This is a genomic window from Mesorhizobium sp. WSM4823 (genome assembly GCF_055811195.1).
This window is the reverse complement of record NZ_JBVVQL010000016.1, coordinates 8,588-66,258: the sequence shown is the minus strand read 5'-3', so window position 1 is coordinate 66,258 and position 57,671 is coordinate 8,588. Positions and strand designations below refer to the sequence as shown.

The following is a 57,671-nucleotide window of genomic DNA, read 5'->3' as shown; positions in this document are numbered from 1 at the left end:
GGATTCCGGCTGCGGGCTAGCCGTTTGCATTCGGTCCGGCCCCGGCAGCACTCGATGAGGTCCGCCGGCCTGAACCACACTCACCCAGGCCCTGCGAAACCTCTCGCCTATGGTCGGACCTTGCATATCCCTGAACGTTGGATTGTTCATGAGTCCAAGGTCATCGATCACCATCCTCGCGATCTTCTGGGACCGCAGAACTGCGAGCTGGCTCTCGACCTGAGCGGTGTCGAGCGACAGATTCACTTCGGCGGGTTGCTGCTGAAGGTTTCTGGGAATCTTTGGCTCGATGAGGATCTGGGTCCGCGCCGTATAAATAGGATCCGAGGTAACGAAGTAAAACGTGGCGCAAACGATTCCGGCGACCATGAATGCCAGAATCGAGAAAAGATACTGCCGGACGAAAGAAACAACGTCTGCGAGGCTGATAAAATCCTGCGCGGCATCTGCCCCGAGCCATGGCTTGTGGGCAATTGCCGCCAACGGCCGGTCTAGCATGGCTTCAATCCATATCTGCAACGAAAAAAGCGGCGAACTGCAACGGTCGAGCAGGATCGCCACCGATGGGCCACATTGGGAGCATGCAGCCGTGGCGAAACCGTTTAGCTTGATCGGCTCAACATTTGGGCGCCAGGAAACATCTCATTGAGCTTGTAGACGACCTCCGTCCTGTTCGTCGCCTTCAGCTTCTTCATGATGTTGCGGATGTGGACCTTGACCGTGCTCTCTCGAAGATTGAGCTCATGAGCGATTATCTTGTTCGCCTTCCCACGCCTGAGGGCCTGGACGACCTCTTCTTGCCGCTCCGTGAACACGCTCGCCATGGGTCTTGTCATTTCGACACCCGTGTCGATCGCCTTGTGCTGGGCAAGCACACTGCTTGCAGGGACAAATGTGCCACCGGCAAGGACAAGATTTACGGCTTCAACACAGATCTCGAAACGGATCGACGAAGGGATGTAGGCCTTTGCGCCATAATTCAATGCCTTCAGAATCTGCTCTAAATCGTCGGTATCGGCCAAAATCACCACTGGAACCGGGTGAGCCTCATTCACGAGATCGGCGATCTCGCTGCCGGTCCTTGCGTCTGTCACCTTTCGGCTGCCCACGTTCAGCAGAATAGCCGACGTCGACAACGCGATCTCTTGATGCCGCCACTCTTCGATGGAGCCGAACGACAGGATTTCCTTCCCGATGCCATAAGCGGTCAGGCATTGCGCAAGACATTGTCGGTCAAGCACTCGCTCATCCACCAGAGCCAGGCAGGATTCGGCTAAGCCGTGTCTATGAAGATGTATTCCATTCCCGGTCTTCCGCGATACGAATTCCAGCGCACCGGGTGATTTGGTGTCCAATTGAATTGTCGCAACCATGAAGTTACTCCCCAACATTACCCACGTTTAGAGACCAGCACGAGAGGGACTTCGGAAAACTACCTTTCCCGCGAGCGATGTTCCGCTCGCGCCACCTTCATTATAAGTGTGAGATTGTCAGGCCCCCGCCACGGTCACAGCACTATTGCGTAGACGAGGTTATCGGCCAAAAGATATGCCTTCACTAATTTAGGTTAACAAAATCTAAAAAAAAAATTTGGCTACTTCATTTGGTCTCGGAGGAGCCGAGTCGAGCGGAAACGGGACCCTCGCGTTGTTTTCCAACTGCAAATATCGCTCTCCATAAGGATAACCGGCTTTCACGGAGGCGGTATGGCTTTGAGGCGCGTCGCACCGCCTTGCGTCGTGCGCCAATGTGGCGTCAACCATAGATATAGCTGTCATCGAACTCGGCAAATTTCGTTACGCCCAGTCGATCGAGCAGGCGAACATGACCTTGGCGGAACTCCAGGAACCTGCGTTCCCGCAATTCCCGCAGCATCCGATTGACATGGATCGGCGTCAGGCCGAGCGCGTCCGCGAGGTCGTACTGGGTGAGAGGGCATGCATAGCCAGTGCGGGTGACAGCACCGACACGCTCCAAGCGCGTTCTCAGCTCGAGCAATAAGTGCGCTGTACGCGCCAAGGCGCTGCGTCGGCCTATGTTGGTGAGGTGTTGGGCAACAAGCGCTCTCTGGCGCGCGATAGTTTCGAGAAAAAGAGAAGCTATGTGGGACGACTTCGCTGCACCAAGTGTCTTGGTGGAGGCTTCCAATACCGCAAGGTCGGTTTGAGCCACAAATGTCTCAAAAGCAGTACCGGTGTACATCTGTGGCATGACGACATCGCCTTTCAGGGCGAAATCCAAAATCTGTCGCTGGCCACCGGCAAGATCATGGGAAATGCACCCCCAGCCCGACTCGATAAAGAAGACCCGATCGTCGCCCTCCCCCTGATTGACGATGGCGGTCTCCGCCTCGTATCGCTTCGGCACGAAACCTAGCGCCTTAATATACGCCTTATCGTGGCTTTTGACTCCGACCGACGTCGGATCGTTTTCATATCCATTCGAAAAAGGGCGTGAAGCGTACGTCATTCGAACCCCGCCAATCCTCCCCTAGATACCTCCCTAGGCGAAAATGTACTTCAGCTTTGACGCGCTGAGTACCCTGCTCAGGCTACAACCATCGGATGATATTGCACTGCACTCTCGCAAGAAAGCAAGGATCCTGCCCGATCAAGCCCGAAATAGGATCCGAATTGACCGTAAAGTTCGACCGATTTTCTGCACCGCCCCTTCCGCGTCGCGACGTCTCCGGCGGTCGCCAGCGCTCGGTGACATCTGCCACTCGCCGTCAACTTTCGAACACGCGCTCATGGCATTCGGCGTGACTGATCCGCCGGAATCAGACCGAGGCGAGCATCGCTGCTTTGACTTGAGGTCGCGCCGACATTGCCGACTGGATCCGCCGCTCGTTCAGTCGGCCACACCAGGCCACTTCTTTGGGTACCCATTGATTTCATTCGGATATAACACTTCGGATGGCTCCTGGTAAGGAGCACCGATTCACGCGTCAAGTGCAGTGCTACAAGCGCAACCGCTGTAGGTGAACTGCCTCACAGGACCAGTAACTCGCCACGAGGCCGGCACGAGATTTTCTTTTTCCCAGGCAACGTTCAAAGGACGGGAGCGCGGGCTTATCCGGAACGACCACTACGGCCCAACTAGTACCCTTCGCCGCAGTTCTGGACGGGCCGATTGATGCCCCACCCTCGGCCCAAACAATTCCGGTTTCAGCCGCTGCACAGTGGCAAGATACCCCATTCGCGGTAGCTATGGTTCCCCGATTACTTCGCAAATGCGAAGAGACCGCCCGCCACATACCCGCAAAAGGACATCTGGAAAGCCGATGGCACCAACCGAAGCCGTTCCAACGGCCGCATCGGCTTTTGCGCATCATGGACCACCACCTAGGGCGAGCGGCGCTTCAACTGTCTTGCCACGGTCCATAGTGTGAATGTTCCACACCCGGTGATGGCTTCGGGTTGCGGGATTGGTCCGCACTTGGCGGACTGAGGCACGCCACGCTGAAATTGTCGCCTGGTTCAGGCAGGCCTGGTTGTAGATGTAGGATGCGCGTCTCATCGGTTGCGTTCCCACGGCGCCCTTTCCGATGCAGCGCGGTCCCAAACCATGCGGCTGCCACGCTTACAGCGCCGTGATCCCAGCCGCCTAAAGGCGTGGGGTTTCCTGGTCCCCCATCGGCGACTCTAAACCGCCATCGTGATCGCGTCTGGCGGCGGGTTTAGCGCCCCCTCCTCTGATGGCGCTTTGAATCCTCTTTTCCAACCACATAACAGCCATACTCAAACCCAAAACGAACAGCATGGAGAGCACAAAGACGATGGGCGCCGGAAAATCCAAGGTAAATAGCCACCAGACCGCAACCATACCGACGGAATAGTGATTCAAATAGATTGGGTAGCTCATTCCTCCGATATATTTTATTATCTTCTGATGATTAGAAAGTTTATATTTAATAAAATTACCGTGCTTTATTCCTTTTGCCATTGCATACATGCATGCCAACCAAATTACCACGGCAGAGATCTTATACGCATAGTCGCGCTCAACCGAAATGAAAATCTCCGCAGTGCTCATACTGCCGAAAAGCAACAACAATACCGCCTTCCACGCATGGCGCTCCATTTTACGATGATCATCACCACCGTTCTTGACAAGAAAGAAGACCATACCCGCAGCGAAGAAAACGCCGTGCTGCAGCAGAAGCAGTTTGAAGGGGAACCGTGAAAGCGCTGAAATCGCCTCCTCCGACCGCGTGGACGGTGGCAGCAAATGTAGCCCCGAGACAATGAGAATATATACCGAGCTAGAAAACCCTATTATTTTAGCAATATCGTAGAGTGATAGACGAAATCTCGACAAAATTGATGCGGCTACCAATATATAAAATACGGCCTCGACGACGAGAGACCATACTACCCCGTCGATATAGGGACCTTTAGGGGACAATATTAAAGATCTACAAAAATCCATCAGAAGATCGGACAAATCCTCGCCATAAAAAGCTCGTGCGGCCAAGCTGACGAGCGCAGACAGCCACAAGGCTGGCAATATGCGCGTAGCGCGAACGCGTGCGAAACGCAGTGCTTGCGACGCCCCCCCTTCGCCTGAGGCGCTCATGGCGATGACAAACCCGGAAATTACGAAAAAAATCTCGACCCCTACAGCTCCCAAACCGGCAAACGCCGACAGGAAACCGAAGGCGACATCGCTTCCCTCGGCGACTGACGCGCTGTTCCAGGCGTATGTCGCGAAATGGTTCAGCAGCACCAAAATCGCTGCAAAAATGCGTAAGAAATCTATGATGAGGTAGTGGACACTGCGTTCCAATGTTTCCGGACCTTGCCAACGGCCAAGGCGGAATATTACCGTGAATCCATCTTCGCACATGCTAGTACATTCGGATATAGGCCAAATGGATTACCCGTCTGATATGGTATTTTTCCTGCTGAAGATACTCCGACCTGTTACACCTTACCTTCTCTGTACGAGGTTTTAGAACAGATTGATCACTCGACCCCTTAGTAAGTGGAGTAGCATTGCGTTCCAATCATTGCTAATGATGGAGAATGCTTCGTGCCGCCTTCAAAATAACCGCATGGGTCTTGCTCATCGCCATCATGGCCGCGACGATTGTGCCGATTGGAATGCGCCCCCATTCAGGCCTTGGCCCAGAGCCAGAACGGGTCGCCGCATTCCTTGTCGTCGGTCTGTTGTTCGGTCTCGCCTACGACCGCAACTGGATGCTGGCGCTTAGCGTGGTGATCGTGGCTGGACTCGGCATCGAAGCACTGCAGATGCTTAGCCCAAGTCGCCACCCTACCCTTGAGGACGCTGTGATCAAAGCGATCGCCGGCAGCGTCGGGGTTTCGGCCGGCTGCGTCATCACAAAGAAGGGCTGGTTAGGACGGTAGACCGCTCGTTTTGAACCGGCGCCTTGCAGCCAAAAGTGTACCTGCCGTACGCCTAATTGATGTCGTCCCTCTAATTGATCCCATGCTAATGTTGCGGCCGGCTTGGGAGGTTCCAATCGACCTCATTGCGAATGTATTCGCCGGCGCATGGGCTGCCGGTGTGCTTGCCGCCATCTGGTATGTCTGGATCCGGCCCTCGCCGCCTGTTACCGAAAGCGAGCAAGACCGCGATTTGCGGGAATGGCTGGATGGGCAATTGTAGAGGTCGTTCTGGCGACTGGTCGATATGGGCAAGGCACATCCACAATGTGGCTCGCAGGAGAATATGCCGAGATCGGGACAGCCGTACCCGAGATCGGCCAACCCGAACAGGGTATCGCCGTCTCCGTCCAGTTCGGGCGCGAGCCATGTGCAGGCTCCCGACAGATCGAGGGTGGAGCTCCTCGTAGATCCTGATTTATCAGCCGGTCATGGCGACCCGTAGCGTAGTTTCGGATACTGCCGGATAGGCAAAAATCATTCCCACTCAATCATCAACAGGGATGCTAAATACATGATTCTTCGTGTAAATTTCGTCAACTTCTTCTCAATATACCGTCAAAAATACCGTCTGATTCCTACGCTGTTGAAAAGGCTACCACAAATGTAGCCGCTCTTGCGGCATGCACACTTTTGACTGCATCATCTATTGCGAATGTTTCGAGTAGCCCAGCCGGCTCAGTCGCAAGATGTTATGAATCGGACGCGACGGCCATAATCCGCACGACGGCTCCGAACTCAGCGGGTACGCTCCGTCGGTGCGGCTTCGTTGCAGAGCCCGGGTTTGGCGAACAACGGTTCCGCGTCGTGACGCGCCCCTTACAAAGGCGGATGGTGGGACACTCAGCAGAAACCAACACCATCGTGGCCGGAGAGACATTTCTTGTAGAAGATCACGGTATATCCGTGCAACGTCCCTTCCCCGCGGCTAATATAGCCAGCCGTCTCATAGAGTTTTTGAGCCCCTACTTGGATTGTGGTCGTCTCGAGCACTATGTATTTGAATCCGAGAGCAACGGCTCGCGATTCCAATTTGCTAAGAATTCTCCTTCCAAGCCCTCGTCGTTGAAAGGCGGGATCGACCCGCAACCGTTTGAGCCCTGCGATTTCTTCGTCGACAGGCTGCAATCCGCCCATAGCTGCGAGCTGGATACCAATATGCCCAACCACGAAGTCTCCGCCAGACTCGATATATACTTCTCCGACATTACGCAAATCATCCTCCCACACCCCTTCCGGACCATACACACCAACAGCCTCGGATGCACTCCTATGCAGGTGCCATACATTATCGACATCCCCACGTTCAAACCTACGAAAGACCACGTCGTCTTGAGACATCGACCATCACCTATTGAACGCCGGCGGGGCTGGAGCCGCGCCAGTTTTCACGCAGACAATTGCGCCAGTTAGCTTTGATCCGCCGCCGTTAGCAGCCGTTGTGAAAGCACAGCGGCCATGCTTTCCGACGCCTCAACTCCAGCGATGGGGCGACCTGGTTCAATCGTATGTTTAAAAGCCGTCTTCCGATGCATCCGGGTGAACCGATCCAGCGCATCGACACAGGATGCGTACAGCTCTCGGATTTCAGTGCCTTTCCGCTCCACGACGGGCGAGACGGTTGCAATTTTAGGAAAGGCTGCTTTGCCTTCAAGCCAGCCTGGCCGGACCCCCGCGCGCCTCTTGTCTGATGACAACCAGCCAAAGACCGCACCAATGCATCCTCTGGGATAGTATTCGGACAGCCGATAAACATCCCGATAGAATTGCGGTTTTTGGCGGAAGATTTCTTCACCGACGAGTAGTACAGAGACCGCGACAACGCTGGCCGAGAACCGGCCACTTGGAGCCAGCCTATTCTTGTAAGGGTTTTTTCCGTAGAACTCGCGAAATTCGCCAAATAGACCAGGCGACATATAATCATGAAAGCGCGTCAGAATGTAATTCGCCGACTCCAGGCGCTCTAGGCACAGCGTAAGACACTGGCGCGCATCCGCCCCGACCTCGTCACGCAACGCAAGCAGGGTGTCGATTGCAAACTGCAAGTCTCTCTCAATGAGTTGGTGACCCAGGCAAAAATCTCGCTCCTCGACGCCAGCTGAGTCGAGACAATATACGCGCGGATCGCTCTCTACTGGATTGGTAAGGATCATATCTTCATAGGAAAGAACATCTACGCTAGGCTGCCGCTGGCAACTTAAGTCTGCAATACGCCTCAGACGCTCCCCTACCGCTAACTCGGCATCGTCATGGTTAAGTCCCGCAAATGCAGACATCTGGTAAGCAATATTGACGAGATATTGGATGTCTGTCTTGGCGACTCCAAACTCCGACTGGGTCAGATTCAGCAGGTGCGCCTCGTAGTCCTCTCCCGCTAGCATCCTGCTAATGCTACGCCCAAGCGCCTTGACCGCTTCAGCTCGCTGTTCACTATTTTTGATCTCCGCGATACGGTGCGGGAGTTGGTCGGCGACAAAATCGCTAACAATGCCAAGCGGGCGTATTCGCAGGCGGCGATTGATGTTGTCAGCTCGGTGAGAGAAAATCCCCCGCACGGCCCGCTGATCTGGCAAGGCCGCGGAATAACTCGGCACGTTCATTTCTTAAGGGCTCCTTTGGGTCTTTCCTGGGAACTCAAGGCTGCGTGGCGGAGTTCGACGAGCGGCCCCGCTCGGTGATTTCCAGACGCGGACAAAGGTGAATGGACTTAACGGTGCAGGTCTGTGGCATCGATTGATCGAATCGAGGTCATTTGAACTCCGGCGTAAGGACTGCGAGACCCCGTGGTCGTGCGGGTCCTTTGCGGCGACCATGCAACCGGCATGCCAACAGAGGTTTTTGCGGGGCTGCTCTTGGAAGACGGGAAAACATGGCACGACTGCCCCGCCGACAGAATACTCGCGGCCTCAGCGTTGGTTTTCGAACAACCCCGTCTATAACCGCACACGGCTGAACTGTAAGACAGTTTTCGAGCACGTGAAAATAGATGCCTCGTGCGTCCTACAGATCACCCCTAAGTAGTTACTAGAAGCGGTGGGGCAGGCCGAGACCTCTCACGACAAAGGCACTCTGTTAGCCTAGGCGCCTGCCGAACGCGTGGGCGACGTTGGCATCAACCGGCGGGCTGATGCGTCGAGGGCAACAAGCGCGCCTGCCGCAACGCTGCCAGATCAGCCGAGCCGGTGCAGAAGCAAGCGACGGCCAACTGGCGGATGACGATCTCGAAATGCGCGACAACCGCCTCGGTGGACACCGTCGCCGCCCGCAGCACGCCGGCCGCCTGCCCGGCGATGTCCGCGCCCAAGCGGATGGCCTTGGCCACGTCGACGCCGTCGCGGATCCCGCCCGACGCGATCAGCTTCACCGCTGGCAGCGCCCGACGTACCACCTGCACGCTGGCCGGGGTCGGAATCCCCCAATTGGCGAACGCCATCGCCACTGCACGATCGGCGGCATCGCGGGCGCGCTCGCCCTCCACCGCGGCCCAACTGGTGCCGCCGACGCCGGCGACATCGATCACCGCCACGCCCGCCTCGACGAGCGCAGAAGCCACCGACGCGGACAGGCCGGACCCCACTTCCTTGGCCACGACGGGCACGCCCACGCTGCGCGCGACGCGAGCGATCTGCGCCAAGACTCCGCGCCAGTCGCGGTCGCCCTCCGGCTGTACCGCTTCCTGCAGCGGATTGAGATGGACTATAAGTCCATCGGCCTCCAGCGCATCCACCGCCCGGCGCGCCAGGTCCAGCCCGTCGGCCTCGCGCAGTTGCGCGGCGCCGATATTGGCCAGCAAGGGGATGTCTGGGGCCAGGCGGCGCAACTTGCGCGTCAGCCCCTGAGAGTTGCGGGATTGCAGGCTCACGCGCTGCGAACCGACGCACATGGCGATCCCCAAGGCTTGCGCTGCCTCGCTCAGATGCCGGTTGATCGTCTCGGCGCGCGGCATGCCGCCGGTCATGGAGCTGATCAGCAGCGGCGCGCGCATGGTCTTGCCCAGGAGCGAGGCACGCAGGTCGATCTGCGTCAGGTCCAACTCGGGCAATGCGCAGTGTGCGAAACGGATGTCCTCCCACCCGGCGGCGACCGTGGCCGGCGCCAGTCGCGGATCCAGTAGGATGTCAAGATGATCGTCCTTGCGTTGGCTCAGGGCGGTGTCGTTCATGCTCGCTCCATCAGTCGCATCAGGCGACGGCGTTGCGGCGGATCGGACCGATGGCAGCGCGCGCACGGCCCCGCCTCCCGCGCGTTCAGGACGGCCCATGCTGGCCTGCGTCGCTGCTATAGCGGTTAGGCGAGGTCTGGTAGTACTGCGCGCGGATAGCCGCCATGGCCTCGATCAACGGTTCCCATGGCACGGGTAAGCGTGCTTCCGCCATCACCCGGTGCAGCATGCGCGTATGGCCGGCCAGCTCGTCGTTGAGGAACTCCAACGCGGGCATAGCCGGATAGCGCTGCAGTAGCAGGATCGCCGCGTTGTCGGCGTCGCCAGCCGACCTGTCCTTGTCGCGTCCATGCAAATCGTTCTGCAGGCGCCCTATCGCGGAGATGAGCCGCAGGACCTGGCGAAACGCCGGGCGAGAGCGCATGGTCGCCATGTCCAGCCCCCACAACAGCGACAGGCAACACAACACGTTGCTGTAGGCGATCGAATCGATGCCGTTTTGCAGATACTCGGCGTAGGACCAGCGTTCCGCCCCCGCCGCCTGCGCGTCTCCCCCGCGCAGCGCCGCGCAGTAGCACCGAGTATCGTCGAGAAGCTGAGTATAGTCGCGACGGTCATAGGCGAGCGCGGCCAGCGAAGCGCGCAGCACAGCACAGCCCTCGAATCCGGGGAGCGCGCACGGCACGCCCTGCCCCAGCGCCTGCTCTACCGCGGCGAGTTGCTCCGGCGCGATCAGGCCAAGGTCGTTGCAATCGTCGAGCCAAAACAGCAGCGCCAGTTCGCGATAGAACGCCACGATCAGCGTTTCGTCCTGCGGATCGCGGCCGGTGCGGGCGCTGGTGTCGCGCAGGCTCGGGTGGATTCGCTGCAGGATGTACTGGCCGCCCCTGACCGCTTCCAGGGCATGCTCGTCGGCGAATCCGATCAGGGAACGCCCCCACTCCAGCACCTGGGGCAGCGCGCGTTCGGGCTGGATCATGGCGCCACTCCTCGTCCCTCGGCTAGAACGCGCCGCCCCCAACGAAGCGCCAGCCATAACCCGGCGAGTTCGGCCACGCGCACGACCCGGGTGGGGCAATACAGTTCCTTGCCGATCCACAGCGGCGTCTGCGGCAACACATGCGCCGCATAGCGGGCGAGCATCCACTCCAGCGCTCGCGCCACCGCCTGCGCGATGCGCCGACGCCCTGTCGGCCCTTCGCTCCCGTCCATCACGTGCAACGCGAACAGCGCATAGGCAGTTTCCTCAAACGTGGACGCGTGACCGGCGCCCCAGCCGCCGTCGTGGCGCTGCGCCTGCAGCAGCGCCGCCAGCGCGCGCTCGTCGCGCCACCGGGCCCTGCCTTGCGCCAGCGCAGCGACCGCATGCGCGGTGGGATACAGCCACGAAACGTGCCATTTTTCGTTGTCCCATAGACCGTGCGGATTGCGATTGGCCTCGACGTAGGCGGTGGTGCCGGCGGCGGGCTTTCCCAACATGCGCAACGCATGCAGGGCGTGGATGTTGGTCGACACCGATGCGTTGCGCTCGCCGGGGAAGGTGACGAATAGCTCGCCGATTTCGAAATGGTGCAATGCGTCGACCGACACGTCCCGGCCTCCAAGGCGCAGGACGCACAACGCAACGGCGGTGTCGTCCGCATCGGCCGCGAAGTGCAAGGCCGGACCCAGACCGCGTACGCCCAGGCGGGCGTCGAGCTGCAGGACGATCACGCGCACCGCCTCGGCGAGCGCGGGATGCGCGAACAGCCCGGCCAGATGCAGGGAGTACAGCGACCAGCATGGCTCGAATACATTGATCGGCCAGACGTTGGGAACGACACCTTCGATGCCGCTGCACGTCGCCCGCGATGCAGCCTGCAGATACGCGTCGGCGCGCCCGACCCTCGGCGTGCTCCCCTGTGTCGCGGCGTGCGCACGCCACGCGGCGGTGGCCGCCGGACTGATGCCGATGCTGCCGTCGTCATCCGGGCATGCGGCGGTCGACGAGGTGCCCCAGGCTTCCCAGGAGTGCAGCAACGGATGGCCGCTCGGCAACGTCGCCACCGCACCTAGCTTGACCAGGCGCGCTTGCCGCAACGGCAACAGCGCTGGGTGGCGCGGAAACGCCACGCCGCCCAGCAAGGATACGGCCTCGCTGCACAACTGCGGAAGAATCAGCTCCGCGCCGATCGGCGCGTCTTCCGGCACCGCATGCGCATAAGGATCGGGCTGGCGCTCGAGGAACCGAGTTGCAGTCTGGACTGCATCGGCAGCCCCGGGAAGAGGATCGGCACGCTGCAATGCCAGCAACGCCGCCCAGGTGGGCGCATGGCGGAACAGCGGGAAGTCCGTGCTTCCCCATCCGCCATCGGCTTGTTGCTGCGCGATGAGCCACGCGTAGGCATCCTGCCGACCGGTGACGTTGCCGTGGAACTGCAGAACTCGCGCTGTGTCGTAGACGGACGGACCGACGCTGCCGCCGTCGCTCATCTCGCTCAGCAGATGGCGCAGTTCGGAAAGAATCTGTTCGGACAGCGCGTTCACGCGGGATGTTCCTTCTGCAGGCAGTTGACGAGAATCAGGATCGGGCAGACGCCGCGCACCTCGTCGCAGCCGTCGCGGCCCGGCGCATGTGCAGCCCCGGACGGCAGCCCTGCTCCGGCGCGGGGACGCGCGCCAATGCCGGCGCCGGTCCGCCGAATAGGCTTGCGCGCAGCGCGCCGTGCGCCGCGGCCGCGCTGGGCAACCGCTGACCATTGCCGCGGACTCGGACACGGCGCAGCATGCACCGCTGCCGCCGGCCGATCGCTGCGGCACAGGGGCGACTCCATGCGGACGGGCGAGCTCATGCGTCGGGCGTGTGCCTGAAGAGATACGCTTTGGCCCGCTGCAGCATCTGCCCCAACCGTTCCGCACGCGGTCCCAACGGGGCGATGGCCTCCCCGGCGTCGCGCAATAGATCCAGCGCGAACTGGCGCGCTGCCTGCAGCCCCATGATCGAGGCACAGGTCGGCTTCTGCGCTGCCGCGTCCTTGCCGGGGGTCTTGCCCAGCGTCGCGGTATCCGCTGTCGCGTCGAGAACGTCGTCGACCACCTGCAACGCCAGGCCGAAACAGGCGCTGTAGCGATCGAGCGCACAGTACAGCGCAGCGTGCGCGGCATCCTCCGCGATGGCGCATAGCGCGCCCATGCGTACGGACGCGCGCACTAGCGCTCCGCTCTTCATCCGGTGCATCGCCACGATCCTGTCCAGCTCGACGTCCTTTCCGACCAGCGACAGATCCATGGCTTGACCGCCTGCGGCACCTTCGGCGGACACCGCCTGCGCCAGTTCACGCACAAGCGCGATACGATTGTCGCCCGGCGCATCCAACCTCGCCAGGGCCAGAAAGGAGTGCGCCTGCAGCGCATCGCCAACCAGGATCGCAGTGGCTTCGCCGAACTTAACGTGCACGGTCGGAAGGCCGCGGCGAAGCACGTCGTCATCCATCGAGGGCAGGTCGTCGTGGACCAGGCTACAGGCGTGCATCATCTCGATGGCTGCGCCGACGTCGTGGAGCATGTGCGCCGGCGTGTCGGCCAGTGCGCCGGCAGCCAGACAAAGCAAGGCGCGGGTGCGCTTCCCACCGTGCAAGGTGGCATAGCGCATGGCCGCCATCAACTCGGTCTCACCGTCATTTTCGGCGCAGAGGAGACGCGCCAGCGCCTGTTCGACCCGCTTTGCGCCGTCCTGCATCCAGATCTCCGGCAGCAGCCTGCCGGATGCGCCGCGCGCCTGAGCGCCCATTTCCCCGGGCGCGGAAACGCCAGTTCGGTCGTTGTGTAGCGTGGAACCGGTCTGCATGTTGTTCATAGTCCTTGTACCTGACACGGCCACTGCGAGCTCCGAACCGCTGCGGTATTACCGGTGTCGCACTGAGTGCAGCGCGCCTTTCCGGCGCCGCTGCCCGCCAGACGGGGCATGCGATGCCAGCTCATGAGAATCCGATGCGGACTGCCATGGACGGATGTGCGGTCGGGTAATAGCGTCGGCCTTTTTCGACACCGCTCAGCAACCGCGGCCTCACCCCGGCCCCGTGCATGGTCAGCGCCAAGGCGATGCAGAACTGCACCATTTCCAGCCATACCAAGTGGTAGCCGATGCAGACGTGTGGGCCGGTACCGAACTGCAGCATGTCCACCGGCCGGATCGGCTCTGTGCGTTGAAGCCACCGCGCCAGTTGGAACTGATCAGGCGACTCGTGCAGCAGCGCCGAGGTCGAGAAATGCAGCAGCGGGATGCACAGATGGGTGCCCGCCGGAATGCGTCGTTGGCCGAGTTGCAATTCCTGCAGCGCGCGACGCGGCAGGAGCGTGGTCGCCGGATGCATGCGCAGCGTCTCGCGGAACAGCGCCTCGGCGACCGGACACTGCGCCAGGTCCGCGTGCCGGGTCGGTACCGCGCCCACGCGTAGCGCCTCCTCGACCACGGCGTCCCACAGCACAGGCTGCCGAGCCAACTCGATCACCATCCAGGCCATCGTCGAGGCGGTGGTGTCGTGACCGGCAAGCAGCAGCAAGCGGATGTTGGCAACCAGTACGTCATCGGAGAGCACATCGTCACTGCGATCGAAGGCGCTCACCATGTCGTTGATCAACCCGGTGCGCGCGGCATGCGCGCGCGCGTCGCGGACGAACTGGCGCAACTGCGCATCGATCCAGTCGCGGGCGGCGCGGCCGCGCCGCAAGGGCAGTCCGGGAAGGTCGATCGGGGGCGCGACGATCAACTGCAGCAGTTGCCGGTACTTTCGATGCCAGCCCGGCAGATCCTGCGCGGGGATTCCCATGAGGCTGAAGATGAGCTTGAGCATCAGGTCGCCGGTTTCGCGCAGGATGGTTACGTCGCCGCGGTCGCGCCACGCCTGCACCCGCGCTCGGATGACGGGCGCGAACAGGTTGCCGATGCCGGCCTGGGTCAGCCCCTTGGGCAGGAACGCCGCCTTGATCGCATCGCGCGCCTGGCGGTGCGGGCCGCCGTCCTGGGCTACTAACGTTCCGCCAAGCAATTCGGGCGCGATCTCTTCGATCAGCGCCGAGGACACGTCCTTGTGCCGGAGCAGTGCGAACGCATCCGGATCCACGCAGGTCATCAGGTGTCCGGCGGGGCCGAAATCCAGCCAGAAGTGGCTGCCCAGCGTCCGTTCCCCGCGCCGCAGCAGGCGCGGCAGGTCGCAGACGATGGCGGGAAGATGCCCGACCAAGGGGAAAGCGCCGGGCATGATTGGAATGTCGTGCCGCAGCCGGTGCCGACGGTCCAGTGGGTTGAGCAGCATGTCCATCAGCAGCGCGGCGCCGCGGCCGCTTCGGGGATGCCGCCGGCAGGCCGCGCTGGGGGGCTGTTGCCACCGTCGGCGAACGTCGGCACATGCGCCAGCATGCCGCCGTCGACGCACATGACCTGGCCGGTAATGAACGCAGCATCTTCGGAGAGCAGGAACGCCACCAGCGCGGCCACGTCCTCGGGGCGGCCGACGCGCGGCAGGAGCTGGTGCCGGCGCAGATGCCGTTGCATGCACTCGTCCAGCTTGGCGAGGAGACGCTCGGACATGATGAGACCCGGCGCAACAGCGTTGCAGCGAATCTGCGCATGACCGTACTGGGTGGCGAGCGAGGCCGACAACATGTTCATCGCTGCCTTCGACGCGGCGTAGGACGTCTGCGCGGTGTCACCGCTGAGCCCCTGGCACGACGACATGTTGATGATCGCGCCACCGCCGCGGGCGATCATCCGTGGGATGGCCTGTCGGCAGCAGAGCAGCGTGCCGCGCAGATTGGTCGCCATAGTCTCATCCCAGACCGCCAGGTCCAGGTCGAGGATCGCGCAGTCGCGTGGGGTCAGATGCATAGCGCTGGCATTGTTCACCAGCAGGTCGACCCCACCGAAGTGCCGCTCGGCCGTCTCGAATAGCGCTGCCACCGCCTCCGCATCGGCGATGTCCGCGGCCAGGGCCAGCGCGTGGCTCGCTTCGGCCGCGATCTGCGCGGCGCAGGCGATGACCGCCGGGCCATCAATGTCGGCCGCCACCACTCTGCCGCCCTCTCGTGCGATGGCGAGGGCGCATGCCTTGCCGATGCCGGCGCCGGCGCCGGTCACCACGGCCACCTTGCCTTCAAACCGTCCCACCGTGTCCTCCTGAGTTGCCTTGGTCTTTCGCGGCGTGCCGCTCAGCCTCCGCCGGAGAAGGCGCAGGGTCGGCGCCGGCGCGCTCGTCATCGCTAGCGTCGCTTTCGATGACCCGAATGGCGGCGACCGGGCACTGGCTGGCCGCGAGCCGCACGGCGGCGTGCAGCGCCTGCGGGACCGTCGCCACGCATAATTCGGCCACTCCGTCCGGTTCGCGCTGACGAAAGGTGCCCGGCAGCGTCAGCGCGCACTGCCCGGTGGTTCCGCACAGATCCTGGTCGACCACGACGCGCATCTCAGCCCCCCTGCGCATGGAGCCGCACCGGCAGCGCGCGGAACGTCCTGAGGAACGCGGAGGGCTCCCGGGTCGGCTGCTCGGCCAATGCCAGCGTGGGAAAGCGCGCCTGGATCCGCGGCAGGCTCTCGGCCAACTGCACTCGGGCCAATTGCGCACCGAGGCAGAAGTGGATGCCGTGGCCGAAGCTCAGCATTATCTTCCCGTCGCTCGACATGCCAGGGCTGGTGCCGTAGAACCGCGCGGGATCGAAGCGGTCGGGGTCGGCGAAGGCGTCCGGGTCGCGATTGCCGGCCGCGATCAGCACGCGCACGTCCGCGTTCTTCGGGATTACCACGCCGCCCAGTTCGATGTCGCGCTGGGCGATACGCGGAATGGAGCTGAACATGGCGGGCGCGTCGCAGCGCAGGACCTCTTCGACGAATGCCTTCACTCCCACGGCGTCCCCCTGAAGCCAGTGCCGCTGTTCGGGAAACGCCAGCATCGCCAGGACCCCATGGTCGATGCTCGCAGCAGTGGTGGCGAAACCGCCCAGCAGCATGCCCCACAGCATGCTGATCAGCTCCGCATCCGACAGCGTGTCCGAATCGTCGTCGTGTGCGCCGACCAGCATCGACACGATGTCGTGGCGGGGATCGGTGCGTTTGCACTGTATGAGGTCGCCGAAGTAGGCCTGCACCCTGGCGCTGGCCGCGTCGGCCGTGGCGAGCTGGGGATCGCTGGCTTGCGGGCTCAGGCCTTCCAGAATGGCGCCGATGCCGGAGGCGAGCCCGAACATGTCGTCCTGGGGCATGCCGAACAGTTCGGCGAAGACCAGCATGGGCAAGGCCAGCGCGAATTCCCGATGCAGGTCCACCGCCTCCCCCCGCTCCAGCGCGGGCGCCATGCAGTCCAGGCGCTCTGCGACGATGCGCGCGATGCTCGGCCGCAGGTTGTCGATCTCGCGCATAGTGAAATCGCGCGAGATCAGCCGGCGCAGACGCGTATGCGTCGGTGGTTCCTTCATCGCTAGCGTGGACGCCAGCAGACTGAGCGACAGGCTGGTCGCCGCACGCGGGAAATAGCGCGCCAGTTCGCCCGGCGCTGGTCCCCGAAACGCATCGCCCGTGGCCTTGAGCACCCAATATATATCGACGTGACGGCTCAACAGAAAGAGGCCCGACGCCGCGCGATGCACCGGATCGTGCTCGCGCAACCACCGCATGAACGGATAGGGGTCGTGGATACAGGCTGGCGACGCCAGTTCGGCGAAGGCATCCCGGCATGCTGCCGTGGTTTCTTGCACGTCCATCTTGATTACCTGTTGGCTTGCTGATCTGACCGGCGCGTTCTAGGCGCGCCGGCAAATTGCAGAGAAGATCGCGATTTCGGGCGGCGTGCGCGCATCACCAGATCACCGGGAACTCCTCGAACCCGCCAGTGATGATCTCCTTGCGCAACTTCAGCGCTTCGGGCGCCACGGCCAGGCGCAGCCCGGGAAAGCGCCGAAAGATCGAACCGACCACCACCTTGAGTTCCAGCCTGGCCAGCGCCATGCCAATGCAGTAGTGCGGCCCGTGGGAGAACGCCAGGTGCGGGTTTTCGTCGCGTCCGATATCGAAGATTTCCGGGTCATCGAAATGGCGCGGATCGAACGACGTCGCCGGCAGGCCGACGAGCACCTTGCTCTCCGCGGGAATATGCTCGCCGGCGATAGTCACATCGGTCCTCGGATAGCGCATGACGCCGTCCCAGCCCGCGCCCGGCGGGTACATGCGCAGGATTTCCTCCACCGCTTTGTCCACCAGGGATGGATCGCCGACCAGGCGTTCGCGCTGTTGCGGATGGCGGAGCATGGCCAGCAGGCCGAATTCGATCTGCGCAACGGTGCTCTCGTGCCCCGCCACCAGCATGCCCGCAGCCAGGCCGATCGCCTCTTCCTCGGACGCCTTGCCCTGGTCGACCGCCGCGAGCAGATCCGTCAGCAGGTTGTCGCCCGGATCCTGGCGCTTGTCCGACATCTTGCCGCGAATGTAGGCGCGCAGTTCTTCCCAAGCCAAGCGAGACGCGCTGCGCGGACCGCTTTCATGCTGATGCGTCATCACCTCGTCGGACAGTCCGGCGAAAAAAGCGTGATCCTCATAGGGCACGCCAACCAGCGCGCTGATGACCATGGCCGGAAGCGGAAAGGAGAGGTGGCGCTTCAGGTCGGCGGGCTGGGGCTGGGCGGCCAGCGTCTCGAACAACTGCGCGGCGATCGCCTCGACCTGCTGCGCGAGCAGTTTCACCCTGCGGTTGCTGAAGGCCGGCGCCACGATCGTGCGTAACCGGTCGTGCTCGCCCCCCTCGTGCGAGACCAGCCACCCCGGCGAACCGAGAATTACTGAATCCGGGGTGAATGCCGCTGGCGGCATTCCCGCGGGGCGGAACGCCGCATCGGACAGCGCCGCCTTGGCCTCGTCGTAGCCTGTCACCCACCAGCCTTCGTGCCCGGACGGGAAGCGCACGCGGTGGATCGGACCGTTGGCGCGTAGCGCCAACATCTCGGGCGAGGGCTCGATGTGATCGACGCGCCACATCGGCAACGTCGGCAGTGGTTTTTGGGACATCGTGGCACTTCAGTCTCTAACCTATGGAAGGGCGAAAGGCGCTGCGGGCAGCCAATTACGCGAGACGGCATGTGGACGTCCGCGGCGTAGCCGACTTATCCTGCGCCTTCGAATTCAGGATACGGCGAGTGTGGTAGGCCGGCCTTTGAGTCGTAGCCGGCCATCGACATTTCGTTCGCAAGGGTCGAAGAGGGCGGCAGCCTGTTTGGCAGCGGCGTTTTCGCCGGGGTTCCCTTTCCATAGAATGCTATCTGATGCGGATTTGACATTTTCGGCGGCTCCGGCTTGCAACGAAGGAGTTTCAAAACTCGTGCCAATTTGGCGACCCAGCAGAGGAAAAAATATTTTATTATTTTCAGTGAGTTAGCCTGAGGCCAGACAGCTCGGCGAAATAGGTCGGTGTCGCGGACCCGACAAAAGGCGACAGAACAGGTCGGAAAGCGCTCACGCCAGACTGGCGACTTCATGAGTTGTCTGTCCCGGAACGATGGCAGGCCGGCTGACCTTTTTGAACCAAGGGCCACCCCTCATGTAGTCATCTGGGGCGAACGAGGCCTGCTCGATGATAACGCCTGCCTCGCGGGACCCATTTCGGATGTCATGCAGATGATCTGCTGAAGGATCGTGTGACTGGCAACGTATCGACGGAGATTCGCTAGCGCGGCCTCTGCTGCAGCGAAGCCGTCGATGAAAACGTGGAATTGGCGAAGGCCATCGTCGAGACGGTCGGCCGAAACTGATCACAGAAGGAGCGACCTGAGCCGTAAGCGTTTGGGTGAACACGTCGCGCCGGCCGTGAGCTGGGCACGGTTGGGCTTACCGCCCAGCTCTCTCACTTACCTACCGCACAGACCGACCGCTTTTGCGCTTGGCCGGCGCGTGCTCATCGGCCCCTACGCTGTCCTGATTATGAATGACTGCCAACTCGTTGCGCTCGTCGACCGGCAGAGGCGGAGCGTTGCGGCTGGTCTCGTTGCCCGGCCAAGCCTTCGAAGAAAAGTGCGATCCCATAACACGATCGTTGCCCGCGGCGAAGGAGCAGGGCAGACGATCAAGTCTGCCGCCTAAAGGGGGCAAGCCCCTACCGCCAATTGGTCAAGATGACCGGGCAAGCCCCCCGGCTATGTCGAGCAGGCGGCAAGGCAGGCGCCAGCGGCGGGTCCAGCCTGCGAACTGGCAGGCCATGGCCGCCCCCAGCCGCTGATTGGAGAGATGTTGCAGAAGGAGCGGACTCTGGCTGAAAAGGTAGTGAGGCCGGCGACAGGCTGGTCAGCTTGTTCGAGTCGCATGCCGAGATCATCGCCAGGGCGAACGCCGCAAGCGGCATGTCAGCAATTAATGGGCGTCGCCGGCGAGCTCATTGACGTGGTTTTTTATATTTCTGATTCGTTTCAACTGCGGCTCAGGTCGACACTCTTCACCTGCCGCTCTTCCACGCCGCAGGAATGCAGGGAAATTCACGTTCCTGCCAGCGAGCATGCGCCAGATACTCAAGCGCGATTGCCTGAGAAAGGTAGACGATCTGAGTTGGCTGGATCGCACGCGGGAGGTCGCCCAGTGCGATTCCTAGGGTTTCGGCATACGCTATGACTGTACGGTAGCCCGTGAGGCCTCGCAGGAACACATGCGAGCGCGGGTCAGGCCACAATTGACCAATCTCGTTAAGCATCGAGCGGCAACCATTTACGGGAGCTAACATTTCACGGACGCGCGACCTCGCTTTGGCAATGTAGTCCGCGCGTGTCTTCAAGTGGAGGCGTTCGTAAGTCCAGCGGTGCGCTTTCCATTTCTGATCGGCGACCATTGCCCGCAGGAGTGAAACCGAGCCGCCTTCCAAGATAAGCAACGGCACGTGCTGATCAAATTGCGCAACATGATCGTGCAACAGGGAGTTCGCCTCTGCGGCATAGATCTCTCCAGCAATAACTGGCCTTTGGGCAAGGTAGATTCTACGGGTGAACCGCAGTTCGGCGTTTGAGGGTCGGCCGCTTCCGACAGCGAGTTCGGGATAGCATTGAATTCGGTCTAGAACGAGCACCGGCGCGCCCGTACGCTGAGCGAGTTCGAGGGACGCGGCGGTTTTGCCGGCCGTCGTCGGTCCAATAATGAGGTGCAGTCGCGGACTCATGACAGCGCAGCAGCAAGACGATGATTCCGGACGTGCGCAAACGCGTATTGTAGCCAAGGAGTAAACTCGGAAGGTTTCTCACTCTGATATCGGGAGAGTGTCGGAGGAGGAAGGCAGGTCCAGTCACTTACCTCAGCCGGGTTGCGCGCCGGGATCCCGTTGCATACAGCCACGCACAAATGATCAATTTCGCGCTCGAGCAGTCCAGGTTCGACGCGCGCCTCATATTGAAACGCGCCGGCTGGCCGCTGTCGGCAATCAAGTCCCATCTCTTCTTCGAGCCGGCGGTGAGCGGCAGTCAAAGTCGCCTCACTTGATCGGGGATGACCGCAGAACATATTATACCAACAACCCGCGAGTGATACTTCACTGCCGCCCGACGCTGCATAGAATTCCAACCGACCTATTGACCAAAAAAATCGACAATGCTTGGTGCAGAAGCCTCTTTTATTTAACAGTTACCTTGTCCTCGTCATCGACGAGCACGACTTTTTCCAGCGGGACTTGGAGGAGCCGCTCCCAGCCGGTATCGCAGCCGTGCCCTAGGGCCTCCTCATCTGTTTGCAGAAGACTGAACCGAATGAACGAGCGATGACTGGCGCTGCAGCTCGGTACAAGGAAAGAACACGGTTAGGCTATATGGTGTCGAGCTTCGCCGCTCGGGGAAGGATTTCAAATCTGGTGCTTTCATCGTTTGAGCATGGCCGAGATGACATGCCGGACAAGGGGAGCATGTTGGGCGAACCGAAGCCCAGCATGGCGTGCAAGCCGTGCCACCGGTTGCTCGCTCGAGTAGAGACCGACGAGTATATTCGTAGCATGGTAGAGAGGCGCCGCAGACAGGCGCAGCCACCTTTCGTATCTGTGCAGCATGGCGGGATCGGCAATGTCACGGCCGTGGCGCCTTGCAGTTAAGACTGCATCGGCAAGTTGCTTTTGGCTGCTGAGACCGATGTTGAAGCCATGCGCAGTCACCGGATGCATTCCGATAGCAGCGTCCCCGATGAGTGCCGCGCTCGGAGCCTTGAATTTGTGCGCCCACGTGGTGACCAGCGGATAGGTGTGGCGGTTGCTTGCCAATTCCATCTTCCCGAGACGGCCTCGACACCGGTTCGTCAATTCCAAGAGGAACAAATCGTCGTTGAAGGCAAGCAGTCTGTCTGCCTCGCTTGAGGGCAGAGTGAGCAGCAACGAGGACATCCCCTCCCCGACAGGCAACATCGCTATCGTTTGATGATGATCGAACCATTCGGTTGCCACTTGGTGATGGGCGCCCTCATGTCGCACCCGGCAGATCAGCATCGAGTGGCCAAGCCGATTAATGTCGGCGCCGATGCCGAGCAGATCACGCGTTGGCGACAGGCGCGAATCCGCGGCAACAACAAGCCTGGCGCTCAACTGCATGCCGTCAGAAAGCGTTATCACTGCTCCTTTGTGGCTGGTCGTTGCACGGACAACCGGGTGGCCGCACAGCAGAAGTGGATCATCACGCAGCCGAACGACTTTGAACAACGCATCGCGAATGCGGCAGTTCGGGACCAGGATTCCGAGGGGTTCTCCAGACGCTGTGGGAGCGTCAAAACGCAGTGCGAAAGCGCTCGAACCGTTGAGCACGCGCGCGCCATAAAGCGGCGATTTCTCCGAAGCTGGGATCGTATCCCAAGCGCCGAGCTGGCGAAGGATTCTGATGGAGGCGGAAGTCAGAGCGATTTCGCGGCCATCGAAAGGCGCATTCGCGAGACGGTCGATGGAGTTCTGTTCAACAACTGCCACCTTGAGTTGGCTTTGGGCGAGCGAAGCGGCGAATGAAAGGCCGACCGGCCCGGCTCCCACGACAACAATATCGAAGCTAGGGTTAGGGCTGCACATCACCGTACCGCCATGGGTGGATTGTGCAGGGCAGATGCAGGTTACGCTCGGACCGGTGCTGTGCGCCGCCAACGGGCGGCTGCATCGCCCCAAGGCGCAGGGCAGTAAAACCCGAAGCATACCATCGGTTCAACCGCGGACGCGCATCATTGCACCAGTCATAGTCTCCTCGCAGCCAAGCGTAAGGCCAGCCAGCAAGCGAGTTTCTCACAGTGCCGGCTGTTGATGGGCGAAGCGCCACAATCACGCTGCGCACATGGTCGGCGCGCGTCAGCCCAGACCCGCGGAATGATCTGGCCGCCGCCCGCGCTCCCACATCGCCTAATCTGGCTCTGCTCATTCTTCGCGGCCGTTTTGATCGAAAGCGCGCGCGGCTCCTCGAAGCAGCAGAGCCGACCACTACGGTGAAAAGCCAAAACCGTCGAGACGGTGACACTGGCGACCAAACTCCACTGAGCATTCGTTCTCCCTTGCAGGGCCGATAAACCACGGTAATGAGGAGATAGTCCTGATCTGGATCAGCCAGACGCGTTGGAAGGTAGCGCGGGCTCCGCTAACTGGTGATCGCGATCTCGCACTCGCAACCCCTACGCCGCCAACTCCGCACGTGGACTGGCACGCAATCACTGCCTGAGAGAGGCTTTTCGGGCCTGGGATTTGCAAGCTGCTGAGCATCCGCACCTTGTTCCAGAACATGGACAGCGGCTTCATTCAGCGTTCCAGATCGTCGTCCTGGTCGATGAGGATCCGCTCGGCGGCGCCGTCGAGATCTTGATATTGACCACTCCTCAAGGCCCACACAATGCCAGACAGCCCCAGCGCGCCGAGAAACAAAGCCACCGGAATGAGGTAGACAAGCGTCGTCACGATGGCTGCGCCGATGCATGAATGCCGGAACCAGCAGCTGTCGACGAAACTCTCGTCATCCGGTTCGGTGCAAAGCCTTGCAGCCGCAGCGCATTGCCAATGACAAGCAGTGACGAGGCGGACATGGCGATCGCCGCTATCAAAGGCGTAACGTGTCCGAGGATGGCGATCGGTACCGCGACCGCATTGTAGACGATCGCGATGACGATGTTCTGCCGGATCAAGCGTCCTGCCTGGCGCGAGACGTCCAGCGCCAGTGGGACTGCCAGAAGGCTCTCACGCAGGAAGACGAAGTCGGCGGCATTGCGGCCAATATCGGCGGCGGTGGCCGGAGCGATCGAGACATGCGCCGCGCTCAGCGCCGGCGTGTCGTTGAGGCCGTCGCCAACCATCAGAACCTTGTGTCCGTCTTTCGCCAGGGTCTCGATGCGTTCGACCTTGCCTGACGGCAGCAGGCACGGGACGAAGTCCTCGACACCCAGCATTTTTGCAACTTCACCGCAGGCGCCGGCAGTATCGCCCGACAGCATTTGCATCGACACCCCGGCATCGTTCAATCGCTTGATCGCCGCCGCCGCGTCGGCGCGCAGCGCATCCTCGAAATCGAAGGTCGCGACAATGAACCCGTCTCTTGTCAGCACCGTTCCGCCATAGCCGGTCCGGGCCTTCCATCCAGCCCATCCGCGTCGACCCAGCCGCCAGATACTTCCGGCGACAGTGGCTTCGATTCCAAACCCTGGATGCTCGGTGACGGCATCGAATTTGTGTTGCCCGCCAGGAGCGGCAAAGCCGGTTATGGCCTTTGAAAACGGGTGACGCGAATGCGCAGCCATGTCTCCCGCGACTGCCAGCATGGCCGGATCGATCGACGATGCATTGACCAGCCGGGGCTGGCCGAGCGTGAGCGTTCCGGTCTTGTCGAACACCGCTGTATCAATCGTCGCCAAGCGCTCCATGGCCGAACCGTCCTTGACCATGATGCCGTTCTCGAACAGGCGCCGCGCCGCGACCACCTGGACGATCGGTACGGCGAGGCCGAGCGCGCAGGGGCACGTGATGATGAGAACAGCAATGGCGATCGTCATCGCCCGGTGCCAGTCGCCGGTCGCTGCCATCCAGCCCAGAAATGTCACGGAGGCGGTGAGATGAACCACGGGCGCGTAGAGCGCCGAAACGCGATCAGCGATCCGGCGATAATGCGCCCGGCCGCCCTCTGCAGCCTCCATCAGCCGAACCATTTCCGCCAGAAACGAATCTTTCGCGGCGGCTGTCGCCTCAATCGTCAGCGGGCCGGTTAGGTTGAGGACACCAGCCTGCACGGCTTCGCCTGCTGCAACGCTTCGGGGCGTGCTCTCGCCCGAGACAAGCGAACAGTCCAGGTCCGACGTCCCTCGAGAGACCTTGCCGTCGACGGGTATCCTTTCACCGGCTGCGATCAACAGCAGCATGCCGGGTTCGATCTCGCCAACCGGCAGATAGGAGCGTGCGCCGTCGCCGCGCAGCACCATGGCGCCACGTGCGGCCAACTGGGACAGGCCTTTCACGGCGGTCCGGGCACGTTCGCGCATCACGTGATCCAACGTGCGGCCGATCAACAGGAAGAACAGCAGCGACACCGACGCATCGAAATAGGCGTGGTCGCCATGGTTGATCGTCTCGTAGAGGCTCATGACGTAGGCGAGGGACACCCCGACCGCGATCGGCACATCCATGTTCATGCGGCCGTGACGCAGCGCATTCCAGGCCGAGCGGAAGAAGATGCCGCTCGCGAAGGCCAGTGCCGGGATCGCGATCAGCGCCGAGACCCAATGAAACAGATCCCGCGTTGCGCCTTCGGCGCCGGACCAGACCGAGACTGAAAACAGCATGATATTGCCCGCCGCAAAGCCGGCGGCAGCAAGGGCGCGGATCAGCTCGGAGAGCGTCTTGTCGTTGTTGTCGACCTCAGGGTCGAACAGATGCGCCTCGTAGCCCAGACGCCCCAGCGCAGCGACGAATGGGGGTACCTGGTTTCCACGCCAGCGGACCGCGACCCGCTTCGTCGACAGGTTGACACGAGCGCTCTCCACTTGATCGAGCTTTCCCAGCGCCGTCTCGATCGCCTGGATGCAGGCCGCGCAATGAACCGTCGGTACTGAAAGATCGGTCTGGCGGAGATCATCGCCAAGCGATCGGCTCGCCAGCCTGATCTCTTGGCTGGACGGCAGGACCGATCCGGTGTTGACCAGATCAAGCGCCATTTCGGCGCCCGGTGCACAACAACTCATTGCAGCGCTCCATTGGAAATCATGATCCTGCGGACGTCGCGATACGGTTCATCCAGACCGGCGTCGGCGTCGACTTCGACAATCCAGACGCCGTCCTTCGGCATGTGCCGGGCTGCGAATTCCTGGCCCGAGGAGGGTGCGAGGGTGACCGACTTGTCCTCTTTCTCGTATGCGGGATGGCGAAACAGCACCTTGACGCCGTGCAAGGGAACCGGCTTGCCGGCGGCGTCGGTAAGGCCGTAGTGAACTTCGCCCCATGCAATGGTCAGCTTGCCGGTCCAGCCAAGGGCTGCCTGCGCGCGCCCCTCCTCGGCCTTCTTGTTGAATTGCTGGCTCGCCGCATAGGTGTTTTCGACGACCAGTCCGGTCCAGCTCGTGTTGGCGAGCGTGGCCATGGTCAGATTGACCGCGATGACCACGCCGAAAAAGGCCAGGATGATGACCAGCATGTGCCTGCCGGTGAATTCGCGGGGTTTTTCAGCGTTGGCGGTCATCGGACGATCTCCGGGGCGTTGAAGGTGGCGGTGTATTCGTCCGCCTCGAAGCTCGACTTGTCCTCGACACGGAACGTGAAGGTTTGCGCTGCGCCACGGATTTGTTCGGCCGGCTGGCGCACGAAGACCTTCAGCATTTTCAGGCGATCGGGCTCGACTGGGATGGCGAAGGAGCGGCCTGCCTTGATGTCGTCCCCGACCACGCTCATTTGGCCCCCTTGCAAGCCCTGCATAGTGACAACAATGGTCCGCGGTTCGGGGATCATGTTGAGCAGCTTGACGGTGTAGCCGTTACGGATCGAGCCGTCGGACAGCGTGACGAATTGCGGATTGCGGTCATGCAGCACGTTGACTTCGAGCCGATCGCGCGTCAGCAGCGAATAGAGCAGGCCCAGGCCGATCAGCGACCACAGACCCATGTAGACGTAGGTGCGTGGCCGGAAGATCTTGCTGACATGGAAATGCGCCACCTTGTCGGAGAACAGGCCATCAGCGGTCCTGACCAGCGACGGGTTGACTGAACTGGCGCCGCCCTTCGCCAGCATCATGTTGGCGTTGTAATCGGAGAGCGTTGCGTAGGAAATCAGTCCGCGTTCCCTGCCGAGCTTGCCCATGACGCCGTCGCAGGCGTCGATGCAAAGCGCGCAGGTGATGCATTCGAGCTGCTGGCCGTCGCGAATGTCGATCCCCATCGGGCAGACCGCGACACAGGCATTGCAGTCGACGCAGTCGCCGACCGACTGTCCCGCGGCTTGCACCTTCTTGGCATGACGCGAACGCGGTTCGCCGCGCCAGTCATTGTAGGTGACGGTGAGCGAACTTTCGTCGAGCATGGCCGCCTGGATGCGTGGCCATGGGCACATGTAGGTGCAGACCTGTTCGCGCATCAGCCCGCCGAACGTATAGGTCGTGGCCGTCAGCACGGCGACGGTGATGTAGGCGACGGGTGCCGCGGTGCCGGTGAAGAGTTCGCCGAGCAGTGTCGGTGCATCGGCAAAGTAGAAGATCCAGGCGCCGCCGGTCGCCGCCCCAATGACCAGCCAGATGGCGTGCTTCGAAACCCGCAGCGCAAGCTTGCGGGCGGTCCACGGGCCGGCATCGAGTTTCATGCGTGCGTTGCGATCACCCTCGATGGCGCGCTCAACGACCAGAAACAGATCGACCCATACGGTCTGCGGACATGTATAGCCGCACCAGGCACGCCCGACAGTCGAGGTAATCAGGAAAAGACCGACGCCGGCCATGACCAGAAGGCCGGCCACATAGTAGAATTCGTGCGGCCAGATCTCGATGAAGAAAAAGTGGAAGCGCCGGTTGGCGAGATCGAGGAGCACGGCTTGGTCTGGGGCAAATGGACCTCGATCCCATCGCAACCACGGTGTCAGGTAGTAGATGCCAAGGGTGATCGCCATCACCAGCCATTTGAAGCGGCGAAAGCTGCCTGAGGCGCGCTTGGGGAAGATTTTCTTGCCTCTGGCATAATGCGGCTGGCGCGGATTGGGGGAATTCATGGCCGAGGCTTCGAGCCGTTCTATTCGCGTACTACTGCACACATGCGTCTCCACTCCCAGCCGATGTCCGAAGCGTGCCGCATTGATGATGCGGCGCAGCCCAAATGGTGTCGAGGCCCGGCTCGCGCCGGGCCTCGTCGCTTGGCAGGGGGAGGCCGAGAATAGGGCTTTCCTTCCTATTCTCCGCCGCCAAGCGAATGGACATAGACCGCAAGTTCCTTGACTTTGATCTCGCCGAGACGGCCGACCCAGGCCGGCATGACTCCCTGTTTCGGTGCACGGACCTGCGCGGCGATGGCTGCCTCGCCGGATCCATAGAGCCAGATCGCATCGGTCAGGTCGGGCGCGCCGAGCTCCTTGTTGCCCTTTGCATTGTCGCCATGACAGCCCACGCAATTTTCAGCAAAGACCTTGGCGCCGGGCTCGATCAGACTTGCGTCCTGGACCTCGCCGGAAAGGCTGGCGACGTAGGCGCTGACCTGAGCAATGTGGTCAGCGGCTATGATGTCGCCAAAGGCAGGCATTTCCGACAGGCGCGTGTCCGGATCGGACGCGAAGCGGATGCCGTGCGTAATTGTCTGCTGGATCTGCTCGGCCTTGCCGCCCCATAGCCAGTCGTCGTCGTTGAGATTGGGAATGCCCTTGGAACCTTGGGCGCCGGAGCCATGACATTGGACGCAATTGATCTTGAAGGCGGCGCTACCGGCGGCAATGGCGAATTCGCGCAGGGCATCATCCGAGACGATTTCCCAGACATTTTTCGACTCCACCGCCGCGAGGTATTTGCCCTTCGCTGCTTCCGCATCCGCCAGCTCGTGCTTGACGTCATTGCGGCTCGAATAGCCGAGAACACCCGTCGTCGCCGAGTGCAGCAGCGGCCATGCCGGATAGGCGATCGTGTAGCCGATCGCCCAGACGATGGTGACGTAGAAGATGGTGATCCACCAACGCGGAAGCGGGTTGTTCAACTCCCGGATGCCATCCCATTCGTGGCCGGTGGTTGGGACCCCAGAGATTTCATCGATATGCTCCTCGCTCATGATCACTCGTCCTGAAGCGGAATTCGGGCAGCTTCGTCGGCCAGAGCGCGGCTTCCGGGGCGGAGCGCGAAGACACTTGCCCCCGCAAAGAAAAGCGCCATGGCAAGCAGACCCCAGCTATCCGCAAACTCCCGCATCAAATTGTAATCCATGGAAAACACTCCTCAGCGGTAGCCGGCGGCTTCGTCGTAGTTCTTGAAATCGACCAACGTGCCGAGCATCTGCAGATAGGCGACGAGGGCGTCCATTTCGGTGACTTGTTGCGGATTGCCATCGAAGTCGCCCGCCTTTGCTTTCGGATAGCGCGCCAACAATCCCGACGTGTCGGCATTCGGATCGGACTGTGTCATCAGGTCAGCATTGGCATGGGCGATCATGTCGTCCGAATAGGGCACCCCGACTCGCCAGTTGGCTACCAAATGGGTCGAGAAGTCTTTCACGTCGATCGGCGCGTCTTTGAGGAACGCGTAGCTGGGCATGATCGATTCCGGCACCACGGAACGTGGATCGGAAAGATGCGCGACATGCCATGCATTGGAGTAGCGGTCACCGACCCGGGCCAGATCTGGCCCCGTCCGCTTCGACCCCCATTGGAACGGGTGATCGTACATCGACTCGGCTGCCAGGCTGTAGTGGCCATAGCGCTCGACCTCGTCGCGGAACGGCCTGATCATCTGGCTGTGGCAGACATAGCAGCCCTCGCGCACATAGATGTTGCGGCCGACGAGTTCGAGCGGCGAGTAGGGACGCATGCCTTCCACCTTCTCGATCGTGTTGTCGAGATAGAAGAGGGGTGCGATCTCGACGATGCCGCCGACGGTCACGACAAGAAGGGAGCCTACGAGAAGAAGGGTGGCGTTCTTCTCGATAATGGCATGTTTGTCCATCAAGCCCATCGGTTTGGCTCCCTGGCAGGCTGCAGGACAGGCGCGGCACCCGACATCGGCCTCTCCTCACGCTGGTGGCCGAGGATGGTCATGGCGATATTCCAGGCCATGATCAGGGCGCCGGAGAGGTACATGGCGCCGCCAATGGCGCGCATGACATAGTAGGGGTGCATGGCGGCGACAGTTTCGGCGAAGGAGTAGACCAGGAAGCCCTGCTCGTCGTATTCGCGCCACATCAGGCCCTGCATGATGCCGGACACCCACATGACCGCGGCGTAGACGACGATGCCGAGCGTCGCCAGCCAGAAGTGCCAGGTGACCAGCCGCAGCGAATAGAGCCTGTCGCGGTTCCAGAGCTTCGGAACCATGTAGTAGATCGCGCCGAAAGAAATCATGCCAACCCAGCCGAGCGCGCCGGAGTGCACGTGACCGATGGTCCAGTCGGTATAATGCGACAGCGAGTTAATCGCCTTGATAGCCATCACCGGGCCTTCGAAGGTCGACATGCCGTAGAAGGCGACGGCCATCACCATCATGCGGATGATCGGATCGGTGCGCAGCTTGTCCCAGGCGCCGGATAGCGTCATCAAGCCGTTGATCATGCCGCCCCATGACGGCATCCACAGCATGATCGAGAACACCATGCCGAGCGTCTGCGCCCAGTCGGGCAGAGCGGTGAAATGCAGGTGGTGCGGCCCGGCCCAGATGTAAAGGAAGATCAGTGCCCAGAAGTGGATGATCGACAGCCGGTAGGAATAGACCGGGCGGTTCGCCTGCTTGGGCACAAAATAGTACATCATGCCGAGGAAGCCGGCGGTGAGGAAGAAACCGACGGCGTTGTGGCCGTACCACCATTGCGTCAGGGCATCCTGGACCCCGGAAAAGGCGGAGTAACTCTTGGAGCCTAGGAGAGAGGCCGGCATCGACAGGTTGTTAATCACGTGCAGCATCGCGATGGTGACGATGAAGGACAGATAGAACCAGTTGGCGACGTAGATGTGCGGTTCCTTGCGCTTCAGGATCGTGCCGAGGAACAGGATGAGGTAAGCGACCCAGACGATGGTCAGCCAGATGTCGACATACCATTCGGGTTCGGCGTATTCGCGGCTTTCCGTGATGCCGAGCAGATAGCCCGTCGCGGCCATGACGATGAAAAGCTGATAGCCCCAGAACACGAACCAGGCGAGATCACCGCCGAACAGGCGGGCGCGGCAGGTGCGTTGCACGACGTACAACGACGTGCATAGCAGCGCGTTGCCGCCGAAGGCGAAGACGACGCCGGACGTATGCAGCGGCCGCAAGCGTCCGAAATTGAACCAAGGCTGAATGTTGAGATCGGGATAGGCCAGCTGCAGCGCGATGACCACGCCGACCAGCATGCCAATGACGCCCCAGAACATGGTGGCGATGGCGCCGTAGCGGATCGGATCGTCCATATAAGCGGATCGGTCGATCGGAGTTGCCGGCTTGAACTCCGTGTGGCGCAACAAGACCCCGGTGAAGGCAGTAAGGGCAAAAAACAGCACCCACATGTGCTGGCGGAAAGGTCCGTCAATGCCGAAGCCGGCAGCCACCAGGGCTGCAAAAGCAAACAAGCCCACCACGACGATAGCTGTCCCGAATTTCATCGCAAATCCTGATCCCGAATCGGGCGGACGCCCAATCCGCTGTGCATCAATTGCGCAGCTGCCCTCTGCTCGCCCTGATCCATGTCAGGCGCCAGGTTTGTTCGGTAGAATCGAGTTCGCGCAAATCAGAAGGTGGCATACGGAAGCGCGCGACGGGCCTGCCCCGCTCACGACAAGTGGATTGAAGTCGAGCGAAGGTTGAGGCGGGCGATATGTCGAGGCGTGCCCTCCGCGACTTGGAAGTACTGCTGCTAGCGTCGCTTGGAACGGCTCGGGAACGACGTAAATGGCGACATCGTCGCTACCATTGCGGGTACGAGGACCTCAACGATCAACGCTTCATCGGCGAGCGGAACACTCATGGCGGGTGGCTAGCTTATCCGATAAGGGTCGCGGATGCTCTCGTGTCCATGCTACCGGGGGCTCGAAGGCTGCAGCGACCGTTCGAACGCAGCATGTCATGCCGCGGCTTCGGAGTTGGCGGCGCAGACCCCGCCGCTTGGGGTTATTCAAACTGCCGCGGCCTTCGGCCGCCGCAACGCTGCTCCAGCCGGCCGACGCTCTCCACCATCACATGGCGTTTGTTCTCGATCCGGATCACGCCTTCAGCTCGCAATCGAGTCAGCTGCCGGCTCACGGTCTCATTCGTCAGTCCAAGGAAATCAGAGATGTCGGCACGAGTCAGCGGCAGATCGAAGGACGCTGAGCTGGCAGTCGGATTAACATTGGAACCGATATTCAGGGCGATCATGAGGAGAAAACTCGCCACCTTTTCCGATGCCGTCTTGCGCCCGAGCGTCACCATCCATTCGCGTGCTGCGTCAAGTTCGTCCAGCGTCTGCTTGAGCAGGCGGCGCTCGAGTTCCGGCGAATCCTTCATCATCCTTTCGAGGGCAGGCTTGGGGAACGAACAAAGGGTGACAACAGTTGCCGCTTCCGCACTGATCTCGCTTTCCACCTTGAAGGGTCGCCCCAGAAAATCCGGTGCAAACTGGAGAGCTACGATCTGCTGGCGCCCGTCCGAAAGGCTCTTCGTCAGCTTCACCACGCCTGAAAGCACATTCGAATAGCTGCCGACAGCCTCGCAGTCGCTGATCAGTTCGACTCCTGGCTCGATCTTGTGCCGCGACGAAGTCTTGGCGAGCCAAGCCAAACGGTCTGGATCGAGCGCGCCGCAAATACCACGACGCCTTCCCTCGCAAGAGCGGCAAAGAAGGGGAATGCCGGAACTGTGAATGTCTTGCCGTAATGTCATGCGCTCGCTCTACCCTCTCCCAAGCACCGACAGGATAGCAATCCAGGGTAGAAAAATCCTTGCGGCAGTTTGTCCGAGCTGCACTTGATCGAAATCAGGGCGTTGGCCGGCCAACCAGTCAACAGTTCCAGCTATGCAAACATGGTGACCACGACATGCAGTCGAAAGTAGCTGCCTGGATTGTCGAAAACGTCCCTCGCTACACCAGCTATCCGACGGCACCGCATTTCCATGAGGGCGTCGATGCTGCGGCTTATCGTGGCTGGCTGGAGGCGCTCGGCGGGGACGATGAGATATCGCTCTACGTGCACATCCCATATTGCGACAAACTTTGCTGGTTCTGTGCGTGCCACACAAAGCAGACACGCCACTACGAACCGGTTACTACCTATCTGCGGTCATTGCATGCTGAGATCGCCACCGTCGCCAGTCTTGTCGCAGGCAAGGGCCGCGTGCGTGCTATCCATTTCGGCGGCGGTTCGCCGACGATGCTCAAACCCGAAGATATGGTGGCGTTGGCAACCGTCCTGCGCAACAGCTTCACATTTCTTCCCGGCGCCAAGATCAGCGTCGAAATCGAACCCAACGATATGGACGAAGCCCGCCTCGACGCGCTTGCCGAAATCGGCATGACGAGGGCGAGCCTCGGCGTCCAGGATTTCGATCCGAAGGTGCAAAAGGCCATTAATCGCGAGCAGACCTTCTTGCAGACCAAAACAGTTGTCGACGGCGTTCGGTCCCGCGGCGTCGAATCGGTCAACCTGGACCTGCTCTACGGCTTGCCGCACCAGACCAGGGAGAGAGTCCTGTCTACAGTCATGCAGGCGCTGACGCTGCAGCCGGACCGGATCGCCCTTTTTGGCTACGCCCATGTGCCATGGTTCAAGAAACATCAGACCATGATCGACGAGGCCTGGTTGCCAGGCCCGGAGGAGCGGCTTGCCCAATCGCAACTGGCAGCACGCGCCATCCTCGACCAAGCATACGAAGCAATCGGGCTCGACCATTTCGCCAAACCGAACGATGCGCTGGCCCTGGCGGCGCGCGCCGGGACCCTGCGTCGCAACTTTCAGGGCTATACCGAGGATCGCTGCGAAACTTTAATCGGCCTCGGCCCCTCGTCCATCAGCCAATTCAAGCAAGGCTACGTCCAGAACATGCCTTCAACCGGCGAATATGGCCGCATGGTGGATCAGGGTGGGTTGGCTTCGGTCCGCGGAATTGTTTTTTCCAACGACGACCGCGCTCGCGGCTGGATCATCGAGCGGCTGATGTGCGATTTCGGCTTCTCGGCAGTCGAATTGGTGGAACGCTTCGGCAAAGCCGGCCAGAAGCTCCTTCTCCGGTCGAGTACCGTGGCCCTCGACAACCCCGTCCGATTGCTTGAACTCGATGGCGACCGTTTCGTCGTGCCGGTGGAAAGTCGTCCCTTTGTCAGGAGCGTCGCTGCGAAGTTCGACAAATATCTCGAAAGCGGAAAGGCTAGGCACTCGGTGGCAATTTGAGCCAGAGTGCGTCGCAGACCGGGCAGGGTCCATCATCGGTGACCTTTCGCCACGCCACGATGTTGTCAGCGCACCCCTCTCGTTGAAGAATCAATGACAAGCACGCAGGCATACGAATCGGATCGGAAAAACCTAAGCTGACGCGCTGCATCCACGCTGCCTCCACACGACGCTGCCGCCTTAATGGTTGTCTTCCCGGTCGAGATCGGCCGCCGCATGATGGCGATGGACCATCGCTTGGCTACAGCTCGGCCTCCTATGGATGGACGCCGAGCGGGCGGTGCGCCACCATTGCACTTGACCAACTCTCTGCTGCGGTCATTTGGAATCTGAAGCTGGCTGAGACCGCGACTTGCCCGGGACGCTGGCCGTCGCCATACCTTCTTTTCTGGCCTTGGCAAACGCTCGGTCGCCTTCCAGAAATCCCGCCAGCATGAAAGGGATGAGTTCCGCCACCGTTTCAGACTCGCCGTAGGTCTGACGATAGAGCGCAGCATACGCATTGAGTTCTTGGCTCAACTCCGCGCTCACGGTGATGGTGATCTTCAAAGGCGTTCGATCTGGAAGCTTACCAAGTTTCAAGTTGGCCATAATCACTCCCGTTCAACTTTGTACGGCCGCAGCAAAAGGTCCTTGTGCACGATGACGCGCAGCGGCCAGCCTGGTCGGATAGTGATGGTGGGCTGAACATTGAGATTCTTCTCAGTTATGCGCTGGCCGGCTCGACTGACATTCTGCTGGGCGGATTCGCGGATCGCCTTGACCAGATCGCTTTCATTGTCTCCGAGGCTCAATTCGGTGCCCACGCCAAGCAAGGTCGCAAGCGCAACCCCCTTGATCAGCTGCCAGGTGTGGAAATCCACCTTGTCCTCAAGCCCTGCATATCCGGCGCTGTCTGTTGCCGGCAGATTGTCGATTTCGATCGAGGAACCGTCCGGCAGGATTATTCGCTGCCAGACCAGCAATGCGCGCCTTTGCCCAAACGCCACCACGCTGTCATAGGTGCCGATCAGCCGTGAACCTTGTGGAATGAGCAAGATGCTGCCCGTGACTGTGTCTTGGACATTCTCTGTGACCTGCGCGACGACAAGGCCGGGTAGGTCGGAATTGATGCCGGTGATCAGGCTTGCCGCGATCACGCTGCCAGCCATCAGCTGGTAGGGCGAAGCAGACGTCTGCAGCGCATGCGGATTGTAGATCCCGCTTGTGCTCCGCTGTCTGACAAAATCCAGCTTGCGCTGTTGGTTGTTCTGATCGCCTTCGGCTGGAGCGACGGTAGCCGATGCGCCTGTCGCTCCCGGTTGCGGAACCGCTTCAGGCCGCTGCTGTACACTCTCCCCGCCGCCGGCGAGATCTGTCGGTCTCGGTCGATTGTCGATTCGGAACAACACTTGCGACTCGCGCGCTTCGATCGCCTGCTGGGCAAGGCGTTGATCCTCGGCGGAGACCTCCTGTCCCGGCGCGATGCCGAGTTGGCGCTGCCGCTCGAGGATGGGGCGGCCGAGATCACCGGGTAGCGGCGGTCCAAGCACCGGGGCCTTAGACTTGACGCCGGAATAATCCCCGGGCAGCCCGTCGAGTCCCTCGGCGGTGGGCTTGTGGTCAAGATGGTAGAGGTCTTCCGCATGCCCTTTGAATCGCAATGCCGGTCCCTGAAGCGCAATCATCATGACGCCCAAAATGGCGCCGCATCCGGCGGCAGCGATCGCGACAATCACACCTCGCCTGAAGCGCACAGCCGCGCGGGGTGAGGCGCGCAGCTGGAGCTGGTCGGGATCAAGTTTCGGCGGCGCATTGGAGTGGGACGTATCGGTCATGAGCCTTGTCCCCTCACCTGCCAAAACCGGCAAAGAGTGGCATCCGACGCGGCAATTGCCGACCGTCAATCCTTGTGATGCGCACGACCTGCTGCGGCTTGGCGCCGAGGCGCAGTTCGGCCGCGGCGAACAGGCGATCGACGATGTAGTAGTTGCCGCGCATGCGGTAGTTGACCAGCTGATTGCCGCCGTCAGCACCGACGATGAAGAGCGGCGGCGCCTCGCCCTGATCGATGCGGCGCGGGAATTCGATATAGACCTTGCTGCCGTCGTCAAAGGCCCGTGTCGGTCTCCAGGGCGGTGTGTCGCCGGCTATTGAATAGCGGAATCGGATATTTTCGAGCGCAACATTCGACGCGACCGGCGTAGCAGCCTCGGCCTGAACGTTTCGCCGCCGCAGCGCAAGGATCTGGTCTTCGCTGTAAGTCCAAGAGATGGCCGCCATTGCGGTCTTCTCCGTGCTTTGGAGCTGCAAGTGATAAGTGCGTCGATCCGTGGTGATCACCAGATTTGTGGTAAGCTCGGGCGCAAACGGCTTCACCAAAACATGGGTGCGCTGACTGTCACCGGTGCCACTGACGGTATCGCCTATGACCCACCGGACCGTGTCCCCGGCGGACACGGCTGTCAGCTTCTCGCCCGGCTGCAGAGCGATATCGGTGACGCGCTCCGGCGCGGCAAAGAGCTGATAAAGCGCACCGTCGGTGAAGGGATAGATCTGGACCGCGTTGACATAGCCATACCTGGTTGGCTGCCGGGTTGCGGCCTTGGTGGCATCGGCAACGCGTTCTTCAGGTGAGCGCTTGTCTTCGGCGACCTTGACCGGGTCAGGCTGCAACTGGCCGGGCAGCGGTAGCGGCTTTGGCACCTCGACGATCTTGACCGGTTGCTCCGGCGGCTTCTCGATCGACGCTGCTTTGAAGTCGGCAGCGTCATAGGAAATCTCGGGCGCTGGCACCGGCTTGGATGCGCAGGCCGACAGCACCGTGGCTGAGGCCGACAGGATCAGCGCGGCACGGAGCGATGGGGCTCTATTTGTCATTGGCGGGCTCCTTGGGGGAAACGGATGACGGCGCGGCGCTGTCGAGCTCGCGCGACCAATCGATGGCGTTGATGAAGACGCCGAGCGGATTCTTGCGCAGTTGGTCCGTATTGCTTGGCGGCCGGATCATGACCGTGAGGATCGCCGTCCAGCGGGTCGTGCTGGCAAGGCTGCCGCGCTCAAATACCTGCTCGGTCCATTTGACCTGGAACGAGCTGTCGGAAGCCCGCACCACGCTGGTCACTTGGACGGACACGCTGCGCGTGCCGATCTGACCGAAAGGGTCGTTCGCCTTGGCATATTCATTGAGAAAGTGCGCGGCGCGGTCGGTGGCAAAGTCGTAGGCCGCCAACCAGTTCTGCCGCACCAACACCGGATCGGTGGAAACGGAACGGATATTCTGGATGAAGCGGCCAAGATGCCATGCGATCTGGGCATCCGTTGGCTGGTAGTCCTGGATTGCCGGGGCTACGGCGCGCGCCTCGCCGAAGCGGTCGACCTCGACGACGTATGGCACAACCCGGCTCTGCATGGACTGCCAAATGAGCCCGCCCGAGAGCCCGGTTGCCAACGCCAGGCAGCCAAGAGCCATCAGCCGCCAATTGCGGGCCTGCACCCGCGATGAGCCGATGCGCTCATCCCACATGTGGCCCGCCCTCTGGTACGGTGTAGTGGGCTCGGGTGTCTTGCCGTAGCGTTGAACAGATCGCCTGAAGAGCATCTAGTCGTCCTTGTCGTTGAGAGAGGGATTGGCGCTACCGCCCGGTCTGTCACCATCACGCACGGCCTGTATGGCGGCGTGGCGGTGGGCTCGCGCAGACTGCTGGGAACGCAGGCGCCTGGCCCAGCCAGGGGCCGCATCGGCGGTCGAACCCACAGCACTTTCAGTCATCGACGCGAAAGACGACCCACCGGTCGCGGTCCATGCGGCTTGGCGCCCGGCATCGGCGCTGCGCCCGAAGGTTCCCGCCGCAGATCGTGCCGCTCGCATCGCGGCGCCACTGGCGGCACCTGCCACGCCCTGCATCCCAGCAGCCACACCGGACAGGCCGGAGTCAGGCGAGGTTGCACGCCCCAACTGCCATGCTGAGGAAGCTGCCGAGCCGATGGTCGTGCCGGCTCGAATTGCGGCAAGCCCGCCATCAGCTGCCACGCGCCCGCCAGCGACCGCGGCACCTCCGGCAACGAGTGATGCACCGGCCGCGGCCGCGGCCGTACCCAGTGCGGCGCCCGCGCCAAGCTGCGGGGCGCCGGAGACGAGACCGGATGCTATTCCGGGTCCGAAAATGCCTAGCCCAAGAAGCGCCAGCGCGCCCAATACCTGCGACATGGCGGCGGCCAAATCCGGCTCCTTGCCTTGCAGCGCGGAAGCGAACTCACCGAACAGTGTGGACCCGATGCCGACGATGACCGCAAGCACCATCACCTTGATGCCCGACGAGATCACGTTGCCGAGCACACGCTCGGCCAGGAACGCCGACCGGTTCCAGAGTGCGAAGGGCACCAGAACGAATCCGGCGAGAGTGGTGAGCTTGAACTCCAGAATGGTGATGAAGAGCTGGATGGAAAGAATGAAGAAGGCGATGATGACCAGGAACCAGGCCACGAGCAGCACGAAAATGGTGAGCGCGTTGCCGAAGATTTCAGGAAAGCCAAGAAGCTGGCTCGCCTGATCGAGCAGCGGCCAGGCGCCCTCAAAGCCTGTGGCGGCAATACGTCCGGGCCGCAGGAGATTGTCGGGGGAAAGATTGTCGGCAGAAGCGTGGATGCCCAGCCCGGCAAAAGAGCGGTATATAATGTCGGCGAGGTTCTTGAAATTGTTCAGGATGAAAGCGAAGACGCCGACATAGAGCACCTTGCGAATAAGGCGGGCGAGAATGTTGGGCTCGCCGGCGAATGCCCAAGCGAGCCCGGCTAACGTTATGTCGATGCCGATCAGCGTCGTGGTGAGGAAGGCGACATCGCCCGACAGCAGACCGAACCCGCTGTCGATATAGCGGATGAAAGTCTCCATGAAGCGATCGATGACCCCGAGGTCGTTCATTCCGCCTTCCCCCTCGTGAAAGAACTGGTGATCAGTTGGCGGGATAGGCCGTGCCGGTGCCGAGGAATCGCTTTGTCGTCTGGCGGGCGGCTTCTTCAGACTGCGCCTTGCGAGCCGCGTCCTCCGCCTCAGCGCGAAACTGCGTCGCGAGCAGCGTCTGGATCTGCATCTGCTGCTTGGTTGACAGCGCGATCAGTTGGTTGGTGGCCTGGCTTGCCTCAAGCGCACCGGCAGCACCCTGGCTGCGGTTGACGAGATCAGCAAGCAGGTCGCGATCGCCGCGGACGTTCTCGAGGATCTGCGACTGGACACCCATCGTCTGCCGGAACGCCTGCATGGCGCTCTGCCAGCGCTCGCGCGCTGCGGTTGCCACATCGCTGACCTTGATCGTAGCGTCGTAGCTTTCGGGATATTGATTGCGCCACTGGTCCTGCAGCTTGCCCAGATCAAAACTCAGGCCACTCGCCTGGTCCATGAGGCCGTCGATCCGCTGCAGCGAACCGGTGAGCTGGCCCACCGAAGAAAAATCCAGCCTCTGAAGGTTGCGCGCCATGTTCTGCAGCATGGTCGCCTGGTTCTGGAGCGACTGGATCTGGTTGTTGATCTGCTCCAGCGAGCGCGCCGCCGTCAGCACATTCTGGGTATAGTTCGACGGATCGAAGACAATGAGCGCATAGGCTGGCTGGACATAGTCGGCCAACGGTATGGCGATCAGGGAAAGGGTGATCAGGCCGGAAAGGAAACGGCGCCGCATCATGACGATTGCTCCATGTCTGGTTGAGGGAATTGGCGAAGAAGCTCGGCGGCCCACTCGTGACCGCGGGCATTTAGGAAGTGGGAGGCAAAGCCGTCCTGGCCGTGCTCCGACAGGATCCTGTCGATCAGGGTCTGGCTGGCGGGATCGGAGGCACCGCATAGCGCAAGCGCGATGGCGCCCAAGCCCAGGTCGAACAGACGATTGCCGCGGCGCGATTGCAGATAGTAGTGCCGCTTCGGCGTGGCGCGCGCGACCAGTTCGATCTGCCGCTCGTTCAGGCCGAAACGCTCGTAGGCTTCCCGTGCCTGCGGTTCTACGGCACGATCATTGGGAAGAAAAATGCGCTGCGGGCAGCTCTCGATGATAGCCGGTGCGATTGCAGAGCCAGCGATGTCGGCCAGTGACTGCGTGGCGAAAATGACGGAGACGTTCTTCTTGCGCAGTACCTTCAGCCATTCGCGTAGGCGGGCGGCAAAGAGCGGATTGTCGAGATAGAGCCAAGCCTCGTCGAGCATGAGCAAGGTCGGTCGCCCATCGAACCGCACTTCGAGGCGATGGAAAAGATAGGTGAGCACCGGCAGAACAGCGCCTTGGCTGTGCATCAGCTCTTCGGTCTCGAAGCACTGCACATCCGACAAGGCCAGCCGATCGTCATCCGCGTCGAGCAACCGGCCGAAGGGGCCGTCGAGCGTGTAAGGCATCAATGCGGACTTCAGCGCGTTGGATTGAAGCAAGAGCGACAGGCCGGTGAGTGTGCGTTCCTGTGCCGGCGCGGTTGCAAGACTGGTGAGCGCCGACCAGATTGCCTCCTTCGCCTCTGGGGTGACGGTGACGTTCTCATGAGCGATGAGTCCGGCGATCCATTCGGCCGCCCAGCTGCGGATGGCCGGATCGTCAACCTTGCGCAGCGGCTGGAAGGCAAGCGCACCGTGCGCACGCAGCGCGTGGTGCTCTCCACCCATGGCAAGAATTGCGGCGCGGGCTGAATTGCCTTTGTCGAAGACATAGACCTGCGCGCCGGCATAGCGTCGGAACTGCAGCGCGAAGAGGGCAACGAGAACCGACTTGCCGGCACCAGTCGGTCCCACGATCAGCATGTGGCCGACATCGTCGACGTGGGTGGAGAGCCGGAACGGTGTCGACCCGCTGGTTGAGGCGAAGAGAAGCGGCGGGGCCTCTGCCTGGATTGCCTTGGCGAGATGCTCGTTCGCCGCCGGGCCGGCCCACGCCGAGGAAAGCGGCATCAAGTGGGCGAGGTTCAATGTGTGAACGAGCGGCTGGCGCACATTCGCGTAAACATGGCCGGGCAACGAGCCGAGCCAGGCCTCGACCGCATTCACGCCTTCACGGATCGTGGCGAAGCCGAGGCCATTGACGACGCGCTCGACCGCGCGAAGTTTGGCCGCGGCGGCTTGATGGTCCTCGTCCCATACCGTGACCGTCGTCGTCAGATAGCCAAACCCGACATGATCGCCGCCTAACGCCTGGAGTGCGGCGTCGGCATCGAGCGCCTTGTTTTCGGCGTCGCTGTCGACGAGCGGGACAGGTTCACTGGTCACCACCTCGCGCAGGATGGCCGCGATCGATTTGCGCTTGGCAAACCACTGCCGCCGCAACCGTGTCAGCGTCTTGGCGGCCTCCGTCTTGTCGAGCGGAATGAAGCGTGTCATCCAGCGATAGGCGAAATCCTGGTGGTTGAGCGCGTCGAGAATTCCGGGCCGTGTGACATTCGGAAAACCGAGAATGGTGAGCGTGCGCAGATGTTGGTCGCCAAGCATCGGCTCCAATCCGCCAGTAAGCGGCGCATCGACCAGGATGCCGTCGAGATAGATCGGCGTTTCCGGCACGGCGACGGGATGGCGGCTGGTCGAGATCGTGCCGTGGAGGTAAGTCAGCGTCTCGGCATCATCCAGTGCGCGTATTTCGGGCATCAAGCCCGACAGGAGATCCTGCACGCGGCCGGCCTCGTCCCGGAACCGCGCCAGTTCCTGGCGCCACTCTCTCTCGCCTTGTGAATGATGCGAGTCGACGAGAGCGCTTTGCGCCCGCGCCTGGCTATCCGGCGGCGGCATGAACGCCAGCGTCAGGTGGTAGCGGCTCTCGTAGTGCGCGACCTTGCCTTGAAAGGCCGCGCGCCGTTCTTCGTCGACCAACCATGACGCAGCGTCGGGGAAGCGCGAGTCTGGATAGCCCAGCGCCTCGATGCGCTCGGCCTCGAAGAACAATGCCCAGCCAGAGCCGAGGCGTCTGAGCGCATTGTTGGCTCGCGCGCAGATGCCGATGAGTTCGGCTTCTGTTGCACTCTCGAGATCAGGGCCGCGGAATGCAAATGTGCGCTGGAAGCTGCCGTCCTTGTTGAGCACGATGCCTGGTGCTATCAGTGCGGCCCAAGGCAGATGATCGGCAAGCCGGTCGGCCTTGCCCCGATATTCCGAAAGATTCAGCATGCAAGCCACCCCCTCAGGCGAAGGTGTCGGACGAGCACGCCGGCGAAGTCCGGGTCGCGGCCGGCCGCGAAGACAGCCACAGTGTGCCCGCAGATCCACAGCACCAGTCCGGCAATCCACTGCTGCAAGCCAAGCCCGATGGCCGCGGCAACGGTGCCATTGAGGATCGCCACCGCTCGCGGCGCGCCGCCGAGCAGGATCGGTTCGGTCAGTGCCCGGTGAACCGGAACCTCGAAGCCTTCTATGTGCTCTCCGGCCAGCATCAGACGAGTGCCCCGCCGCCAAAGGAGAAGAAGGAGAGGAAGAAGCTCGATGCGGCAAAGGCGATCGACAGACCGAAGACAATCTGGATGAGCCGACGGAACCCACCTGCCGTGTCGCCAAAGGCGAGTGTCAGGCCGGTGGTGATGATGATGATGACCGCGATGATCTTGGCGACCGGACCCTGCACCGATTCCAAGATTTGCTGCAGCGGCTGCTCCCAAGGCATGCCGGAGCCGGCGGCGTATGCCGGAAACGTGAGAAGAAAAGCGAGCGTGGTGGCCCAGAGAAAGCGAAGCTTCTTGCGCATGAAGTGACCTTTCAGAGTTGCTGGAGTTGCGGAAGCGTGAGCTGGGTGACGGCGTAGTCGCCACTGCCGTCGAGGCCAGTGACCTCGGCGATCGCCTCGATGCGGCGCGAGGATCCGCGGCCAGCGATGAAGACGATCAGATCTATCGCCTCGGCGATGAGCCGGCGGGGAACGGCGACCACGGCTTCCTGTGCGAGCTGCTCGATGCGGTAGAGGGCAGACCGCGCCGAGTTGGCATGAACCGTGGCAATGCCGCCTGGATGACCGGTGTTCCACGCCTTCAGCATGTCGAGCGCTTCGGCGCCTCTGATCTCGCCGACGATGATGCGATCGGGTCTGAGGCGCAGTGTCGAACGCACGAGATCGGCGAGCGTGACCGAACCCCGCCTCGTCCTCAGGGCAACGCAGTCTTTTGCTGCGCATTGAAGTTCGCGCGTATCCTCGATCAGGATCACCCGCTCGTCGCAGTCGGCGACGACGGCCAGCAGCGCATTGGCAAGGGTTGTCTTGCCCGAGGACGTGCCGCCTGCGATCAGGATGTTGCGCCGTTCGCGGACGGCTCCCTTCAACGCATCGGCCTGCAGCGGCAGCATGACGCGGTCGGCGACATAATCGGCCAGGGTGTAGAGTTTTGCGGCAGGCTTACGAATAGCAAAGCACGGCGCCAACACCACGGGTGGCAGCAGGCCTTCGAATCGCTCGCCCGACGGCAGTTCGGCGCTGACGATCGGCTTATCCGCATGCGCTTCGGCGCGCACATGGGAAGCGACGAGGCGGACGATCCGCTCCGCCTCGGCAGGATGGATGTGCACGCCTGTGTCGACCAGGCCTTCTCCGAGCCGATCGAGCCGCAGTGCTCCGTCGGGATTGACCATCACCTCGATGATCAATGGATCGGAGAGCGCTTGGGTGATCGCCGGACCCATGGCGGTGCGCAGCATCGCGCTGCGGCGGTGGTCGGCTTCCGGATGAGAGTTCACCCTTCCCCTCCCACGTCATTGTCTTTGCCAAGCGATCGATTTCCGGACGCGATCTGCCGACCCACCTGCTCGACAAATTTGTCGAAGCGCTCCTGGCCAATGGCCTGCGTTGCCCTGTCCGGGACCGGCGTGTGGGCGTGAAGCGTGATCGAAAAGCGAATGAAGAGCGCCAGGCTCTCCAGCATCATCTCGAGGTCGCGCCTGACATAAGCGAGGTCGCGAGAAAGACGGTCGAGTCGTACCCCGTAGCGTTTGTCGAGCTCATTCTCGCCACGGCGCTCGATGAAGGCTTCTACCGCCTTCGCGACAATCGCCGATTTGGTGGTCGAAGGATCACGACTGAGTTTGTCCAGCTTCTCGCTCAGCTCAAACTCAAGCAGAAACTGGTGACGAATGCGGCGGGGCTTCATGTGGCTTGTTCCAGCTGCCAGCGCCGGCGCGCCGGCGACGGGAACAAGCATCCGCCAGATGCCCACGAAAGCTTATCGCCGTTATCTACGCCGAAGTACGCCGTCAGGAAGCGGCGTTCAGAAACCGGGCACGATGTCTTTGTCGTCGCCCCTTCCCTCGTTGATGCCATAGGCGCGGGCAGCAGTCGAAATCCGATCCATGACACGCTTGTCGGCGACCGGCTCGCTATCATCGTCAACAGACTTGAAGAGATCGCGCTGGTCAGCTTCTTGAGAAAGCACGACTTGATCTTCTGGCAGAGCTGGATGTCGCTGCTGCTGGACGCCGCCCTCGTCCCCGATCGCGGCGTCGGCAATCTCGTCGCCTGCAGCCAGACGGCTGTCAACGCCGCGGACCTGTCCAGTCCAATCGTCCAGGCGCGTAGCGGGACAGTCGGCGTAAGTGCCGTCCCGCAGCACCGGGGACGGTAGCACGCGTTCCGTGAAATTCCGATCCTGGTAGTAGCGCAGCTTTTGCGCGCGCAATGGCGGCAGCCCTGAAATCAGCACCAGCTCGTCGTTCTGGGGCAGCTGCATCACCTCGCCAGGAGTCAGCAGCGGTCGGGCCGTTTCCTGGCGGCTGACCATGACGTGCGACAGCCAGGGGGCCAGACGATGGCCGGCATAGTTGCGCATGGATCTCAGTTCCGTCGCCGTGCCGAGCGCGTCCGAGATGCGCTTGGCCGTGCGGTCGTCATTTGAGGAAAAGGCAATGCGCACATGGCAGTTGTCGAGAATGGCACTGTTCTCGCCATAGGCTTTGGATATCTGGTTCAAGGATTGCGCGATCAAGTAAGCGCGAATGCCGTAGCCGGCCATGAAGGCGAGCGCGGTCTCGAAGAAATCTAGCCGACCGAGCGCCGGGAATTCGTCGAGCATCATGAGCAGCCGATGTTTGCGACCCTTCTTAGGGTCGCCCTCAAGGCGCTCCGTCAGGCGTCTGCCGATCTGGTTCAGGATCAGTCGTACCAAGGGCTTGGTGCGCGAGATGTCCGACGGCGGCACGACCAGATAGAGCGACATCGGTCGCTCGGCATCCATGAGATCGACAAGGCGCCAGTCGCAGCCCGATGTTGCCGACGCAACCGTCGGGTCGCGATAGAGCCCAAGAAACGACATGGCGGTCGATAAAACACCCGAACGCTCGTTTTCCGATTTGTTCAGCACCTCGCGTGCCGCCGAGGCCACGACCGGATGGACCTCAGGCTTGTCAGGCGTGCCCAGGTGGTTGGTGGTCATCATCCGCTGCAGCGTCGCGGAAAAGGAACGTTTCGGGTCCGACAGGAAAGTGGCGACGCGGGCAAGCGTCTTTTCCTCTTCGGCATAGAGAACGTGCAAAACGGCGCCGACGAGGAGGGAATGACTTGTCTTCTCCCAGTGGTTCCGGCGATCCAGCGCACCTTCCGGATCTACCAGGATGTCGGCGATGTTCTGGACGTCGCGGACCTCTTGCGGACCCTTTCGCACCTCAAGCAACGGGTTATAGCGCGCCGACCTCGGATCTGTCGGATTGAAGAGAAGACAATAGGAGAATTTCGACCGCCAGCCGGAGGTCAATTGCCAATTCTCGCCCTTGATATCGTGAATGACGGCCGACCCGGTCCAGGACAGAAGCGTTGGAACAACCAGTCCGACGCCCTTGCCTGATCGTGTTGGGGCAAAGGCCATGACGTGCTCGGGTCCGTCATGTCGCAGATAGCGATCCTTCAGCTTGCCGAGGAAAACGCCGGCCGGTCGAAACAGCCCTGCCCTCTCGATCTCCTGAGTCGTTGCCCACCTCGACGAGCCATAGGTCGTCACCGTTCCGAGCTGTCGCGCGCGCCAGAGCGAGCCGCCGATGGCTGCGGCACAGCCCACGAACCCACTGGCGCCGGCGAGCGCACCGGCCTTATCGAAGACCTCGGGCGCATAGGCGTCGAAATGGTACCACCATCCGAACAGTTTCCACGGCTTGTAGATCGGCCAGCCAGCCACGACAAACCACGGCGTGCCGAGTGGCGGCTGATGACCCAGCATGTGGGCGCACCACTGCGTGGCCGCCCACACGCCGAGCATGACGATTGCGAATACGACGGCGATCTGCCCAATCAGCAACTTCGTGGGCGTCATTGGCTTGCTCCGCTGTTCTGAACGTCGGGGGCAAGCATCGCGCAGCGCGATGTGAACTGAAATGCACACTACGCACGACCAGGTGCGATGGGGAATGGGCCGGATCGCTCACAGAGCAGCCTTTTACGTGCCTGGAGCCCGCGCCGCAGACTGGGTCACCGGCCATGGCCGCCCTCGGCGATCGCGACCTATTCTGTGTTTTTGCTTCGTCTTATCAAAACGCAGGCATGCGTTCAGCGCGAGATACGATCCACAGGCAGCTGAACGGATCGGCATCTCCTCGACATCCAACTGGCCGATGACGCGCTTTGCTCCGGCGTGTTTCGTATGGACGGGCCGTCACAAATCATTCGACGGTAACCGATTTTGCGAGATTGCGCGGTTGGTCGACATCTTTGCCCATGAAGACAGCCGTGTCGTAGGCAAGAAGCTGTATCGGCAAGGCAAAGATCATTGGCGCGATAATCTCGTCGACGGTCGGCAGGACAATCGTGTGCATCGTTTTGAGTTTCGAAGCAGCGGCCCCCTTCTCATCAGTGATGAGGATAATCCGTCCTCCCCTGGCGGCCGCTTCCTCCATGTTGGAGACGGTCTTGTCGAAAAAGCGATCATGTGGCGCGATGACGATCACTGGCATGTTTTCGTCGACCAATGCGAGCGGACCATGCTTCAATTCACCAGCCGCATATCCCTCGGCATGGATGTAGGAAATCTCCTTGAGCTTCAGCGCACCTTCCATGGCCAGTGGGAAACTGGTGCCGCGGCCGAGATACAGGACGTCATGGCACTTTGACAGTTCGCGCGCCAGGAGCTCGACATCTGGCTTGATGCTGTTCAGGATCAGGCGCATCAGACGAGGCATTTCGGCAAGGCTCGCGACGAGCGCCTTCGCCTCAGCTTCGGTTACCGTTCCACGGGTCCTGGCAGCACCAATGGCGAGTGTGGCAAGAACCACAAGCTGGCAGGTGAAAGCCTTGGTGGAGGCGACGCCGATCTCCGGCCCGGCAAGGATTGGGAAGACCGCGTCGGCCTCCCGCGCGATGGTCGACTCCCGGCTGTTGACGACAGCGCCGGTCTTCAGCCCGCGCCCCTTGCAGTATCTCAGAGATGCGAGCGTGTCGGCGGTTTCACCGGACTGCGAAATGAAAAGAGCCGCCGAGTGCGGCGACAATGGGATCTCCCGGTAGCGGAATTCGGACGCGACGTCGATTTCGACCGGCAGGCGCGCATAGCGCTCGAACCAGTATTTTGCGATCAGTCCAGCCAGATAGGCTGTGCCGCAAGCCGAGATCGCCAGGCTCGGGATGCTGGCAAAATCTATGCAAGAAGCCGTATCGATGGGATTTCCTTCGGAGTTGATGTGATGAGCGAGCGCACGGGCGACAACCTCGGGCTGCTCATGAATTTCCTTCTCCATGAAATGGCGATAGTTGCCCTTATCGGCCAGGTATGCCCCGGCAAGGGAAGTCTGGCGCGGACGCTCGACGGGATGGCCATCGAAATTGAAGATATCGGCGCCTGTCTTGCTGATAACGGCCCAGTCGCCATCGACGAGATAGGTGATTGCATTTGTGAAGGGCGCAAGCGCGATGGCGTCGGAGCCCAGGAACATCTCGCCGTCGCCGTGACCGATTGCCAATGGGGGTCCGTTGCGCGCCGCCATGATGGTCGATGGATCATCCTCAAAGAGAACGGCAAGGGCGTAGGCACCGCTGACGCGCTTCAGCATGGCGTGCATTGCCTCGCCCCGCCCCATGCCCTCCCGGCGGTATCTTGCCAAGAGATGAACGACGACTTCGGTGTCGGTATCGGTCTGGAACTCGGCGCCCGCCGCCGCCAGTTCGTCCTTCAACTCGGCGAAATTCTCGATGATGCCGTTGTGAACCACGGCCACACCCTCCGCAATGTGCGGGTGCGCGTTGCGCTCAGTGGGTGCCCCATGGGTTGCCCAACGTGTGTGTGCGATGCCGATGAAGCCACTCAGCGGCTCTTCCTTCAATCTTCTCTCGAGATTGACAAGCTTGCCCTTGGCGCGCCGGCAGTTCAACGAGCCCTCGCAAAGGGTGGCGACGCCGGCTGAGTCATAGCCGCGATATTCGAGCCGCTTCAATGCGTCAACCAACCGCTCCGACACTGGCTGATGTCCAACGATGCCAACAATCCCGCACATGATCGTCTCCGAATTCTTCCCGGTAGCCTCAGTCGGCGCGAAGGAAACCCGCCGCCGCTCAGCCCCTAGTGGAAATCGGCGAAAGAGGTAAAATCGATCGTTGGGATAGCTGCCATCCAACCAGCGGATGGTCGGGAAACGTGTTTGACGACCCGGCGAGAGGACCTTTGACCTCGGCTAAACAGGTCTCCTGACCTCAGCTTCACCCGTCTCAGAGAGAGAGAAAGCCGTCAAATTCGCCACCAACTGTCGCGATTTGCGGCTTTCGACCGAGCCGGCCGCGCAAATCGCCCGTGCAAGCTGTCCCAGGATGGTCCGGTGGCCGACTTAGTCGCGGAGTTGCCTGCGCTGCCGCCGCAACCGGGCTGTGTCGATCTTAAACAAAGCGGAATGCCAGGCTCTGCCGATGGCCCTAAGAATTATTTGCAATGCTAGTTTCCTCTGCTGCCCAGCGCATTCCCGTCTTCCGCGTTGGTCGATTAATCGTGCATCAAAGATCGATGGCGATGCGAATCGGGGGCTATCAGCCCCAATTTTGGCTGCCTATGCAAGCGGGCGGACGCGTCGTGCCACCTTATGCCTCATGGCATGTGGAGCGCATCCACAGCAGATAGCGGCCGGAAGGAGCTCCATCCCTTTGCTTTTCGTCGTGGCTGGTTCAGCAAATCTGCTCGACCCCACGGCAGCTTGCGATCAGGCGCCGAGGGGAGTGCAATCGGCGGCGAACGCACTGTTGATGAGGAGGCAGACCCCGCCAGAGCCGGTGGCACTCGGCTCCCGGAGCACCTTCTCGAAAGCCGGGCCAGTCGAAGTGAAACCGCGCCTGCGCACGGCTGCCATGAAAGTCACGAAACGCTGGGTCCACTCCTTTGCCGACCGATGTTCCAAGAGATACCCTCGCGCTGCACCAGGCCGGAAACCTCTTTGCCGACATGCCGCTCGAGCACCGGCCGCCAAGGGACGAGCACGAACTCGCGCGATTTCTCGATAACGGCATATTTGCCGCTGGCGAGCTCAACTGAGCGGCGGAGCGTGCCCTCTACCCGGTCTCCGGGTTGCGTTTCAGCATAAGATAGACCGAGCTCTTCCGAGAGCTGACCGGCAACACGGTTCAGCTCCCGCTGGCGGAGGATCGCGATCATGTTGGCGCGATAGACGATCCGATCCTGCTCCTCATGGGCAAGGCCTTGCGCAATCAGCCACTGCTGTCGGCGGCTCCGCGCCTCCTGGGCTTCACGGCCGAAGCCCGAATTGCGCAACCTCTCTGATCCATCGAAGACCAGCTGGCTGTCGAGCCAGGTGGCGCCGTCAAAACCAACCTGCCGCTGCAGAGGCATGGAAGAGAGCTTGTCGACCGTCACAGGTCGGGTCCTCGCCTGCTGGCGCTCGTAGGCGGTGACACGATGGAGATGATCCGGCGCGATGATCCAGGTGCCGTCGGGCTCGCGCTCCACGCCGCCGGTAGCGCGCCGGATCGCCTCCAGCCGACGGACATGCGTTTCGGCGAAGCGGTCGTTGGAGGTCGGATCGTGCTTCAGGTGAATGTCGATGTTGTAGTGGCCGTCATGGGCAGCCGCGATTTCGGCCACCGTGCGGTCAACGAGCCTTGGTTCTGTGTTCCTCGGCGAGACACGCACGATGCAGCCGTCGGGCGTCGGCTCTGTCGCCTCGCCTTTGCCGATGTCGATGTATCGGGTCTTGCCGTCAACACCGTCGAGGATCAGGTAATGCCGGTCGGTGAGCTCGTCGGCCAGCCCGCGCGCGACAACACGGCCGACGACAGGATCGACCAGCTCGCCGGATCGATCATGGATCACCCAGTCGGCGGCACTGCGGGAAATCCCCCTGCCCGCCAGCTCGCGATGCATGGTCTTGATGATGTCGCCGCGTTCGCCGATGCGGCGCAGCGTCGCTTCTAGCCCGTCATCGAGGCGCCAGCGGCCCGAGTTGATCTCTTCGGCCAGATGCATCCGCTCGAGCTTGCGCAGGCGCCCCTGCTCCAAGGTTTGCCGAAACGCGTCGCGGCTATCGGGGGAAACGAGCCCACTGTCGTCACGCCGTTGCAGCAGGCGGCGGTCGATGCTGGTGAACCGTTCCTGCTCCATTTCCTGACGCAGGCGGTGCTCGATCTCGTGGTCGGTGCGCGGACCGAGATCGAGGCTGACCAGCTCGGCGGCGCGCTCGCGGATGCCGCTCGAGATGTATTCGCGCGCTATGACAAGATTCTCGCCGCGATCGTCCTTGCCACGAACGATGATATGGGTGTGCGGATGGCCGGTGTTGAAATGATCCACGGCAACCCAGTCGAGCTTCGTGCCGAGATCCTCCTCGATCTGTGCCATGAGCCGCCGCGTCAGTGGCTTGAGGTCGTCAAATTCGATGCCGTCCTCGGGTGCGACGATGAAGCGGAATTGGTGGCGATCGCCATCGGCACGATCGAGGAAGTCCTTGCCGGCGACGCGGTCGCTTTCCGCGCCATAGAGCTCGCCAGGCGCGCCGTCCCGGGTGACGCCGTCCCGCTGGATGTAGCGCAGATGCGCACGCGCCCCGTCCGCGCTCTTGCCGGAAAGCTTGACGACACGCGCCTTGATGACGACCCGGCGCTGGCGGAAGGCTGCATGGCGATCGCGTGACTTCAGCAGCGCGGCCGTCGCCCCGCCGCGGCCCGTCCGGCTCCCCACGAAGCGGCCACCACGCTGGGGCCGGCCACCGGCTCGGTTGATCGCCGCCCGGACCTGGCTGGCAAAGCGTTTGCCTGCCTTCGAGCCACGGGAGCCTATCTTCCCGAGCTTGGGTCTGAACTCGTCATCGTGCATGCTTAGCCTCCGCGTTTTACAGAGTCGAATTAGCCATTTGCGCTCCGAAGCTCTCCTGGCGCTGGAGGCTGCCTCCGGCAAAAAAGATGTGCAGACAAACACTTCGCCGCCTCATGGAGGCGGTGCCTTTATCTTGCCTTACGCGCCCTGCCCCTTCGGACGCGTCCGGCCCGCCCTTGGCTAGCGGTCCGGCTGCTTGACCGGTGCGACGTCCTTCCCCAGCGGCACGAAGAGATCGCCGTTTCGCGCGCCGGCGCGAACACCATTTTGCAGGAAAAACAGCGAGCGCCCCGAGGGCGCATTTTGCCTGCCTCGAGCGACAGATTGGCCGTTGGATTTCTTCATGTCGGTGGCCGAAACACCGGCTGCCGCGAGTTGCTTGAGGTAGCCGACGGTCTCTTTCGGCAGCGGCTTGCCGCGCTTCAGATGCGCCTCGTAGCGCTCGGGGCCGGCGTTGTAAGCGGCAAACAGGCCGGGGAACCCGAAGCGATCATACATGGCGCGGAGATAGGCCGTGCCGGCCAGGATGTTGTCGCGCGGATCGTGCGGATTTGGGCCGAGACCATGGGCCACGCGCATCTCCTCATACGTTTCCGGCATCAGCTGCATGAGACCCATGGCGCCGGCGCGCGAGGTGATTGGGCGGCCGCCGAGCATGGTCCTGCCACTGCTTTCGGCATCGATCACCGCGTAAATCCAGGCCTGGGGAATACGGAAACGCTTGCTTGCCTCCGTAACGAAGTGCTGCCACTTTCCAAGCTGCGGACTTTGGGAGATGGCGACCGGCTCAGCGCCGGTCGAGGCGGAACAGGCGCATGGCGCGACAGCGATCATGCCAAGCATCAGGAGGGTCACTCGGTCCATAGCGGCACGAGCCTCCCGATGACATTCGCGGCCGGCACCGGCCCGAAATAGCGGCTGTCGAAAGAGCGCGGCGCCTCGCCGTTCAGCACGAAGAATTCATCGCCGGCGAGCGCGCGGCAGCCGCTCCACCAGGGCAGCGGACGGCCTTGGGGGTCGGTTGCGAGCCGACGCGCGACGATCTTGCCGCCGATGATGATCGCCTCGTTGAAGGCGCAGACACGTTCGTGCGGCAGCGCGGCAATGTGCTTTACAAGGGGAACGCGGTGCGGGAGATAGCCGCGTTCGGCAGCGAGGCCGGCGATGGCTTGGGGTGCGTCGGCGAGCACCAGGTCGCCGCGTGCGGGCGCTCCCGCCACGACGCGATAGAGGCCGACCGGCGCGCTCGCCGAGGCGTTCCAGATCAGCCAGGGCGATGGGTTTGCAAGGGGGTCAAAGGCAATCAGGCCCACGGCAATCGCGGTCGCGGCGATCGCCTTTGTCGCGCGTACGCGACGCAGGCGGCTGCCGGTCAGATGGATGGAGGGACGCCGGCTCATGGGCGGCCTCCATCGCCGGAACCGGTTACCTTCTGGCCTTTCGACCACTCGTCGAGCTCGTCGATGTGGTAGCGCACATAACGGCCATGCTTGCGGAATTTCGGGCCGCCGCCGTTGAGCCGCATCTTTTCCAGCGTGCGCTGGGAGAGCCCTATGTAGAAGGCGGCTTGGGCTGTGTTGAGAAACGGACTGCCCTTCTTGGCGCGGGCGGCGCGTTCGTTTTCGTCATCCATAATTGTCCTCGTGTCGCTTAAGGAGAAGCGACGGCGAGGATGGGCGAACGAGGTCGCCCCGGGGACGGGCGAAGAGTGGGGGGCGAGTTTTCGCCGCTCCGGTGGGAAGAGCCCCGCGCCGGCTGCGGCGCGGGGCTCGGGTCGGCCCGATCAGTCGGCCGGGTTCCAAATGATGGCGTAGGTGTCGTCATCGTCCTGGCCGGCGGCGCGGCCCAGATTGGCGTATAGCTTGCGGGGTCCGAACTCGGGCGCTGCAATCGACAGGCTCACATAATCCTTGCCGGACGTCTCGCCGGTGCGGATCCAGCCGGCGCCAACTTCGACCCCTTGCGTCAGCACCCGGTAGTCGGGATGGTTGTCGGCGCTCTTGGCCTGGTTGGGGACGATGTCGATGTCGGCGCGGACGCTGAGCGTCTTGAGCTGGCCCTTGTAGGCGCCGTTTTCCTGCTTGTTGACGTAACCGATCGCGGTCATTTCGAAGTCTCCTTTTGCTGTCGCCGGGGACCATCCCCTGCGATGGCTGACCGTGATGGACGCGTCCGGAGCGCCTGAACCCGACAGGGCCGCAGCGCCAGCGGAGGACCCGAGCCGACGGCTTTTTTGAAGCGGAGCGGCGCGAGGAAGCCGCCGCAGGCGGCGGGGAAAAAAGCTGCTGGCGAGGGTTTCGGGCGGCCGGACCCGTCCATAGGTCAACAAGCCAGCCGCAGGGGATGGTCCTGGCAGGGAGCATGGAGATCGTGGCAAGCGCGGTCGCTGCAGCCAGGCAGGAGAGCCGGGATTTGCGGGACTGCGGGCTGATGCCGTGGCATGCCGACAAGAGATCGTGCCTACGGGTCGGGCGCCAGAACAGGCATCCGACGGTCTGATCGATGCGCGGGATCAAGGCGGCTTGCCGGTCTGGATTGTGCCGCGGGGACGCGGGGGCCAAAGGTCTCGAACATGCGGCCAGTGCGCCGGGTACGATGCCGGGCGGCGGCCATTCTGGAAGCCGCCGCCCAGCGTGACGCCTATTGGCAGCCGAACAGGGACCGCACCCGCGCCCATTGATCGGCGGTGCGCAAGCCGCCTCGCTGCGTGTAGCTTTCGACCGGGAATTTCATCCAGCGCGGCAGCCAGCTTCCCACCTTGTCGCGGCCGTTCTCGCCGGAAAGAAAGTCGCGGATGATCGTCTTTTGCGTCTTCACCTTCTCGGCGACATTGCCGTCCGCGACATGCTTGCCGCCGAGTTCGGCTAGCATGGAATTGGCAATTTCCTTGTCGCGCAACAGCTCGAAGAAGGCGTCGTCCGGTTGCCAGCAAGCGGCGAGGTCGACATTCAGATGATTGCCGAGGGCCTCGACGACGGCGCTGCCGGCTTCAAGCGTCTCGGCCATGACGGTGCCAAGGAGGCGCAGGACATCGTCGTCGGACAGCGTCAGCAGATGCGCAAACAGGGTTGCCGTGCCGATGTCGCCGCCATTGCCGCCAGCGATTGTGCCATCCTCGTCGGATCGTCCAAGCAGCGCCAGGACCGCACGCCGCTTATTCGCGAAGGCGGCCTCGGCCTTGCAGGCTGCGAGGCTCGCAGCCACGATCTGGTTGGCGGCGCGCTGCGGCTCGGTGCGCACCTGCCACAGGCTTGAGCCGGCAATCGCATGCGCCACCATCAGGCGAAGTGCTGCTGCCGGATGGTCGAGGAGCGCCAAGCGCACGGCGGCATGACGGTGCAGATCGACATAGTTCTGCATCGGTCCGGTGAGTTCGGGCCGCGACGGTTTGTCCGGGGTCCCGGCCTCTGCGGCCTCGCCAGTGGCGCGGGCGCGGCGGGCTTCCTTGCGCGATAGCCAGCCCTCGTGACACCCGACCTCGCCGCGATGCGAGACTGACATGAAGACCTTGCCGCCCTTCTTCTTCGGCGTCTTTTCGTAGTCCCATGCGTGGAAATGCTGACCCGGCTCGAGCACGATCACGTCGCTCCATCCGGCCTCACGATAGGCATCGCGTCTGGCGGCGATGGCCTCGTTCTGCTTGAGCCAGAACAGGTCGGCGTCGGCAAAATAGCTGTCCTCGCCGAACAGATCGGAGACGATCAGGCCGGGATAATCCTCGATGGCAAACAGCGCCACCTTGGTCGAGATCGACTGGCCGCCGAACAGCCATTGCTTCAATTGCCAGCCGCGCGGCGCGCGGCTGTCGGGGTCTGCAAAGAGCGCGAGCCAGTCCTTCTGCTGCGCCTTCGAGGCCATGGTGAGATGGCGCACCGTCTCGGCGTCGATTTCCTCGCGGCGATAGGCTTCGCGGATCTTGGGCAGAAGCTCGCCGAGCGCCAGAATGCGCTTCACCTGATGCTCGGTGAGGCCGAAAGTGGCCGCGATATCGGCAATGGTGCGACCTTCCCTGATGAGGCGGGTAAAGGTTTCCCATTGCGAGACCTCGTCGGGAGCGAGGCGGGCGATGTTTTCGATCAGGGAGGCTTCGAGCGCGTCGGCGTCGTCGCCATCCTCCATGATGGCGCATGGCAGCGGCTCGGCCTCGCCGCGTTCGTCGGCGACGGTCTTGGCGGCGAAATAGCGTCGCCGTCCGGCGACGATCTCGAACGTTTCGGGCGAGCCGTTGGGCCGCACCAGTAGCGGAACGAGGACGCCGCGCGCACGCACCGACGGCAGGATGTCGGAGATGTCGGGCGCGCGTTTGGAATGTCGCATGTTGGCGGCGGCGACGCTCAATTGGTCGATGGAAACGTGGGCAAGCTGCATGGTCTTTCTCCTTTGCTGTGGCCTGAAAGTGCCTGACCGCGAGGCCGCAGGCCGAGCGGCGCGACGGTTTTGCGCCGGATGGCGCTATTGTTCCGCCCGGTCGGGCGGAAGCTCGGGAAGGGAAAGCGAGAGGGCGGCGGCGGCCTGCCGCAAGAGCCGTTCGGCCTCGGTGATGTGGCCGCATAGGCGAGCGGCTTCGGCATAGACAGAGAGCGGAAACCGTGCCTTGAAGTACAGGTCGCGCTCGATGCCCAGGCCAAGCGGTCCCTTGACGGCTTGGAGCTCGGCAAGGCTGACGCTGCCGAGTTCGGGGAAGCCGAAACCGAGATCACAAAGGCCGAAGAGTGTATCGCCGTCGGCGTCGAGCTCGCTCAGAAGCCAGGTGGCGGAGCCGACCGGATTGAACAGTTTCACGACCGGAACATGGTCGGTTTCGGGCTCGGCAGCGCCATTGGCGAGCAGAAGAAGGCGCAGTTCGTCGGTGATCAGGATCATTGCGGCGTTCCTTCAAAACGGTTGGTGCTGATCAGAGCGGCTGAGACAAACCCGCCGATATCGAGCGGCTTGTGCGCGGCGCGCATCGCGCGCCATCAGAAGCGCAAGCCTGTCGGCATGGCGATCGGGCGGCGCGCTCATGCGGCGATCTCGGCATGCGCCTCGCCTTCGACGTCGGCATTAAAGCCGAGCAGGAGATCGGCGGCTTTCGAGGCATGGCTGGCGGCGCGGAAGATGGCGCGATTGTCCTCGCGCAGGACCGTCAGCCATGAGCCGATATAATCGACATGGCGCACGGTCGGCTCGAGGCCGATAGTGCTGCAGACGAAGGCTGCGCAGATTTCAGCGACCAGTTCCTCGCGCGCATAGGCCTTGCAGCCGAACGAGCCGGAGAGGTCGCGCGCAAGGCGCGTCGGGTGACCGGTCCAGTGGCCAAGCTCGTGAAAGCAGGTGCGGTAATAGTTGACCTGCTGAAAGAAGGCCGGTTGCGGCGGCACCTGAATGAAGTCGCTGCCCGGCATGTAGAAAGCGCGATCGCCGCCGATGCGGACATCCGCGCCGGTTGCGCGAATGAGCGCCTCGGCCTGCGGGATGATCTGGCGCTGCGGCAGCGGATCGGCGGCGGCATGGAGATGTTCGGGCAGGTTTTCGCACTGCGCGACATTGAAGACGGTGAAGCGCTTCAGGTAAGGCACCGCCTGCGGTTCGTCGCCATCGACCTTGGCGCGTTGCTTTTCGTTTTTCGGAACAAAGCGGTCGGCGTGAACGATGGTCGTGCCGCGCTCGCCTTTCCTGACATTGCCGCCAAGGGCAAGCGCCTGCCGGAAGGTCAGCCAGTTCTGGCTGGCATAGCTGCGCTCGATGACCGCGCCCCAGAGGATCAGGATATTGATGCCGGAATAGCGGCGCTCGGTGGCCGCATTCCTGGGCAGGCCGAGGCCTGCCTTTGCGCTTCCCCAGGGCTTGACCCATGGCACGATGCCGCGCTCGAGCTCGGCAATGATGCGGTCCGTGATCTCTTGATAAAGGTTGGCGCCTGCGCGCCCGCCCCTGCTTGCGCCAGCCTTTCGGCTGCCGGAACGCTTGTTGTTTGAACGCATGCCCTGGTCCTCCGCTCGCCAAATCGCGCCCTCCCCCGGAAGCGGGGTGGGCGGCGAAAACGACCGGAAAGGCCCGCCGTGAAAGGCGGACCGCATCCGAAGGACCGGAACGGAGAGGAGGACCCGAAGCGCAGCGAAGGGTTGCGGGACGCCGCGGCGGGCCTAGAAGGGAGAGCCGCCCACCGCGCGCCACCGGGGAAGGCCACCATGAAAACCACGCCGGCCAATCGGCCGGCGGCCGTCAGCAGCCGAAAGGCTGCCCGAACCAGGGGGCGAAGCCGGATGGCCGAGACCGCCCGAGCCTGCCGAGGAAAAAGCGGGCTCGGTGCACGAGCACCCGGGGGGGGGGGGGGGGGGGGGGGGGGGGGGGGGGGGGGGGGGGGGGGGCCCCCGGGGGGGGGGGGGGGGCGGGGGGGGGGGGGGGGGGGGGGGGGGGCGGGGGGGGGGGGCCGCG

Annotated in this window: 52 protein-coding genes (1 of these 52 cut by a window edge); 2 read left to right on the top strand and 50 right to left on the bottom strand. The window is 62.1% G+C overall.

What is annotated here, in order from left to right:
- The 4 genes from AC0L26_RS27960 to AC0L26_RS27945 form a co-directional block, all read right to left on the bottom strand.
- Positions 1-561 carry the start of a Wzz/FepE/Etk N-terminal domain-containing protein gene (locus AC0L26_RS27960; RefSeq protein ID WP_473635466.1) on the bottom strand. The gene continues 1,353 nt to the left of window position 1, outside the view, so the window shows 561 of its 1,914 coding nt (coding positions 1-561); its start codon is at positions 559-561; its stop codon lies off the left edge, out of view.
- A 41-nt stretch (positions 562-602) separates the two neighbouring features.
- Entirely contained in the window at positions 603-1,373 is a 771-nt protein-coding gene (locus AC0L26_RS27955; protein ID WP_473635465.1) for a response regulator transcription factor, read from the bottom strand.
- Positions 1,374-1,755: 382 nt separating this feature from the next.
- Positions 1,756-2,469, bottom strand: a complete 714-nt coding sequence (locus AC0L26_RS27950) for a Crp/Fnr family transcriptional regulator (RefSeq protein ID WP_473635464.1) — start codon at positions 2,467-2,469, stop codon at positions 1,756-1,758.
- A gap of 1,137 nt (positions 2,470-3,606) precedes the next feature.
- A complete protein-coding gene (locus AC0L26_RS27945; RefSeq protein ID WP_473635463.1) occupies positions 3,607-4,848 on the bottom strand; it encodes an acyltransferase family protein in 1,242 nt (413 codons plus the stop codon).
- Between the two features lie 179 nt (positions 4,849-5,027).
- Here AC0L26_RS27945 and AC0L26_RS27940 point away from each other — a divergent pair, with 179 nt between their 5' ends.
- Positions 5,028-5,372, top strand: coding sequence for a hypothetical protein (locus tag AC0L26_RS27940; RefSeq protein ID WP_352938479.1), 345 nt, complete (start codon positions 5,028-5,030; stop codon positions 5,370-5,372).
- On the opposite strand, the gene AC0L26_RS27935 is transcribed toward AC0L26_RS27940, so the two are convergent.
- The 25 genes from AC0L26_RS27935 to AC0L26_RS27815 all read right to left on the bottom strand — a co-directional run bounded on the left by AC0L26_RS27935 (position 5,361) and on the right by AC0L26_RS27815 (position 32,547).
- On the bottom strand, positions 5,361-5,744 hold the full coding sequence (locus tag AC0L26_RS27935; RefSeq protein WP_473635495.1) for a hypothetical protein: 384 nt from the start codon (positions 5,742-5,744) through the stop codon (positions 5,361-5,363). The two genes, AC0L26_RS27940 and AC0L26_RS27935, sit on opposite strands and share 12 nt — an antisense overlap.
- Before the next feature lie 510 nt (positions 5,745-6,254).
- Positions 6,255-6,752, bottom strand: coding sequence for a GNAT family N-acetyltransferase (locus AC0L26_RS27930; protein WP_473635462.1), 498 nt, complete (start codon positions 6,750-6,752; stop codon positions 6,255-6,257).
- A gap of 68 nt (positions 6,753-6,820) precedes the next feature.
- Positions 6,821-8,011, bottom strand: a complete 1,191-nt coding sequence (locus tag AC0L26_RS27925; RefSeq protein ID WP_473635461.1) for a hypothetical protein — start codon at positions 8,009-8,011, stop codon at positions 6,821-6,823.
- 512 nt (positions 8,012-8,523) lie between these two features.
- On the bottom strand, positions 8,524-9,573 hold the full coding sequence (fni, locus tag AC0L26_RS27920; protein ID WP_473635460.1) for a type 2 isopentenyl-diphosphate Delta-isomerase: 1,050 nt from the start codon (positions 9,571-9,573) through the stop codon (positions 8,524-8,526).
- Between the two features lie 85 nt (positions 9,574-9,658).
- The gene (locus tag AC0L26_RS27915; RefSeq protein WP_473635459.1) at positions 9,659-10,552 is read right to left on the bottom strand and encodes a terpene synthase family protein; all 894 of its coding nucleotides are present in this window, start codon (positions 10,550-10,552) and stop codon (positions 9,659-9,661) included.
- Positions 10,549-12,099: a hypothetical protein gene (locus AC0L26_RS27910; RefSeq protein ID WP_473635458.1), complete on the bottom strand. Its 1,551-nt coding sequence runs from the start codon at positions 12,097-12,099 to the stop codon at positions 10,549-10,551. The genes AC0L26_RS27915 and AC0L26_RS27910 overlap by 4 nt, the downstream gene beginning before the upstream one ends.
- Entirely contained in the window at positions 12,096-12,404 is a 309-nt protein-coding gene (locus tag AC0L26_RS27905) for a hypothetical protein (RefSeq protein ID WP_473635457.1), read from the bottom strand. Before AC0L26_RS27905 ends, AC0L26_RS27910 begins: the two co-directional genes overlap by 4 nt.
- Positions 12,401-13,399, bottom strand: coding sequence for a polyprenyl synthetase family protein (locus AC0L26_RS27900; protein ID WP_473635494.1), 999 nt, complete (start codon positions 13,397-13,399; stop codon positions 12,401-12,403). Before AC0L26_RS27900 ends, AC0L26_RS27905 begins: the two co-directional genes overlap by 4 nt.
- Positions 13,400-13,529: 130 nt before the next feature.
- Entirely contained in the window at positions 13,530-14,873 is a 1,344-nt protein-coding gene (locus AC0L26_RS27895) for a cytochrome P450 (protein ID WP_473605912.1), read from the bottom strand.
- Complete coding sequence (locus tag AC0L26_RS27890; RefSeq protein ID WP_473605913.1) at positions 14,873-15,718, bottom strand: SDR family oxidoreductase; 846 nt, start codon at positions 15,716-15,718, stop codon at positions 14,873-14,875. The genes AC0L26_RS27895 and AC0L26_RS27890 overlap by 1 nt, the downstream gene beginning before the upstream one ends.
- Positions 15,705-16,013 carry a ferredoxin gene (locus AC0L26_RS27885; RefSeq protein WP_473605914.1) on the bottom strand — a complete coding sequence of 103 codons (309 nt, stop codon included), beginning with the start codon at positions 16,011-16,013 and terminating at the stop codon, positions 15,705-15,707. Before AC0L26_RS27885 ends, AC0L26_RS27890 begins: the two co-directional genes overlap by 14 nt.
- Position 16,014: 1 nt before the next feature.
- Positions 16,015-17,304 carry a cytochrome P450 gene (locus AC0L26_RS27880; RefSeq protein WP_473605915.1) on the bottom strand — a complete coding sequence of 430 codons (1,290 nt, stop codon included), beginning with the start codon at positions 17,302-17,304 and terminating at the stop codon, positions 16,015-16,017.
- A gap of 94 nt (positions 17,305-17,398) precedes the next feature.
- Entirely contained in the window at positions 17,399-18,601 is a 1,203-nt protein-coding gene (locus tag AC0L26_RS27875) for a cytochrome P450 (protein WP_473635456.1), read from the bottom strand.
- Between the two features lie 1,417 nt (positions 18,602-20,018).
- Positions 20,019-20,729, bottom strand: coding sequence for an isopentenyl transferase family protein (locus tag AC0L26_RS27870; RefSeq protein ID WP_473603322.1), 711 nt, complete (start codon positions 20,727-20,729; stop codon positions 20,019-20,021).
- A complete protein-coding gene (locus tag AC0L26_RS27865) occupies positions 20,726-21,127 on the bottom strand; it encodes an NUDIX domain-containing protein (protein WP_473635455.1) in 402 nt (133 codons plus the stop codon). The genes AC0L26_RS27870 and AC0L26_RS27865 overlap by 4 nt, the downstream gene beginning before the upstream one ends.
- Positions 21,128-21,416: 289 nt before the next feature.
- Positions 21,417-22,598, bottom strand: coding sequence for a 5-demethoxyubiquinol-8 5-hydroxylase UbiM (ubiM, locus tag AC0L26_RS27860; RefSeq protein ID WP_473635493.1), 1,182 nt, complete (start codon positions 22,596-22,598; stop codon positions 21,417-21,419).
- 711 nt (positions 22,599-23,309) lie between these two features.
- Positions 23,310-23,465, bottom strand: coding sequence for a cbb3-type cytochrome oxidase assembly protein CcoS (ccoS, locus tag AC0L26_RS27855; protein ID WP_473605918.1), 156 nt, complete (start codon positions 23,463-23,465; stop codon positions 23,310-23,312).
- Complete coding sequence (locus AC0L26_RS27850; protein ID WP_473635454.1) at positions 23,462-25,732, bottom strand: cation-translocating P-type ATPase; 2,271 nt, start codon at positions 25,730-25,732, stop codon at positions 23,462-23,464. The genes ccoS and AC0L26_RS27850 overlap by 4 nt, the downstream gene beginning before the upstream one ends.
- Positions 25,729-26,226, bottom strand: a complete 498-nt coding sequence (locus AC0L26_RS27845; RefSeq protein ID WP_473635453.1) for a FixH family protein — start codon at positions 26,224-26,226, stop codon at positions 25,729-25,731. The genes AC0L26_RS27850 and AC0L26_RS27845 overlap by 4 nt, the downstream gene beginning before the upstream one ends.
- The gene (gene ccoG, locus AC0L26_RS27840; RefSeq protein WP_473635452.1) at positions 26,223-27,737 is read right to left on the bottom strand and encodes a cytochrome c oxidase accessory protein CcoG; all 1,515 of its coding nucleotides are present in this window, start codon (positions 27,735-27,737) and stop codon (positions 26,223-26,225) included. The genes AC0L26_RS27845 and ccoG overlap by 4 nt, the downstream gene beginning before the upstream one ends.
- A gap of 176 nt (positions 27,738-27,913) precedes the next feature.
- Positions 27,914-28,777 carry a cytochrome-c oxidase, cbb3-type subunit III gene (gene ccoP, locus AC0L26_RS27835; RefSeq protein WP_473635451.1) on the bottom strand — a complete coding sequence of 288 codons (864 nt, stop codon included), beginning with the start codon at positions 28,775-28,777 and terminating at the stop codon, positions 27,914-27,916.
- 2 nt (positions 28,778-28,779) lie between these two features.
- Positions 28,780-28,929 carry a CcoQ/FixQ family Cbb3-type cytochrome c oxidase assembly chaperone gene (locus AC0L26_RS27830; protein ID WP_027164059.1) on the bottom strand — a complete coding sequence of 50 codons (150 nt, stop codon included), beginning with the start codon at positions 28,927-28,929 and terminating at the stop codon, positions 28,780-28,782.
- Between the two features lie 12 nt (positions 28,930-28,941).
- Entirely contained in the window at positions 28,942-29,673 is a 732-nt protein-coding gene (ccoO, locus tag AC0L26_RS27825) for a cytochrome-c oxidase, cbb3-type subunit II (RefSeq protein ID WP_473635450.1), read from the bottom strand.
- Positions 29,664-31,292, bottom strand: a complete 1,629-nt coding sequence (gene ccoN, locus AC0L26_RS27820) for a cytochrome-c oxidase, cbb3-type subunit I (RefSeq protein WP_473635449.1) — start codon at positions 31,290-31,292, stop codon at positions 29,664-29,666. Before ccoN ends, ccoO begins: the two co-directional genes overlap by 10 nt.
- 505 nt (positions 31,293-31,797) lie before the next feature.
- Positions 31,798-32,547 carry a Crp/Fnr family transcriptional regulator gene (locus AC0L26_RS27815; protein ID WP_473635448.1) on the bottom strand — a complete coding sequence of 250 codons (750 nt, stop codon included), beginning with the start codon at positions 32,545-32,547 and terminating at the stop codon, positions 31,798-31,800.
- A 155-nt stretch (positions 32,548-32,702) separates the two neighbouring features.
- Between AC0L26_RS27815 and hemN the strand changes: the two genes are divergently transcribed.
- A complete protein-coding gene (gene hemN, locus AC0L26_RS27810; RefSeq protein WP_473564478.1) occupies positions 32,703-34,052 on the top strand; it encodes an oxygen-independent coproporphyrinogen III oxidase in 1,350 nt (449 codons plus the stop codon).
- Positions 34,053-34,370: 318 nt separating this feature from the next.
- On the opposite strand, the gene AC0L26_RS27805 is transcribed toward hemN, so the two are convergent.
- The 21 genes from AC0L26_RS27805 to AC0L26_RS27705 form a co-directional block, all read right to left on the bottom strand.
- Entirely contained in the window at positions 34,371-34,643 is a 273-nt protein-coding gene (locus tag AC0L26_RS27805) for a DUF2274 domain-containing protein (protein WP_063171452.1), read from the bottom strand.
- A gap of 2 nt (positions 34,644-34,645) precedes the next feature.
- Positions 34,646-35,869 carry a TraB/TrbI/VirB10 family type IV secretion system protein gene (locus AC0L26_RS27800; protein ID WP_473635492.1) on the bottom strand — a complete coding sequence of 408 codons (1,224 nt, stop codon included), beginning with the start codon at positions 35,867-35,869 and terminating at the stop codon, positions 34,646-34,648.
- Between the two features lie 13 nt (positions 35,870-35,882).
- Entirely contained in the window at positions 35,883-36,911 is a 1,029-nt protein-coding gene (gene trbG / locus AC0L26_RS27795; RefSeq protein WP_473635447.1) for a P-type conjugative transfer protein TrbG, read from the bottom strand.
- Positions 36,901-37,632, bottom strand: coding sequence for a conjugal transfer protein TrbF (gene trbF, locus AC0L26_RS27790; protein ID WP_473635446.1), 732 nt, complete (start codon positions 37,630-37,632; stop codon positions 36,901-36,903). Before trbF ends, trbG begins: the two co-directional genes overlap by 11 nt.
- Entirely contained in the window at positions 37,633-38,955 is a 1,323-nt protein-coding gene (gene trbL / locus AC0L26_RS27785) for a P-type conjugative transfer protein TrbL (protein WP_473635445.1), read from the bottom strand.
- Positions 38,956-38,986: 31 nt separating this feature from the next.
- A complete protein-coding gene (trbJ, locus tag AC0L26_RS27780) occupies positions 38,987-39,712 on the bottom strand; it encodes a P-type conjugative transfer protein TrbJ (RefSeq protein ID WP_473635444.1) in 726 nt (241 codons plus the stop codon).
- Positions 39,709-42,159: a conjugal transfer protein TrbE gene (gene trbE / locus AC0L26_RS27775; protein WP_473635443.1), complete on the bottom strand. Its 2,451-nt coding sequence runs from the start codon at positions 42,157-42,159 to the stop codon at positions 39,709-39,711. The genes trbJ and trbE overlap by 4 nt, the downstream gene beginning before the upstream one ends.
- Positions 42,153-42,422, bottom strand: a complete 270-nt coding sequence (locus AC0L26_RS27770) for a VirB3 family type IV secretion system protein (RefSeq protein WP_473635442.1) — start codon at positions 42,420-42,422, stop codon at positions 42,153-42,155. Before AC0L26_RS27770 ends, trbE begins: the two co-directional genes overlap by 7 nt.
- Complete coding sequence (locus tag AC0L26_RS27765; RefSeq protein WP_064993433.1) at positions 42,422-42,730, bottom strand: TrbC/VirB2 family type IV secretion system protein; 309 nt, start codon at positions 42,728-42,730, stop codon at positions 42,422-42,424. Before AC0L26_RS27765 ends, AC0L26_RS27770 begins: the two co-directional genes overlap by 1 nt.
- Before the next feature lie 11 nt (positions 42,731-42,741).
- Complete coding sequence (gene trbB / locus AC0L26_RS27760) at positions 42,742-43,710, bottom strand: P-type conjugative transfer ATPase TrbB (protein WP_473635441.1); 969 nt, start codon at positions 43,708-43,710, stop codon at positions 42,742-42,744.
- Positions 43,707-44,120, bottom strand: coding sequence for a CopG family transcriptional regulator (locus AC0L26_RS27755; RefSeq protein ID WP_473635491.1), 414 nt, complete (start codon positions 44,118-44,120; stop codon positions 43,707-43,709). Before AC0L26_RS27755 ends, trbB begins: the two co-directional genes overlap by 4 nt.
- Before the next feature lie 117 nt (positions 44,121-44,237).
- Complete coding sequence (locus AC0L26_RS27750; RefSeq protein ID WP_473635440.1) at positions 44,238-46,268, bottom strand: conjugal transfer protein TraG; 2,031 nt, start codon at positions 46,266-46,268, stop codon at positions 44,238-44,240.
- A gap of 346 nt (positions 46,269-46,614) precedes the next feature.
- The gene (glmS, locus tag AC0L26_RS27745) at positions 46,615-48,438 is read right to left on the bottom strand and encodes a glutamine--fructose-6-phosphate transaminase (isomerizing) (protein ID WP_473635439.1); all 1,824 of its coding nucleotides are present in this window, start codon (positions 48,436-48,438) and stop codon (positions 46,615-46,617) included.
- Positions 48,439-49,283: 845 nt separating this feature from the next.
- Positions 49,284-51,254, bottom strand: coding sequence for a relaxase/mobilization nuclease RlxS (rlxS, locus tag AC0L26_RS27740; protein WP_473635438.1), 1,971 nt, complete (start codon positions 51,252-51,254; stop codon positions 49,284-49,286).
- Between the two features lie 180 nt (positions 51,255-51,434).
- Entirely contained in the window at positions 51,435-52,118 is a 684-nt protein-coding gene (locus AC0L26_RS27735; protein WP_473635437.1) for a lytic transglycosylase domain-containing protein, read from the bottom strand.
- Positions 52,106-52,654 (bottom strand): S26 family signal peptidase, encoded by a 549-nt coding sequence (locus tag AC0L26_RS27730; protein WP_473635436.1) that lies wholly within the window; start codon positions 52,652-52,654, stop codon positions 52,106-52,108. Before AC0L26_RS27730 ends, AC0L26_RS27735 begins: the two co-directional genes overlap by 13 nt.
- Positions 52,651-52,887, bottom strand: coding sequence for a helix-turn-helix transcriptional regulator (locus tag AC0L26_RS27725; protein ID WP_404926521.1), 237 nt, complete (start codon positions 52,885-52,887; stop codon positions 52,651-52,653). Before AC0L26_RS27725 ends, AC0L26_RS27730 begins: the two co-directional genes overlap by 4 nt.
- A gap of 150 nt (positions 52,888-53,037) precedes the next feature.
- Entirely contained in the window at positions 53,038-53,361 is a 324-nt protein-coding gene (locus AC0L26_RS27720) for a DUF736 domain-containing protein (protein ID WP_473603675.1), read from the bottom strand.
- A 533-nt stretch (positions 53,362-53,894) separates the two neighbouring features.
- Positions 53,895-55,622: a ParB/RepB/Spo0J family partition protein gene (locus tag AC0L26_RS27715; RefSeq protein WP_473635435.1), complete on the bottom strand. Its 1,728-nt coding sequence runs from the start codon at positions 55,620-55,622 to the stop codon at positions 53,895-53,897.
- Positions 55,623-55,706: 84 nt separating this feature from the next.
- Positions 55,707-56,117, bottom strand: a complete 411-nt coding sequence (locus tag AC0L26_RS27710; RefSeq protein WP_473635434.1) for a DUF2958 domain-containing protein — start codon at positions 56,115-56,117, stop codon at positions 55,707-55,709.
- A gap of 137 nt (positions 56,118-56,254) precedes the next feature.
- Positions 56,255-57,217 carry an ArdC family protein gene (locus AC0L26_RS27705; RefSeq protein WP_473635433.1) on the bottom strand — a complete coding sequence of 321 codons (963 nt, stop codon included), beginning with the start codon at positions 57,215-57,217 and terminating at the stop codon, positions 56,255-56,257.
- Positions 57,218-57,671 lie beyond the last annotated feature (454 nt).

What these genes read in the sequence shown, in the direction of transcription:
- AC0L26_RS27955 (WP_473635465.1), bottom strand. Translation starts at nt 1,373, where the DNA reads ATGGTTGCGACAATTCAATTGGACACCAAATCACCCGGTGCGCTGGAA.
- AC0L26_RS27950 (WP_473635464.1), bottom strand. Translation starts at nt 2,469, where the DNA reads ATGACGTACGCTTCACGCCCTTTTTCGAATGGATATGAAAACGATCCG.
- AC0L26_RS27945 (WP_473635463.1), bottom strand. Translation starts at nt 4,848, where the DNA reads ATGTGCGAAGATGGATTCACGGTAATATTCCGCCTTGGCCGTTGGCAA.
- AC0L26_RS27940 (WP_352938479.1), top strand. Translation starts at nt 5,028, where the DNA reads ATGCTTCGTGCCGCCTTCAAAATAACCGCATGGGTCTTGCTCATCGCC.
- AC0L26_RS27930 (WP_473635462.1), bottom strand. Translation starts at nt 6,752, where the DNA reads ATGTCTCAAGACGACGTGGTCTTTCGTAGGTTTGAACGTGGGGATGTC.
- AC0L26_RS27925 (WP_473635461.1), bottom strand. Translation starts at nt 8,011, where the DNA reads ATGAACGTGCCGAGTTATTCCGCGGCCTTGCCAGATCAGCGGGCCGTG.
- fni (WP_473635460.1), bottom strand. Translation starts at nt 9,573, where the DNA reads ATGAACGACACCGCCCTGAGCCAACGCAAGGACGATCATCTTGACATC.
- AC0L26_RS27915 (WP_473635459.1), bottom strand. Translation starts at nt 10,552, where the DNA reads ATGATCCAGCCCGAACGCGCGCTGCCCCAGGTGCTGGAGTGGGGGCGT.
- AC0L26_RS27905 (WP_473635457.1), bottom strand. Translation starts at nt 12,404, where the DNA reads ATGAGCTCGCCCGTCCGCATGGAGTCGCCCCTGTGCCGCAGCGATCGG.
- AC0L26_RS27900 (WP_473635494.1), bottom strand. Translation starts at nt 13,399, where the DNA reads ATGCAGACCGGTTCCACGCTACACAACGACCGAACTGGCGTTTCCGCG.
- AC0L26_RS27895 (WP_473605912.1), bottom strand. Translation starts at nt 14,873, where the DNA reads ATGGACATGCTGCTCAACCCACTGGACCGTCGGCACCGGCTGCGGCAC.
- AC0L26_RS27885 (WP_473605914.1), bottom strand. Translation starts at nt 16,013, where the DNA reads ATGCGCGTCGTGGTCGACCAGGATCTGTGCGGAACCACCGGGCAGTGC.
- AC0L26_RS27880 (WP_473605915.1), bottom strand. Translation starts at nt 17,304, where the DNA reads ATGGACGTGCAAGAAACCACGGCAGCATGCCGGGATGCCTTCGCCGAA.
- AC0L26_RS27875 (WP_473635456.1), bottom strand. Translation starts at nt 18,601, where the DNA reads ATGTCCCAAAAACCACTGCCGACGTTGCCGATGTGGCGCGTCGATCAC.
- AC0L26_RS27870 (WP_473603322.1), bottom strand. Translation starts at nt 20,729, where the DNA reads ATGAGTCCGCGACTGCACCTCATTATTGGACCGACGACGGCCGGCAAA.
- ubiM (WP_473635493.1), bottom strand. Translation starts at nt 22,598, where the DNA reads ATGTGCAGCCCTAACCCTAGCTTCGATATTGTTGTCGTGGGAGCCGGG.
- AC0L26_RS27850 (WP_473635454.1), bottom strand. Translation starts at nt 25,732, where the DNA reads ATGAGTTGTTGTGCACCGGGCGCCGAAATGGCGCTTGATCTGGTCAAC.
- AC0L26_RS27845 (WP_473635453.1), bottom strand. Translation starts at nt 26,226, where the DNA reads ATGACCGCCAACGCTGAAAAACCCCGCGAATTCACCGGCAGGCACATG.
- ccoG (WP_473635452.1), bottom strand. Translation starts at nt 27,737, where the DNA reads ATGAATTCCCCCAATCCGCGCCAGCCGCATTATGCCAGAGGCAAGAAA.
- ccoP (WP_473635451.1), bottom strand. Translation starts at nt 28,777, where the DNA reads ATGAGCGAGGAGCATATCGATGAAATCTCTGGGGTCCCAACCACCGGC.
- AC0L26_RS27830 (WP_027164059.1), bottom strand. Translation starts at nt 28,929, where the DNA reads ATGGATTACAATTTGATGCGGGAGTTTGCGGATAGCTGGGGTCTGCTT.
- ccoO (WP_473635450.1), bottom strand. Translation starts at nt 29,673, where the DNA reads ATGGGCTTGATGGACAAACATGCCATTATCGAGAAGAACGCCACCCTT.
- ccoN (WP_473635449.1), bottom strand. Translation starts at nt 31,292, where the DNA reads ATGAAATTCGGGACAGCTATCGTCGTGGTGGGCTTGTTTGCTTTTGCA.
- AC0L26_RS27815 (WP_473635448.1), bottom strand. Translation starts at nt 32,547, where the DNA reads ATGACATTACGGCAAGACATTCACAGTTCCGGCATTCCCCTTCTTTGC.
- hemN (WP_473564478.1), top strand. Translation starts at nt 32,703, where the DNA reads ATGCAGTCGAAAGTAGCTGCCTGGATTGTCGAAAACGTCCCTCGCTAC.
- AC0L26_RS27805 (WP_063171452.1), bottom strand. Translation starts at nt 34,643, where the DNA reads ATGGCCAACTTGAAACTTGGTAAGCTTCCAGATCGAACGCCTTTGAAG.
- AC0L26_RS27800 (WP_473635492.1), bottom strand. Translation starts at nt 35,869, where the DNA reads ATGACCGATACGTCCCACTCCAATGCGCCGCCGAAACTTGATCCCGAC.
- trbG (WP_473635447.1), bottom strand. Translation starts at nt 36,911, where the DNA reads ATGACAAATAGAGCCCCATCGCTCCGTGCCGCGCTGATCCTGTCGGCC.
- trbF (WP_473635446.1), bottom strand. Translation starts at nt 37,632, where the DNA reads ATGCTCTTCAGGCGATCTGTTCAACGCTACGGCAAGACACCCGAGCCC.
- trbL (WP_473635445.1), bottom strand. Translation starts at nt 38,955, where the DNA reads ATGAACGACCTCGGGGTCATCGATCGCTTCATGGAGACTTTCATCCGC.
- trbJ (WP_473635444.1), bottom strand. Translation starts at nt 39,712, where the DNA reads ATGATGCGGCGCCGTTTCCTTTCCGGCCTGATCACCCTTTCCCTGATC.
- trbE (WP_473635443.1), bottom strand. Translation starts at nt 42,159, where the DNA reads ATGCTGAATCTTTCGGAATATCGGGGCAAGGCCGACCGGCTTGCCGAT.
- AC0L26_RS27770 (WP_473635442.1), bottom strand. Translation starts at nt 42,422, where the DNA reads ATGCTGGCCGGAGAGCACATAGAAGGCTTCGAGGTTCCGGTTCACCGG.
- AC0L26_RS27765 (WP_064993433.1), bottom strand. Translation starts at nt 42,730, where the DNA reads ATGCGCAAGAAGCTTCGCTTTCTCTGGGCCACCACGCTCGCTTTTCTT.
- AC0L26_RS27755 (WP_473635491.1), bottom strand. Translation starts at nt 44,120, where the DNA reads ATGAAGCCCCGCCGCATTCGTCACCAGTTTCTGCTTGAGTTTGAGCTG.
- AC0L26_RS27750 (WP_473635440.1), bottom strand. Translation starts at nt 46,268, where the DNA reads ATGACGCCCACGAAGTTGCTGATTGGGCAGATCGCCGTCGTATTCGCA.
- glmS (WP_473635439.1), bottom strand. Translation starts at nt 48,438, where the DNA reads ATGTGCGGGATTGTTGGCATCGTTGGACATCAGCCAGTGTCGGAGCGG.
- rlxS (WP_473635438.1), bottom strand. Translation starts at nt 51,254, where the DNA reads ATGCACGATGACGAGTTCAGACCCAAGCTCGGGAAGATAGGCTCCCGT.
- AC0L26_RS27735 (WP_473635437.1), bottom strand. Translation starts at nt 52,118, where the DNA reads ATGGACCGAGTGACCCTCCTGATGCTTGGCATGATCGCTGTCGCGCCA.
- AC0L26_RS27730 (WP_473635436.1), bottom strand. Translation starts at nt 52,654, where the DNA reads ATGAGCCGGCGTCCCTCCATCCATCTGACCGGCAGCCGCCTGCGTCGC.
- AC0L26_RS27725 (WP_404926521.1), bottom strand. Translation starts at nt 52,887, where the DNA reads ATGGATGACGAAAACGAACGCGCCGCCCGCGCCAAGAAGGGCAGTCCG.
- AC0L26_RS27720 (WP_473603675.1), bottom strand. Translation starts at nt 53,361, where the DNA reads ATGACCGCGATCGGTTACGTCAACAAGCAGGAAAACGGCGCCTACAAG.
- AC0L26_RS27715 (WP_473635435.1), bottom strand. Translation starts at nt 55,622, where the DNA reads ATGCAGCTTGCCCACGTTTCCATCGACCAATTGAGCGTCGCCGCCGCC.
- AC0L26_RS27710 (WP_473635434.1), bottom strand. Translation starts at nt 56,117, where the DNA reads ATGATCCTGATCACCGACGAACTGCGCCTTCTTCTGCTCGCCAATGGC.
- AC0L26_RS27705 (WP_473635433.1), bottom strand. Translation starts at nt 57,217, where the DNA reads ATGCGTTCAAACAACAAGCGTTCCGGCAGCCGAAAGGCTGGCGCAAGC.